53 protein-coding genes (2 of these 53 only partly in view) are annotated in these 57,362 nt (G+C 67.0%); 41 read left to right on the top strand and 12 right to left on the bottom strand.

Going from position 1 to position 57,362, the window contains the following annotated elements:
* Positions 1 to 625 carry the end of a cobyrinic acid a,c-diamide synthase CobB gene (locus tag L1892_RS04520; RefSeq protein ID WP_235722244.1) on the top strand. Its footprint begins 809 nt before the window's first position, so only the last 625 of its 1,434 coding nucleotides appear in the window; its start codon lies beyond the left edge, outside the window; it ends in the stop codon at positions 623 to 625.
* Positions 622 to 2,244: a GAF domain-containing sensor histidine kinase gene (locus L1892_RS04515; protein WP_235722243.1), complete on the top strand. Its 1,623-nt coding sequence runs from the start codon at positions 622 to 624 to the stop codon at positions 2,242 to 2,244. Before L1892_RS04520 ends, L1892_RS04515 begins: the two co-directional genes overlap by 4 nt.
* Before the next feature lie 3 nt (positions 2,245 to 2,247).
* Here the strand turns inward: L1892_RS04515 and L1892_RS04510 are convergent, their stop codons facing one another.
* The gene (locus L1892_RS04510; RefSeq protein ID WP_235722242.1) at positions 2,248 to 2,934 is read right to left on the bottom strand and encodes a response regulator; all 687 of its coding nucleotides are present in this window, start codon (positions 2,932 to 2,934) and stop codon (positions 2,248 to 2,250) included.
* A 150-nt stretch (positions 2,935 to 3,084) separates the two neighbouring features.
* On the opposite strand from L1892_RS04510, the gene L1892_RS04505 reads away from it, so the two are divergent.
* The 4 genes from L1892_RS04505 (at position 3,085) to L1892_RS04490 (ending at position 7,319) form a co-directional block, all read left to right on the top strand.
* A complete protein-coding gene (locus tag L1892_RS04505) occupies positions 3,085 to 4,095 on the top strand; it encodes an acyl-ACP desaturase (RefSeq protein ID WP_235722241.1) in 1,011 nt (336 codons plus the stop codon).
* On the top strand, positions 4,092 to 4,355 hold the full coding sequence (locus tag L1892_RS04500; protein ID WP_235722240.1) for a hypothetical protein: 264 nt from the start codon (positions 4,092 to 4,094) through the stop codon (positions 4,353 to 4,355). The genes L1892_RS04505 and L1892_RS04500 overlap by 4 nt, the downstream gene beginning before the upstream one ends.
* Positions 4,356 to 4,437: 82 nt before the next feature.
* Entirely contained in the window at positions 4,438 to 5,724 is a 1,287-nt protein-coding gene (gene cobA, locus L1892_RS04495) for a uroporphyrinogen-III C-methyltransferase (RefSeq protein ID WP_235722239.1), read from the top strand.
* Between the two features lie 74 nt (positions 5,725 to 5,798).
* On the top strand, positions 5,799 to 7,319 hold the full coding sequence (locus tag L1892_RS04490) for an MFS transporter (protein WP_235722238.1): 1,521 nt from the start codon (positions 5,799 to 5,801) through the stop codon (positions 7,317 to 7,319).
* A gap of 30 nt (positions 7,320 to 7,349) precedes the next feature.
* Here L1892_RS04490 and yaaA read toward each other — a convergent pair whose 3' ends face one another.
* Positions 7,350 to 8,090 (bottom strand): peroxide stress protein YaaA, encoded by a 741-nt coding sequence (gene yaaA / locus L1892_RS04485; protein WP_235722237.1) that lies wholly within the window; start codon positions 8,088 to 8,090, stop codon positions 7,350 to 7,352.
* Positions 8,091 to 8,150: 60 nt separating this feature from the next.
* Here yaaA and L1892_RS04480 point away from each other — a divergent pair, with 60 nt between their 5' ends.
* A complete protein-coding gene (locus L1892_RS04480) occupies positions 8,151 to 9,878 on the top strand; it encodes a proline--tRNA ligase (RefSeq protein WP_235722385.1) in 1,728 nt (575 codons plus the stop codon).
* A 137-nt stretch (positions 9,879 to 10,015) separates the two neighbouring features.
* Here the strand turns inward: L1892_RS04480 and L1892_RS04475 are convergent, their stop codons facing one another.
* Together L1892_RS04475 and L1892_RS04470 are read right to left on the bottom strand one after the other, a co-directional pair.
* Positions 10,016 to 10,450 carry a ferritin-like domain-containing protein gene (locus L1892_RS04475; protein WP_235722236.1) on the bottom strand — a complete coding sequence of 145 codons (435 nt, stop codon included), beginning with the start codon at positions 10,448 to 10,450 and terminating at the stop codon, positions 10,016 to 10,018.
* Positions 10,447 to 10,995, bottom strand: a complete 549-nt coding sequence (locus L1892_RS04470) for a hypothetical protein (protein ID WP_235722235.1) — start codon at positions 10,993 to 10,995, stop codon at positions 10,447 to 10,449. Before L1892_RS04470 ends, L1892_RS04475 begins: the two co-directional genes overlap by 4 nt.
* A gap of 158 nt (positions 10,996 to 11,153) precedes the next feature.
* Between L1892_RS04470 and rimP the strand changes: the two genes are divergently transcribed.
* From rimP to truB, 11 genes are all read left to right on the top strand, one after another.
* Positions 11,154 to 11,699, top strand: a complete 546-nt coding sequence (rimP, locus tag L1892_RS04465; protein WP_235722234.1) for a ribosome maturation factor RimP — start codon at positions 11,154 to 11,156, stop codon at positions 11,697 to 11,699.
* Positions 11,700 to 11,886: 187 nt separating this feature from the next.
* Positions 11,887 to 12,924 carry a transcription termination factor NusA gene (nusA, locus tag L1892_RS04460; protein WP_235722233.1) on the top strand — a complete coding sequence of 346 codons (1,038 nt, stop codon included), beginning with the start codon at positions 11,887 to 11,889 and terminating at the stop codon, positions 12,922 to 12,924.
* Positions 12,925 to 12,968: 44 nt separating this feature from the next.
* On the top strand, positions 12,969 to 13,328 hold the full coding sequence (locus L1892_RS25000; RefSeq protein ID WP_372474959.1) for a YlxR family protein: 360 nt from the start codon (positions 12,969 to 12,971) through the stop codon (positions 13,326 to 13,328).
* A 104-nt stretch (positions 13,329 to 13,432) separates the two neighbouring features.
* Entirely contained in the window at positions 13,433 to 16,237 is a 2,805-nt protein-coding gene (gene infB / locus L1892_RS04450) for a translation initiation factor IF-2 (protein WP_235722232.1), read from the top strand.
* 90 nt (positions 16,238 to 16,327) lie between these two features.
* Complete coding sequence (gene rbfA / locus L1892_RS04445; protein ID WP_235722231.1) at positions 16,328 to 16,789, top strand: 30S ribosome-binding factor RbfA; 462 nt, start codon at positions 16,328 to 16,330, stop codon at positions 16,787 to 16,789.
* Positions 16,786 to 17,742, top strand: a complete 957-nt coding sequence (locus tag L1892_RS24845) for a DHH family phosphoesterase (RefSeq protein ID WP_235722230.1) — start codon at positions 16,786 to 16,788, stop codon at positions 17,740 to 17,742. Before rbfA ends, L1892_RS24845 begins: the two co-directional genes overlap by 4 nt.
* Before the next feature lie 20 nt (positions 17,743 to 17,762).
* Positions 17,763 to 19,109: an MATE family efflux transporter gene (locus tag L1892_RS04435; protein WP_235722229.1), complete on the top strand. Its 1,347-nt coding sequence runs from the start codon at positions 17,763 to 17,765 to the stop codon at positions 19,107 to 19,109.
* Between the two features lie 43 nt (positions 19,110 to 19,152).
* On the top strand, positions 19,153 to 19,920 hold the full coding sequence (locus L1892_RS04430) for an esterase/lipase family protein (protein WP_235722228.1): 768 nt from the start codon (positions 19,153 to 19,155) through the stop codon (positions 19,918 to 19,920).
* A gap of 60 nt (positions 19,921 to 19,980) precedes the next feature.
* Positions 19,981 to 20,967 carry a metallophosphoesterase family protein gene (locus L1892_RS04425; protein WP_235722227.1) on the top strand — a complete coding sequence of 329 codons (987 nt, stop codon included), beginning with the start codon at positions 19,981 to 19,983 and terminating at the stop codon, positions 20,965 to 20,967.
* On the top strand, positions 20,964 to 21,620 hold the full coding sequence (locus L1892_RS04420) for a 4'-phosphopantetheinyl transferase family protein (protein WP_235722226.1): 657 nt from the start codon (positions 20,964 to 20,966) through the stop codon (positions 21,618 to 21,620). Before L1892_RS04425 ends, L1892_RS04420 begins: the two co-directional genes overlap by 4 nt.
* A gap of 1 nt (position 21,621) precedes the next feature.
* Positions 21,622 to 22,524 (top strand): tRNA pseudouridine(55) synthase TruB, encoded by a 903-nt coding sequence (gene truB / locus L1892_RS04415; RefSeq protein ID WP_235722225.1) that lies wholly within the window; start codon positions 21,622 to 21,624, stop codon positions 22,522 to 22,524.
* Between the two features lie 26 nt (positions 22,525 to 22,550).
* On the opposite strand, the gene L1892_RS04410 is transcribed toward truB, so the two are convergent.
* Positions 22,551 to 23,273 (bottom strand): metal-dependent transcriptional regulator, encoded by a 723-nt coding sequence (locus L1892_RS04410; protein ID WP_235722383.1) that lies wholly within the window; start codon positions 23,271 to 23,273, stop codon positions 22,551 to 22,553.
* Positions 23,274 to 23,462: 189 nt separating this feature from the next.
* On the opposite strand from L1892_RS04410, the gene L1892_RS04405 reads away from it, so the two are divergent.
* The 5 genes from L1892_RS04405 (at position 23,463) to L1892_RS04385 (ending at position 29,910) form a co-directional block, all read left to right on the top strand.
* Positions 23,463 to 24,428: a bifunctional riboflavin kinase/FAD synthetase gene (locus tag L1892_RS04405; protein ID WP_235722224.1), complete on the top strand. Its 966-nt coding sequence runs from the start codon at positions 23,463 to 23,465 to the stop codon at positions 24,426 to 24,428.
* Positions 24,429 to 24,579: 151 nt separating this feature from the next.
* Positions 24,580 to 24,849 (top strand): 30S ribosomal protein S15, encoded by a 270-nt coding sequence (gene rpsO / locus L1892_RS04400; RefSeq protein ID WP_235722223.1) that lies wholly within the window; start codon positions 24,580 to 24,582, stop codon positions 24,847 to 24,849.
* 414 nt (positions 24,850 to 25,263) lie between these two features.
* The gene (locus L1892_RS04395) at positions 25,264 to 27,561 is read left to right on the top strand and encodes a polyribonucleotide nucleotidyltransferase (protein ID WP_235722222.1); all 2,298 of its coding nucleotides are present in this window, start codon (positions 25,264 to 25,266) and stop codon (positions 27,559 to 27,561) included.
* Between the two features lie 75 nt (positions 27,562 to 27,636).
* Positions 27,637 to 29,145 (top strand): putative nucleotidyltransferase substrate binding domain-containing protein, encoded by a 1,509-nt coding sequence (locus L1892_RS04390; RefSeq protein WP_235722221.1) that lies wholly within the window; start codon positions 27,637 to 27,639, stop codon positions 29,143 to 29,145.
* A 6-nt stretch (positions 29,146 to 29,151) separates the two neighbouring features.
* The gene (locus tag L1892_RS04385; RefSeq protein ID WP_235722220.1) at positions 29,152 to 29,910 is read left to right on the top strand and encodes an NRDE family protein; all 759 of its coding nucleotides are present in this window, start codon (positions 29,152 to 29,154) and stop codon (positions 29,908 to 29,910) included.
* A 452-nt stretch (positions 29,911 to 30,362) separates the two neighbouring features.
* Here L1892_RS04385 and ald read toward each other — a convergent pair whose 3' ends face one another.
* Entirely contained in the window at positions 30,363 to 31,469 is a 1,107-nt protein-coding gene (gene ald, locus L1892_RS04380) for an alanine dehydrogenase (protein ID WP_235722219.1), read from the bottom strand.
* 137 nt (positions 31,470 to 31,606) lie between these two features.
* Here ald and L1892_RS04375 point away from each other — a divergent pair, with 137 nt between their 5' ends.
* The 5 genes from L1892_RS04375 to L1892_RS04355 all read left to right on the top strand — a co-directional run bounded on the left by L1892_RS04375 (position 31,607) and on the right by L1892_RS04355 (position 35,648).
* Positions 31,607 to 32,095: an Lrp/AsnC family transcriptional regulator gene (locus tag L1892_RS04375; RefSeq protein WP_235722218.1), complete on the top strand. Its 489-nt coding sequence runs from the start codon at positions 31,607 to 31,609 to the stop codon at positions 32,093 to 32,095.
* Between the two features lie 89 nt (positions 32,096 to 32,184).
* Positions 32,185 to 32,937, top strand: coding sequence for a 4-hydroxy-tetrahydrodipicolinate reductase (gene dapB / locus L1892_RS04370; RefSeq protein ID WP_235722217.1), 753 nt, complete (start codon positions 32,185 to 32,187; stop codon positions 32,935 to 32,937).
* An 11-nt stretch (positions 32,938 to 32,948) separates the two neighbouring features.
* A complete protein-coding gene (locus L1892_RS04365; protein WP_235722216.1) occupies positions 32,949 to 33,425 on the top strand; it encodes a hypothetical protein in 477 nt (158 codons plus the stop codon).
* A 47-nt stretch (positions 33,426 to 33,472) separates the two neighbouring features.
* Positions 33,473 to 33,874 carry a flavodoxin family protein gene (locus L1892_RS04360; RefSeq protein ID WP_235722382.1) on the top strand — a complete coding sequence of 134 codons (402 nt, stop codon included), beginning with the start codon at positions 33,473 to 33,475 and terminating at the stop codon, positions 33,872 to 33,874.
* 226 nt (positions 33,875 to 34,100) lie between these two features.
* Complete coding sequence (locus L1892_RS04355; RefSeq protein WP_235722215.1) at positions 34,101 to 35,648, top strand: DUF222 domain-containing protein; 1,548 nt, start codon at positions 34,101 to 34,103, stop codon at positions 35,646 to 35,648.
* Here L1892_RS04355 and L1892_RS04350 read toward each other — a convergent pair.
* Genes L1892_RS04350 through L1892_RS04335 form a run of 4 tightly spaced genes read right to left on the bottom strand, consistent with a single transcriptional unit; the run spans position 35,645 to position 39,637 of the window.
* The gene (locus L1892_RS04350; protein WP_235722214.1) at positions 35,645 to 36,751 is read right to left on the bottom strand and encodes a CaiB/BaiF CoA transferase family protein; all 1,107 of its coding nucleotides are present in this window, start codon (positions 36,749 to 36,751) and stop codon (positions 35,645 to 35,647) included. The two genes, L1892_RS04355 and L1892_RS04350, sit on opposite strands and share 4 nt — an antisense overlap.
* Positions 36,748 to 37,395, bottom strand: a complete 648-nt coding sequence (locus L1892_RS04345; protein WP_235722213.1) for a TetR-type transcription factor C-terminal domain-containing protein — start codon at positions 37,393 to 37,395, stop codon at positions 36,748 to 36,750. Before L1892_RS04345 ends, L1892_RS04350 begins: the two co-directional genes overlap by 4 nt.
* Positions 37,396 to 37,400: 5 nt before the next feature.
* Entirely contained in the window at positions 37,401 to 39,002 is a 1,602-nt protein-coding gene (locus tag L1892_RS04340) for a class I adenylate-forming enzyme family protein (protein ID WP_235722212.1), read from the bottom strand.
* Positions 38,999 to 39,637, bottom strand: a complete 639-nt coding sequence (locus L1892_RS04335; RefSeq protein ID WP_235722211.1) for a nitroreductase family protein — start codon at positions 39,635 to 39,637, stop codon at positions 38,999 to 39,001. The genes L1892_RS04340 and L1892_RS04335 overlap by 4 nt, the downstream gene beginning before the upstream one ends.
* A gap of 146 nt (positions 39,638 to 39,783) precedes the next feature.
* Here L1892_RS04335 and L1892_RS04330 point away from each other — a divergent pair, with 146 nt between their 5' ends.
* The 4 genes from L1892_RS04330 to L1892_RS04315 are packed head-to-tail and all read left to right on the top strand — an operon-like array spanning position 39,784 to position 44,317.
* Positions 39,784 to 41,742: a flavin-containing monooxygenase gene (locus L1892_RS04330; RefSeq protein ID WP_235722210.1), complete on the top strand. Its 1,959-nt coding sequence runs from the start codon at positions 39,784 to 39,786 to the stop codon at positions 41,740 to 41,742.
* Positions 41,743 to 41,752: 10 nt separating this feature from the next.
* Entirely contained in the window at positions 41,753 to 42,586 is an 834-nt protein-coding gene (locus tag L1892_RS04325; RefSeq protein ID WP_235722209.1) for a thymidylate synthase, read from the top strand.
* Position 42,587: 1 nt separating this feature from the next.
* Positions 42,588 to 43,097, top strand: a complete 510-nt coding sequence (locus tag L1892_RS04320; RefSeq protein ID WP_235722208.1) for a dihydrofolate reductase — start codon at positions 42,588 to 42,590, stop codon at positions 43,095 to 43,097.
* On the top strand, positions 43,094 to 44,317 hold the full coding sequence (locus L1892_RS04315; RefSeq protein ID WP_235722207.1) for a winged helix-turn-helix domain-containing protein: 1,224 nt from the start codon (positions 43,094 to 43,096) through the stop codon (positions 44,315 to 44,317). Before L1892_RS04320 ends, L1892_RS04315 begins: the two co-directional genes overlap by 4 nt.
* A gap of 3 nt (positions 44,318 to 44,320) precedes the next feature.
* Here L1892_RS04315 and L1892_RS04310 read toward each other — a convergent pair whose 3' ends face one another.
* Positions 44,321 to 45,334, bottom strand: a complete 1,014-nt coding sequence (locus L1892_RS04310; RefSeq protein WP_235722206.1) for an NADP-dependent oxidoreductase — start codon at positions 45,332 to 45,334, stop codon at positions 44,321 to 44,323.
* 90 nt (positions 45,335 to 45,424) lie between these two features.
* On the opposite strand from L1892_RS04310, the gene L1892_RS04305 reads away from it, so the two are divergent.
* The 3 genes from L1892_RS04305 (at position 45,425) to L1892_RS04295 (ending at position 47,893) form a co-directional block, all read left to right on the top strand.
* Positions 45,425 to 46,027, top strand: coding sequence for a TetR/AcrR family transcriptional regulator (locus L1892_RS04305; RefSeq protein WP_235722205.1), 603 nt, complete (start codon positions 45,425 to 45,427; stop codon positions 46,025 to 46,027).
* A 96-nt stretch (positions 46,028 to 46,123) separates the two neighbouring features.
* The gene (locus L1892_RS04300; RefSeq protein ID WP_235722204.1) at positions 46,124 to 46,885 is read left to right on the top strand and encodes an HAD-IIB family hydrolase; all 762 of its coding nucleotides are present in this window, start codon (positions 46,124 to 46,126) and stop codon (positions 46,883 to 46,885) included.
* A 78-nt stretch (positions 46,886 to 46,963) separates the two neighbouring features.
* The gene (locus L1892_RS04295) at positions 46,964 to 47,893 is read left to right on the top strand and encodes an SGNH/GDSL hydrolase family protein (RefSeq protein ID WP_235722203.1); all 930 of its coding nucleotides are present in this window, start codon (positions 46,964 to 46,966) and stop codon (positions 47,891 to 47,893) included.
* 32 nt (positions 47,894 to 47,925) lie between these two features.
* Here L1892_RS04295 and L1892_RS04290 read toward each other — a convergent pair whose 3' ends face one another.
* A complete protein-coding gene (locus tag L1892_RS04290; RefSeq protein ID WP_235722202.1) occupies positions 47,926 to 49,611 on the bottom strand; it encodes an alkaline phosphatase D family protein in 1,686 nt (561 codons plus the stop codon).
* Positions 49,612 to 49,928: 317 nt separating this feature from the next.
* Between L1892_RS04290 and thyX the strand changes: the two genes are divergently transcribed.
* From thyX to L1892_RS04260, 6 genes are all read left to right on the top strand, one after another.
* On the top strand, positions 49,929 to 50,681 hold the full coding sequence (thyX, locus tag L1892_RS04285; protein WP_235722201.1) for an FAD-dependent thymidylate synthase: 753 nt from the start codon (positions 49,929 to 49,931) through the stop codon (positions 50,679 to 50,681).
* 295 nt (positions 50,682 to 50,976) lie between these two features.
* Positions 50,977 to 51,906, top strand: coding sequence for an SMP-30/gluconolactonase/LRE family protein (locus L1892_RS04280; protein ID WP_235722200.1), 930 nt, complete (start codon positions 50,977 to 50,979; stop codon positions 51,904 to 51,906).
* Positions 51,907 to 52,053: 147 nt separating this feature from the next.
* Entirely contained in the window at positions 52,054 to 52,962 is a 909-nt protein-coding gene (gene dapA, locus L1892_RS04275; protein ID WP_235722199.1) for a 4-hydroxy-tetrahydrodipicolinate synthase, read from the top strand.
* Positions 52,959 to 54,902, top strand: a complete 1,944-nt coding sequence (locus tag L1892_RS04270; RefSeq protein WP_235722198.1) for a ribonuclease J — start codon at positions 52,959 to 52,961, stop codon at positions 54,900 to 54,902. Before dapA ends, L1892_RS04270 begins: the two co-directional genes overlap by 4 nt.
* 39 nt (positions 54,903 to 54,941) lie before the next feature.
* Entirely contained in the window at positions 54,942 to 55,574 is a 633-nt protein-coding gene (locus L1892_RS04265; protein WP_235722197.1) for a TIGR03085 family metal-binding protein, read from the top strand.
* Between the two features lie 100 nt (positions 55,575 to 55,674).
* Positions 55,675 to 57,362: the 5' portion of a DNA translocase FtsK gene (locus tag L1892_RS04260; protein ID WP_235722196.1), read on the top strand. The gene runs 1,300 nt beyond the window's last position; 1,688 of the gene's 2,988 nt are visible here — the first part of the coding sequence; the start codon lies at positions 55,675 to 55,677; its stop codon lies off the right edge, out of view.

Here is a 57,362-nt window from a genome sequence, read left to right as displayed (position 1 = left end):
CGCCGGCGGCGCGGCGTTCACCTTCGGTTACGCCGAGCACCGAGAACTGCTGACCGCCGCCGGTGCCGATGTGGTGGGTTTCGATCCGCTCGTCGACCCCCTGCCGGCGGACACCGACGCGGTGGTGATCGGCGGGGGATTCCCGGAAGAGCACGCTGAGGCGCTGTCGGCCAACGAACCGTTGCGCAGCGGGCTCGCGGCGCACGCGAGGTCGGGTCGTCCGATCGTCGCCGAATGTGCCGGATTGCTTTACCTCGCAAGCGAACTCGACGGCCATCCGATGGCCGGGGTGCTGGATGTGGCGGGCCGGTTCGGTCCGACGTTGACGCTCGGATACCGCGATGCGGTGGCGGTCACCGATTCAGTTGCCTTCGCCGCCGGTGAACGGGTGACCGGTCACGAATTCCACCGCTCGACGGTCCACGCAGGGGTGCACGCGCCCGATCCGGCGTGGGCGTGGCGCGATCACCGAGGTCACCCGGGCAGCCACGGATTCGCCTCCGGTGCGGTCCATGCGTCCTATCTACATGTGCACCCGGCGGGTTCGCCGGCGGCGGTCGTGCGGTTCGTGGAGCACGCCCGAGCGCACGCCGAACGCACGGAACGTACGGGGCGCGCGGGATGAATCGTGGGTTGAGCGAGGCGCTCGACGCGCTGGCGCGCCACGGCGTCGACGACCCCCGCGTGCTGAGTGACCTCCTCGAGGCCGTGCTCGTCGTCGGCCGGGGTCTCGAACTCGACCGCGCTTTGCAGCGCATCGTGGATGTCGCGTCGCAGGTCGTCGGCGCCCGCTACGGCGCGCTCGGCGTGCGGGGACCCGACGGCGGACTCAGCGCCTTCGTCTACACCGGCATCACCCCGGCCCAGCGATCACAGATGGATCACCTACCGGTGGGTCGCGGCGTGCTCGGCCTGCTCATCGACGAACCGCAGGTGTTGCGGATTCCCGCGCTCGGCGACCACCCGGCATCGGTGGGATTCCCGCCCGGCCATCCGCCGATGTCGACGTTCCTCGGTGCGCCGATCATCATCCGCAGATCCGTGTTCGGCAGCATCTACCTCACCGAGAAACGGACGGCCCCGGAATTCACCGAGGTCGACGAAACCTTGGTGGCGGTGTTGGCCGTGGCCGCAGGGGTCGCGGTGGACAACGCCCGACTGTTCGAGCAGGCCCGGACCCGGCATCGCTGGATGCAGGTCATCGCCCGGCGCGGTTCGGAACCGATGGCGGGTATCGCGTTGGAGGACACCCTGGCACGCCTGTGCGATGACGTCGCCGACCTCACCGCCGCCGTCGACGTCTTCGTGCTGACCGGAGCACCCGGTGGGGTGGAGGTGGTCGGACACACCGGGGCAGCGATCGCCGGCGGCGACCTCGGGGTGACCGCCTTCCCGACGCGGACCGTGGTGCCCGCAGACGAGATCGGTTCGTCGCTGATCCGGCGCGCTGCCCGTTGGGTGACGGTGCAGCCACTGCAACGCGCGGCCGGAACCTTCGGCCGCCTCGTCATCACCCACGCCGACCGGCCACGATGGGATGACGAGGACGCGGCAGGCCTCGCCGGTGTCGCCGAGGTGACCTCGCTCGCGGTGGCCTACGCCGAACAGCAGCAGGTGGCTCGCGATCTCGAGGTGCTCGAGGACCGGCATCGGATCGCGCGGGATCTGCACGATCACGTCATCCAGCGACTGTTCGCGATCGGGATGTCGGTGCAGACGATGTTGGCCGGGGCCGCTACCGACGACGCCGCCCGTGCACGGCTGGAGCAGGTGGTGGCCGACCTCGACCGCACCATCGCCCAGATCCGCACGTCCATCTTCGATCTGCAGACCATTTCTGGCCACCACGACACCGCGACGCTGCGTCGGCGCGTGCTCGACATCGTGTCCGAACTCGCCGCCCAGGCGCCGATCGCGCCGAGCGTGGCATTTGCCGGTCCGGTCGACACCGTCGTCCCCGAACGGCTGGCCCCACACATCGATGCGGTGCTCCGGGAGGGGTTGTCGAATGCGTTGCGACATGCGGACGCTGACCACATCGACGTGTCGGTGACCGCCGACGACGGCGTGCTCACCGTCGCGATCAGCGACGACGGCGTCGGGATCGGAACCGACGTGGTCTACCGCGGTCTGGACAACCTCACCCGCCGAGCCGAGGACTGTGATGGCGTGTTCGAGGTCGCGACGGCGCCCGGCGGTGCCGGTGGCACCACACTTACTTGGACAGTGCCGCTCACCGGGTGAGCCTCAGGGCGCCCGGCCGTCACGCAGTTTGGTCGCCATGACCGCCACCTGGGTGCGGCGTTGCATGTCCAGTTTGGTCAGGATGCGCGACACATAGTTCTTGATCGTCTTCTCCGCCAAGAACATTCGCTCGGCGATCTGTCGATTGGTCAGCCCCTCACCGATCAGATTGAACACCTCGCGCTCCTGATGGGTGAGTTCGGCGAGGGGATCGTGGGCGGGGGCACTGCGGTTGCGGAGTTTGGCCAGCAGCGCCGATGTGCTGCGGTCGTCGAGCAGCGATCCACCCGCACCGACGGCGCGGACCGCTTCGATCAGGTTGTGGCCGAGGATCTGCTTGAGCACAAACCCCGACGCCCCGGCGAGCACCGCCGCGAGCAGCGCGTCGTCGTCAGCGTAGCTGGTCAGCATCAGGCACCCGATCGACGGTTGCGCGGCCCGGACGTCGCGGCAGAGTTCGACGCCGGAGCCGTCGGGGAGGCGGACGTCGAGGACCGCGACGTCGGGCACGGCAGCGAGGATCCCGACCCTCGCCTCACCCACCGTCGCCGCCTCACCGATCACTTCGAGATCGTCGGCGGTGCTCAACAGATCGCGAAGTCCGCGTCGCACCAATTCGTGGTCGTCGACCAGATAGACGCGGGTCGGCGTCGGCCGGGTGGCGCCCTCTGTCGGAACCTCGGGAGGCATGGTCTGACGGTACCGCAGCGCCCCGGCCGGGGCAGTCGCCCGATCCGGCGACCTGCGACCCAGCGCAGTCGGGACTTTCGGCCCACGAGACGCACGGCCACCCGCGAGCAGAGTTGATCGCGTCATATCCGTGTGACCCCGAGGAGAGCGATGACCAGTCTGATCGATCCACCCGCGGTGACCGACAACCGGATGTCCGGGTCGGATCTGCTCCGAGAGTTGTTGCCGGTGTGCGAGACCGAGGTCGACCGGCACATGAAGATGACCAAGGACTGGCATCCGCACGACTACGTGCCATGGGACGACGGGCGCAACTTCGCCGCGCTGGGCGGGGTGGACTGGGACCCGTCGCAATCGCAGCTGTCGGAGACCGCCAAGGCCGCGATGATCACCAACTTGCTCACCGAGGACAATCTGCCCTCGTATCACCGCGTCATCGCCGAGAACTTCAGCCTCGACGACGCGTGGGGATTCTGGGTGGGACGCTGGACCGCCGAGGAGATGCGGCATTCGGTCGTCATGCGCGACTACCTGGTGGTGACCCGCGGGGTGGATCCGGTGGAGCTGGAGAACACCCGGATGGCCCACATGACCCACGGGTTCAACCCGCTGCCCGCTGACGACGGGCAACGCGACCACAGCTACGACATGCTCTATGCGGTCAGCTACGTCAGCTTCCAGGAACTCGCGACGCGGGTGTCACATCGCAACACCGGCAAGGCGTGCGGTGACCCGGTCGCCGACCGCATGCTGGCGCGGGTGGCCGCCGACGAGAACCTGCACATGCTCTTCTACCGCAACATCGTCGCCGGTGCGCTCGACCTGCTGCCCGATCAGACGATGGCCGCGATCTACGGGATCGTCGCCAACTTCCAGATGCCCGGTGCCACGATGCCGAACTTCCGACGCAACGCCGTGCTCATCGCGAAGGGTGGCATCTACGACCTCCCGCAACACCTGTCCGAGGTAGTGATGCCGGTGTTGCGCAAGTGGCGGATCTTCGAGCGCGACGACTTCGGACCGCTCGGCGAGCACTACCGCGACCTGCTGGGCCGGGTCCTCGACGAGATGGACGTCAAGGTCCGCAGGTTCGAGGAGTCGCGTGAGCGGGCCTTGCAGCGACAGCGGGCACGCGGGGTCGATTCGGACGCGCTGCTGTGACCGACACCGACACCGCGGCCCCGATCGCCGAGGCCCCGATCGCCGGCTTCGACACCGCCATCGCCATGGCCGAGGCGGCCAGCTGCGGCAACGTGAGCTGGTGGAACTCGATCCGTATGCAACCCGAGGATCCGGCGCTCGGCGAGTACGCGACATCGGTGCTGCTCGCGGAGCTGCTGCGGTCATCGGCTCACCGTCTCGGAGTTCCGGTCGCCGACGTGTGGGAACTCGCCCGGCGGAGCGGCCGGCTGCCGGGCTGACCGGGTGGCCTGAGCGGGCGGCGAGGAAGGGAGACCGGCACTGGTCGGCCCGACCGATGGAGGGTCGGTAGGCTCGTGGGTCATGTCCTCAGGCGTGTCCGACGGTGCCGATGGTGCCCGTCCCGCAACCGAAACGTCCCCGACCCCCGGGTCGCCGAACGACAGCTCCGGCGGTCACTACCTGGTCGGTCTCGACCTGGTCGGTCGCCGGGTGGTCGTGGTGGGCGGTGGGTCGGTGGCCCAGCGCCGACTGCCCAATCTGATCGCTGCCGGCGCCGACGTCCACGTGATCGCCATCGACCCGACACCCGCGGTCGAGTCCACCGTCGGGATCTCGGTGTCGCACCGAGCCTATGAGAACGGCGACCTCGACGGGGCGTGGTACGTGATGGCCTGCACCGACGACCCGGCGGTCAACGCGCAGGTGGTGGCCGACGCCGAGGCCCGCCACACCTTCTGTGTCCGCGCCGACGACGCGCGCTTCGGCACCGCGGTCACCCCGGCGTCCGGCCGACATCGGGATCTGCAGTTCGGTGTGCTCGCCGGTGGCGACCACCGGATGTCGGCGGCGTTGCGGGCCGCGATCGGCCGGGCGCTGGCCGACGGGTCGCTGCGTGTCGAGGACGACGCACCGCATGCCGCGGGGGTGGCGCTCGTCGGCGGTGGTCCCGGCGATCCCGACCTGATCACCGTGCGCGGCCAGAAACTGCTGGCTCAGGCCGACGTCGTTGTCGCCGATCGGTTGGCGCCCGCGCAATTGCTCGCCGAACTCGGCCCGCAGGTGGAGATCATCGACGCCGCGAAGGTGCCCTACGGCCGCTCCATGAAACAGGACGCCATCAACTCGGTGCTGGTGGAGCGCGCGCAGGCGGGCAAGTTCGTGGTGCGACTCAAAGGCGGCGACCCCTATGTCTACGGACGCGGCTTCGAAGAGGTGCAGGCGTGTGTCGAGGCAGGCGTGCCGGTGACGGTGGTCCCCGGCATCAGCAGCCCGATCGCCGCCCCGGCGTCGGCCGGCATCCCGGTCACCCATCGGGGCGTGACCCACGAGGTCGTCATCGCCTCCGGTCATGTCGCCCCGGATCATCCCGATTCGCTGATCGACTGGCCGGCGATCAGTAAACTGCGCGGGACGCTGGTGCTGATGATGGCGGTCGAACGCGTCGACGTGTTCGCCGATGCGCTCCTGGCCGGCGGCAAGCCGCCTGCCACCCCGGTCGCGATGATCGAGAACGGGTCGCTGCCCACGCAGCGTGTCCTGCGTACCGACCTGGAGCATGCCGCGGCCACCGCCGACGAGCACGGATTGCGGCCGCCGGCGATCGTCGTGATCGGCGACGTGGCCGGATTCACCGACCTGGCGACGTAGCGCGGGCACAACCGACCGAAACGGGCCAACGGCGATTGGCATATTCGGGGCGCCGGACGGTACCGTCGAACTTTATGTCAGCCCCCGAAACGTCGAGCCCCGTGCACGCCGGCGTGCCGGCCTACCGCAACGTCTTCGGGCCCGCGATCCTGGTGCTGAGCGGAATGCAGCTGCTCATGGTGCTCGACGGCACCGTGGCCGCCCTCGCGTTGCCCAAGATCCGCGATGCGCTGTCGCTCTCGGAGTCCGGTGCCAACTGGATCATCAGTAGTTACGTCCTCGCATTCGGCGGGCTGATGTTGCTCGGCGGCCGTCTCGGCGACGCGTTCGGGCGAAAGCGGATGTTCGTCATCGGTGTGGTGGCCTTCACCGTCACCTCGCTGCTGTGCGGTGTCGCATGGAACGAGGCCAGTCTCATCGTCGGGCGCGCCTTGCAGGGGGCCTCGGCGGCGATCGCCGCGCCGACGGCGATGGCGCTGGTCGCGACCACCTTCGCACCCGGAAAGGCGCGCAGTCAGGCGTTCGCCATCTATGCGGCGATGACCGGCGTCGGCTCGGTCGCCGGACTCATTCTCGGTGGCGTCCTCACCCAGGTGTCGTGGCGGCTGGTGTTCCTCATCAACGTGCCCATCGGGGTGCTCGTCGCCGTCGGTGCGGTCGCGGTACTGCGCGAGTCGCAGGGTGAGCGGTTGTCGCTCGACATTCCCGGCGCGATCCTCGGCACACTCGGCTGCACCTTGCTGGTGCTGGCGGTCAACGAGGGACCCGACGGGTGGGCGCGCCCGCTGGTGGTGGGATCGTTCATTCTCGGTGGCCTCGCCCTGACCGCCTTCGTCATCGTCGAACGACAGGCCGCCAATCCGATCCTGCCGTTTGTGTTGTTCGACAATCGCAGCCGTGTCGCCGCGCTCGTCGCGATCTTCTTCGCCAGCATGATCATGATGTGCATGGCGGTGTTCATCTCGCTGTATCTGCAGGGCATTCTCAAGTACTCGCCGATCCAGAGCGGGATGGCCGTGGTGCCCTTCGCGTTCGGCCTCGGCATCGCGGCCGCCATCGCCTCGAAGCTGGCGCTGATCATCCAGCCTCGGTGGCTGGTGTTGCTCGGTGGCGCGATCATCCTGGCCGGCTGCCTGTACGCATCGTCGATCGCCACCGGCAGTCCCGGATACTTCCCGAGCATCGGCCTGCCCGTGGTGGTGATCGGTTTCGGTGTCGGCTTCGCCGTCATCCCGCTGACCCTGTCGGTCGTCGCCGGAGTGGGCCCCACCGAGATCGGCCCGCTGACCGCGCTCGCCCAGGTGGCGCAGAACCTCGGTGGTGCGATCGGTCTGGTGGCCGTGGGCGCCGCAGTCACCTCGCGGGCGCTGTCGGAGGGTGGCACCACCCGGCCCGTCGAGGAGATGAACCCGACCGAACTCGCCGCGCAGGCCAGCGGCTACGGTCTCGCCTTCGCCTGCTGCGCCGGGATCGCAGTGCTCGCCGCCGTGGTGGTGCTGTTCATGCGGTTCACCCCGGAGGAAGTGGCCGAAGGTCAGGCGGCGCAGGAAGCCGCCAACGCCAACCTCGACGTCGACGAGCGCACCCAGCACTGAGGCCGCTGGCCCGGCGGCGGAGTGCTGCGGTCAGTCGGTGATAACCACGATCTGCTCGGAGCCCTCGATCTCGACCCGCTGGCCCGCGTCGGACAACACGGCGGCGAGACCGTCGACGTCTCGCACGTTTCGGCGAGTGTGCACCAGGGCGCGGGCCATCAGCCCTTTGTAGTGCTTGTTGAAGTGGCTGACCACTTTCCGGCTGCCGTCGGCGGCCTCGGTCACCACGGTGGCGGTGACGGCGTCGCGAACCGGGCCGAGTTGCTGATACACCCCGGACCGTAGGTCGACGATGAAGTCGTCCACAGCGGCGAGACTGTTCGACAACTCCGGCTTCCAGACCGACGCCAGCGTCGACATGCCGGGCAACTTGGAGCCGCCCGACAGCCGGTACGCCGGAATCATGTCGCTGGCACGGACCACGCCGAACAATGCCGAACCGATGGCGAGGCGTTCGCCGGCTTTGGTCTTCTGTGCGCGGGTCATGGCACCGTGGTCGAGTGCGTCGTAGAGCACCCCCGTGTAGCGCTCGATCGCCGGTCGGGTGGGGGCGAGCCACAGATCCGCGTTGCGGTCCACCTCCGCCAGCTGGGTACGGCCCAACCCGAGGGCGGCTCGGCTGGCGTCGAGATCTGCCGACAACTCGACGAGCGACTCGGCGATGCGTTTGCGGATGGGATTGAGCTCCGGAAACACCAGGGTGTCCAGGTCGAGCGGCGCACCACGCCCACCGTCGGATTTGGTCTCGGAGGGAGGGAGGATGACGAGCACCGCAACACCATAACGAGCCGCAGATCGGCACGTCTAAGCTGGTCACCTGTGATCACTCGCATGTCGACGCTGTTCCTGCGCACACTCCGTGATGACCCGGCCGACGCGGAGGTCCCCAGCCACAAACTCCTCGTCCGGGCCGGCTATGTCCGCCGAGCGGCGCCCGGGGTGTACAGCTGGCTGCCGCTGGGTCTGCGGGTGCTGCGCGCTGTCGAGCAGGTGGTGCGCGAGGAGATGGACGCCATCGGGGCGCAGGAGATCCTGCTGCCGGCGCTGCTGCCGCGCGACCCTTACGAATCCACCGGGCGATGGACCGAATACGGCGACAACCTGTTCCGGCTCAAGGACCGCAAGGGCGCCGACATGCTTCTCGGACCCACCCACGAGGAGCTGTTCGCGCAGTTGGTCAAGGGGGAGTACTCCTCCTACAAAGATCTGCCGGTGATCCTGTATCAGGTGCAGACGAAGTACCGCGACGAGGAGCGGCCCCGTGCCGGCATCCTGCGTGGGCGCGAGTTCGTCATGAAGGACGCCTATTCGTTCGACCTCGACGACGACGGGTTGAAGAAGGCCTACACCGCCCACCGGGAGGCGTATCAGAAAATCTTCCGGCGCCTGGAGGTCGACTACGTCATCGTCGCGGCCACCTCCGGGGCGATGGGCGGCAGCGCGTCCGAGGAGTTCCTCGCCGAGAGCGAGGTGGGCGAGGACACCTTCGTCCGGTGTGTGGAATCCGGGTACGCCGCCAATGTGGAAGCGGTGGTCACCCCGGCTCCCGAACCGATCCCGTTCGAGGGTCTGCCGGAGGCCGAGGTCCACAACACCCCGGACACCCCGACCATCGACTCACTCGTGCGGTGGGCCAACGCCACTCTGGACGGCACGTTCGGCGGACACGACACTTTGAAGAACGTGTTGGTCAAGGTGCGCCAACCGGGCGGCGACTGGGAGATCACCGGTATCGGTGTGCCCGGCGACCGTGAGGTCGACATGAAGCGTCTCGAGGCGGCGCTCGAACCGGCCGAGGTGGAGATCCTCTCCGACGAGGATTTCGCCGCGAACCCGTTTCTCGTGAAGGGATACATAGGACCGAAGGCACTGGCGGCCAACGGCGTCCGTTTCCTGGTTGACCCGCGGGTGGTGGACGGCACCTCCTGGATCACCGGCGCCGACCAGCCTGGCAAGCACTTCGTGAACCTCGTCGCCGGACGCGACTTCACCCCGGACGGCACGATCGAGGCAGCCGAGGTCCGCGACGGGGACCCGTCTCCGGACGGCAAGGGGCCGCTGGTCTCGGCCAAGGGCATCGAGATCGGCCACATCTTCCAGCTCGGTCAGAAGTACACCGATGCCTTCGAGGTGGATGTGCTGGGCGAGAGCGGAAAACCGGTGCGCCTCACCATGGGCTCTTACGGCGTCGGGGTCTCGCGCCTGGTCGCCGTGATCGCCGAACAGTGCCACGACGAAAAGGGCCTGCGGTGGCCTTGGTCGGTGGCACCCTTCGCGGTCCACCTCGTGATCGCAAACAAGGACGAGGCCGCCATCGCCGGCGCCCACCAGTTGGCCGAGGATCTCGACGCGGCAGGGTTGTCGGTGCTGCTCGACGATCGCAAGGCCTCGCCGGGCGTGAAGTTCAAGGACGCCGAACTGCTCGGGATGCCCGTGGTCGTCGTGGTTGGCCGCGGATATGCCAACGGCACCATCGAGATCCGCGACCGCTTCACCGGGGAGGCCACCGAGGTGCCGGTCGACGACGCCGTGACACGGGTGACCGAGGCTGCCCGGTAGGCCGGGGGCGCGGTCGCCGGGTCAGGTGATCGCCGACAACGGATCGATCCGCGCACGCGATCGGCATCCGCGCACGTCGCGACATGCGCGGATGCGCAGCGGGTGCGCGTCGTGGGTGGCCCGAGCCTTCATCCGGATCAGCCGGCGCGTCCGGGGAAGGGGACGGTGACCGGTGATTCACGCAGTGCTACACGCCAATTGGCCGCGCGCACCGATGATTCGGTGAGTCCGTCGAGTCCCGTGCGGCGCGCCGTGGCATCCTCGCTCTGCTCGATGAGCGCGCGATAGGCGACCGTGCAGTCGACTTCGGCGGCGAGGAGCGCCTGGACCGCCGTCACCGAATCATCGACATCCACGGGCAGTATGTAGCCGGCGGCCGCTTGCGGTGCCGTCGCGCCGGCCGCAGTCAGCGCAGCCACCAGTTCGTTGCGTCGAACTCGATGGGCGGCAACGTATTCCGCCACCATCGAACGCCGTGCAGTGGAAACGTAGGCGGTCGACACGCCGTAGGTGAAGATCGCGGCGTCCTCGGCATCGACGGCGGCAGCAAGTGCGTCAGTCGGGGCGGTCATGCGAGCTGTACCTCCACCATGCTCGTCACCGAGGCGCTGATCGCGCCGGCGAGTCCGGCCGGGTAACCGTTCAATGACACCGTCGCGTCCGCGGAGGTGCGTGCCGATTGCTGTAGCAGCCCGCGCATCCCGGCAACCGTGGAGACGGTCGGAACAGGCGCCGACGGAGCCGGGGCCGTCCCCGACGTCGGAGTCCCCGGCGTCGACCCCGATCCTGCAGCTCCCGCCGTGCCGAGGCGTGCGGCGGTGCGTTCGTCGAGTCGGGTGATCTCCTCGCGCAGGGCCTGGGCGTGCTCACCGCGTTGGTTCGCGACCACCCCGAGGGCATTGCTGTACTCCGGCACCTGCGGAGCCAATGCCTGCGCGGCAGCCTGATCGGCCAGCGCAGCATCGGCGAGCGGTGCCAGGGCGGCGGCGGTGATCTGATCGGCAGTCGGGCCTCGGTCGCAGGCCACCACCATGGATGTCGCGACACCTCCGGCTACGACGACCAGACTGCCGCGCAGGACCGAACGGCGGGGGAGGGGAGTGGTCACGCGAGACATGATGCCAGCAGACTTCCCGCTTTCGAGCACGAGCCGGTCGGCTGGTCGTCGGTGCCATCACGATGGTCTACGATGGGCCACTGCACACGAGCGGTCCATCACCGCCGTGACCATCAGTCCACAGCATCGTCGCGACAACTGAAGACGAGGAGGCGCTTGTGCCGCTCACCGCCGAACAGGTGCACCGACTCGTCGAATCGGTCGTCACCGCCGAGGGCTTCGACCTCGAGGATGTACATGTCACCGGCTCCACCGGCCGGACCGACGTCAGCATCGTCGTCGACCGCGATGGTGGCGGCGAACTCGACGTCCTCGCCGACCTCAGTCGACAGATCTCCGACGTTCTCGACGCGGCGCCCGAGACCGCTGACGCCGCCTACGTGCTCGAGGTCACCTCGCCCGGTGTGGACCGCCCCCTCACCCTGCCCCGGCATTGGCGGCGCGCCACCGGCCGCAAGGTGTCGGTTGACTACGTCGATGCCGCCGGTGCCCCGGCGCACCTCGATGGTCGGGTCGGATCGGTCGATGAGGACGCGGTGGAGATCGTCGTCAACAACCGTGGTCGCCTGAGTGCCATGCGGGTGATGCTGGAGTCGGTGACCAACGCCGTGGTGGGCGTGGACTTCTCCCGCCCGAGTTCCGCCGAACTAGAGCTGTGTGGCCTCAAGGCCGACGAAATCGCGCGGCGTCGCCAGGCGCCCTGAGCGGACACACCACCACCGACGCATTCACAAATCGCGTGTAACTGCGCACAATCAAATCGGACAACAGAACGCCCGAACGCAAGCGGACAGCCCAAGCAAGTGAACAGCCCAGACAAGTGAACAGCCCAGACAAGTGAACAGCCCAGACAAGTGAATAGGAGCCACAAATGAATAGGAGAACTGCCAGATGAACATCGACATCAATGCGCTGCGCATGATCGAGGCCGACAAGGGCATCTCCATCGAGACGGTGATCACCGCGATCGAGACCGCCCTGCTGACGGCCTACCGGCACACCGATGGCTTCGCGCCGCACGCCCGCATCGACGTGAATCGCAAGACCGGTGCGGTGCGGGTGCTCGCGCAGGAGCTCGACGACAACGGCGATGTGGTCCACGAGTGGGACGACACCCCGGAGGGTTTCGGCCGGATCGCCGCCACCACCGCACGTCAGGTGATCCTGCAGCGCCTCCGCGACGCGGAGAACGAGAAGAACTTCGGCGACTTCGCCACCCACGAGGGTGAGATCGTCGGTGGCGTCGTGCAGGCGGACGCCCGCGCCAACGCCCGCGGGATGATCGTGGTGCAGATCGGCAGCGACGCGAACAGCGCCGAGGGGGTCATCCCGACCGCCGAGCAGGTGCCGGGCGAGACGTACGAGCACGGCGACCGCATCAAGTGCTACGTCGTGGGCGTTTCTCGTGGACCGCGTGGGCCGCAGATCACGTTGTCGCGCACGCACCCGAATCTGGTGCGCAAGTTGTTCTCGCTCGAGGTCCCGGAAATCGAGGACGGATCGGTGGAGATCGTCGCTGTCGCCCGGGAGGCCGGACATCGCTCGAAGATCGCGGTGCACACCGGCGTGAGCGGACTCAACGCCAAGGGCGCGTGCATCGGACCGATGGGGCAGCGGGTCCGCAACGTGATGAGCGAACTGGCCGGCGAGAAGATCGACATCATCGACTACGACACCGACCCGGGGGTGTTCGTCGGGAATGCATTGTCGCCGGCGAAGGTTGTCTCGGTGGAGGTCGTCGACCTCGCCGCCAAGGCCGCACGAGTCGTGGTACCCGACTATCAGTTGTCTCTGGCGATCGGCAAGGAAGGCCAGAACGCTCGACTCGCTGCCCGGCTGACCGGCTGGCGGATCGACATTCGGTCCGACGCCGATCCGGCGCCACCGGCCGCGCACAGCGGCCGTCCGGGCCTGTCGCACGCCGACTGAGCAGCCGGTTGTCCGAGAACACCTACGGCGCGCTAGACTGATCGATGGTTCAGCGAAGACTGTTGACGCCACCCCCGGATCGAAGCGAGCAGGACGGTTTCGCCCACCTCGGGCCGGTCCGGATGTGTGTCGGCTGTCGCAAGCGCGCCGAAGCAGCCGATCTGGTCCGGGTTGCCGTCCGACAGGACGACAACACGCCACAACTGGTTGTGGACGTCGCGCGAACCGTGCCGGGACGAGGTGCCTGGTTGCACCCGCGGAGGGACTGTGTGACCGCCGCGGTGCGACGCAAGGCGTTTCCCTCGGCGCTACGGGCCCCCGGTCTGACCGTGGACCCCGACGACCTCGCCGAAGCGATCGGCGAGATCACCGAAGAAGATGGCCGTCGCGGCCGGAACAGGTAGCAGAAGACTATGAGCACACCGTGAAGTACCCACGATGAGCGCGTATCGGACGTAAACCGAGGTCGTAGCGGGCAGCCCGCTCGACCTCACAAGTGAGGAGAGCAGTGGCAGGCAAGGCCCGCGTGCATGAACTGGCCAAAGAACTCGGCGTGACGAGCAAGCAGGTGCTCGAGCGACTGAAGGAGCAAGGCGAGTTCGTCAAATCTGCGTCGTCGACGGTGGAGGCCCCAGTGGCCCGTCGACTCCGCGAATCATTCCCCAAGTCCTCCGGGTCCAAGGAAGGCGCCAAGTCGGCGCCCAAGCCCGGCGGTGCACCCAAGCCCGGCGCCAACGGCTCCGGCGCCAAACCCGGACCGGCACGGCCCGGCCCCAAGCCCGGCGCACCGACCCCGGGCCCGTCCCCGGCCGCGGCGGCCGACGCCACCCCGGCCCCGTCGTCGACTCCGTCTCCGGCCCCGGCCCCCACGCCGTCCCCGGCGAAGCCGAAGCCCGCCCCGGCTCCCAAGCCGGAAGCTCCGGCCGCGAAAGACGCCGGCAGCGCTCCCGCGGCCCGACCCGGCCCGCGTCCCGGTCCCAAGCCCGGCCCGCGCGCACCGCGTGTCGGCAACAACCCGTACTCATCCGCGCCGGCGCCCGCTCCACGGCCGCAGGGTCCTCGTCCCGGTCCGGGGCAGGGTGGCCCGCGTCCCGGCGGCGGTCGGCCCGGGGCCGGTGGACGCCCAGGTCAGGGTGGCGGTCGTCCCGCTCCCGGTCAGGGCGGACCCCGTCCCAGCCCCGGTAGCATGCCCCCACGCCCGAGCCCGGGCGCGATGCCGAGCCGTGCGGCGCGTCCGGACGCCGGACGTCCCGGTCGCGGCGGACCCGGCGGTGGTGGCGGCCGTGGTGGCGGCGGCGGAGGCGGCGGCTTCCGTGGCGGCCCCGGCGGTGGCGGCGGCGCGCCCGGCGGTTTCCGCGGACGCCCAGGTGGCGGCGGCGGTCGCGGTCGCGGCGGTGCCGCGGGTGCGTTCGGTCGTCCCGGCGGTGCCCCGCGCAGAGGACGCAAGTCGAAGCGGGCAAAACGCGCCGAGTACGAGAACATGCAGGCTCCGGCCGTCGGTGGCGTTCGGCTGCCGCGCGGCAACGGCGAGACCATCCGTCTCGCTCGTGGTGCCTCGCTGTCGGACTTCGCCGACAAAATCGATGCCAACCCGGCATCGCTGGTCCAGGCGTTGTTCAACCTCGGCGAGATGGTCACGGCGACCGAGTCGGTCAACGACGAGACGCTGGAGCTGCTCGGCTCGGAGATGAACTACACCGTCCAGGTCGTCAGCCCCGAAGACGAGGATCGCGAGCTCCTGGAGAGCTTCGATCTGTCCTACGGCGAGGACGAGGGCGGCGAAGAGGATCTCGAGCAGCGTCCGCCGGTGGTCACCGTCATGGGTCACGTCGACCACGGCAAGACCCGACTGCTCGACACCGTGCGCAAGGCCAATGTCCGTGAGGCGGAGGCCGGTGGCATCACCCAGCACATCGGCGCTTACCAGGTGAACACCCACCTCAACGGGGACGATCGTCTGATCACGTTCATCGACACCCCGGGTCACGAGGCGTTCACCGCCATGCGTGCCCGTGGCGCGAAGGCCACCGACATTGCGATCCTCGTGGTCGCGGCCGACGACGGCGTCATGCCGCAGACGGTGGAGGCGGTCAACCACGCCCAGGCGGCCGACGTGCCGATCGTGGTCGCGGTCAACAAGATCGACAAGGAAGGCGCCGACCCGGCCAAGATCCGCGGTCAGCTGACCGAGTACGGCCTGATCCCCGAGGAGTACGGCGGCGAGACCATGTTCGTCGACATCTCGGCCAAGCAGGGCGACAACATCGACGCGCTGCTCGAAGCGGTCCTGCTGACCGCGGATGCCTCGCTGGATCTGCGGGCCAACCCGGACATGGACGCCCAGGGTGTCGCGATCGAGGCACACCTCGACCGTGGTCGCGGACCGGTGGCGACCGTGCTCGTGCAGCGCGGCACCCTCAAGGTCGGCGACTCGATCGTCGCGGGTGACGCCTACGGACGTGTCCGCCGCATGGTCGACGAGCACGGCGACGACGTCGCCGAGGCGCTACCGTCGCGTCCGGTCCAGGTCATCGGATTCACCTCGGTGCCCGGCGCGGGCGACAACCTGCTCGTCGTCGAAGAGGACCGCACCGCCCGGCAGATCGCCGACCGGCGCAACGCGCGCAAGCGCAATGCGCTGGCCGCGCGCAGCCGTAAGCGGATCAGTCTGGAAGACCTGGATTCGGCGCTCAAGGAGACCAGCCAGCTCAACCTCATCCTCAAGGGCGACAACTCGGGTACCGTCGAGGCGCTCGAAGAGGCGTTGCTGGGGATCGACATGGGCGATGAGGTCTCGCTGCGGGTCATCGACCGCGGTGTCGGTGGTGTCACCGAGACCAACGTCAACCTCGCGGCGGCGTCGGACGCGATCATCATCGGGTTCAACGTGCGTGCGGAGGGCAAGGCCACCGAGCTGGCCAACCGCGAGGGCGTCGACATCCGGTACTACTCGGTCATCTACCAGGCCATCGACGAGATCGAGAGCGCGCTCAAGGGCATGCTCAAGCCGATCTACGAAGAGGTGGAGCTCGGCCGCGCCGAGATCCGGGCCATCTTCAAGTCGTCGAAGGTCGGCAACATCGCCGGCTGTCTGGTCCAGTCGGGCATCATGCGGCGTAATGCCAAGGCCCGCCTGCTCCGCGACAACGTGGTGATCGCCGAGAACCTGTCGATCGCCTCTCTGCGGCGCGAGAAGGATGACGCGACCGAGGTCCGCGAAGGCTACGAATGTGGTCTCACGCTCACCTACAGCGACATCAAGGTCGACGACGTCATCGAGAGTTACGAATTGCAGGAGAAGCCGCGCGACTGAGTCCGCCGCGACAACCCACCTCCCCTTCGGTCCGCGTGCCGCTGCGCGCGCGGACCGAAGGGGAGTAGTTTCCCAGTGGAAAGGACCATCATGGTTGATTCGGCACGAGCCGCCCGCTTGGCGAAGCGCATCTCGTCGATCGTCGCCTCGGCGATCGGCACCGAGATCAAGGATCCCCGGCTCGAACACGTCACCATCACCGACGCACGGGTCACCAACGATCTGCACTATGCGACGGTGTTCTACACGGTGATGGGCGAATCGATCGACGCCGAACCCGACTACGAGGCGGCCGCAGCCGGTCTGGCGAAAGCCACCGGCATCCTCCGCTCCAAGGTCGGCGCCGGCACCGGGGTGCGGTTCACCCCGACGCTGACCTTCGTGCTCGACACCGTGCCCGATGCCGCGCGTCAGATGGAGGAACTCGTCGCACGGGCGCGCGCCAACGACGAACTGGTAGCCCGGCAGGCGGCGACCGCCACCCCCGCAGGTGAGGCCGACCCCTACCGCCACGACGACGACACCGCAGACGAGGACGGTTCCCAGGAGTGACGGCCGCGACCAGCACGGCGGTCGCCGGTGCTCTCACCGGGGTATCCGCCGTGACAATCCTCTGCCACGTGCGCCCGGACGCGGACACCATCGGCAGCGGGCTGGCGCTGGGGTTGGCACTGACCCACCTCGGCACCGAGGTGGAGGTCGCGTTTCCCGACACCGTGGCATTGCCGGCGGTATTGGGCGAGCTTCCCGGTAGCAAGCTGCTCGTGCCGGCGGCCGAGGTGGTGGGGCATCCGGTGGTGGTGTCGGTGGACGCAGCCAGCCTGGGGCGGCTCGATGGGCTGGCGCCGGTGTTCTCGGCTGCGGAGTGCTCGGTGACAATCGATCACCATGCCTCCAACAACGGGTTCGGCGACCACGACCTGATCGATCCGGCGGCAGACTGTACCGCTGTGTTGGTGTTGGCGGTGCTCGACGAACTCGGTGTCGAACTCGACGTCGACATCGCCACCTGCCTCTACGCGGGCATCGTCACCGACACCGGCTCGTTCCGCTGGGCCCGACCCGAGTCGTTCCGGGTGGCCGCACGGCTGCTCGACGCCGGAGTCGACGGACGGGCGTGGAGCCGCGCACTGATCGACAGTCACCCGTTCGCCTGGTTCTCCCTGGTGTCGCAGGTGCTCGCGACCGCGCGTCTCGACCCGCACGCCTGCAACGGCGAGGGGATCGTCTATGCGGTGGTGGGTCACGACGTCCTCTCCGCGATGAGCTGGGAGGAATCCGAGAGCGTCATCGACATCGTGCGCACGGCCGTCGAGGCCGAGGTCGCCGCAGTCTTCAAAGAGACCGCGCCCGGAGAATGGGCCGTGTCGCTGCGATCCAAACGCGCCGTGGACCTCGTTCCTATCGTCGCGGCACGCGGTGGTGGTGGCCATCGGCACGCATCGGGATACAGCGACACCGGCACCGCCGACGCCGTCGTCGCGCGACTGGTGGAGTCCCTCTGAGAGAGTCGGACGTCACGAGCGTGCCGCCGTCGACGCCGAGCGGTCGGCGCATCGCGGTGCTCACCGTGTCGGCGCTGGCGGTACTCATCGCGCCGCCGCTGTATCTGCTTCTCGACCTCGCCGTGGTCGGTCGCCTCGGCGGCAACGAACTGGCTGCGCTCGGTGTGGGAACGTTGGTGCTGTCGGTGATCAGCACCCAGCTCACCTTTCTCTCCTACGGAACCACCGCGCGGTCGGCCCGTCGATTCGGCGCAGGCGACCGATCGGGTGCGATATCCGAAGGGGTACAGGCGAGCTGGATCGCGCTCGGAGTCGGTGTTGCGCTGGTGGCGGTGATGTACCCACTGGCGCCGGTGGTGATGCGGGTGCTCGTCGGTACCGGCTCGGCGGATTCGCAACAGGTCGTCGCCGACGGGGCCGGCTGGCTGCGGATCGCCATGTTCGGCGTTCCGCTGATCCTGTTGTCGATGGCCGGCAACGGCTGGATGCGTGGGGTGCAGGACACCCGGCGACCGGTTGTCTACGTCGTGGTCGGGCTGTCGGTGGCGGCGGTGTTGGTGGTCGGTCTGACCCACGGTGTCGGCCCGTTTCCCCGGATGGGCCTGCCTGGGAGCGCCGTGGCGAACCTGGTGGGACAGGGCCTGACGGGGCTGCTGTTCGCCATCCGGGTGGTTCGTGCGGTCCGTCGGTCGGACACGCCACGGATCGCCCCGGATCGACGGGTGATCGGGGCGCAACTGGTGATGGCGCGGGATCTGGTGCTGCGCAGTCTGTCCTTCCAGGTGTGTTTCCTCTCCGCTGCCGCGGTGGCAGCACGGTTCGGCGTTCACGCCGTCGCGGCCCACCAGGTGGTGCTGCAACTGTGGGAGTTCATGTCGCTGTTTCTCGACTCGCTCGCCATCGCCGCGCAGTCGCTGGTGGGGGCTGCGCTGGGTGCGGGAGCCGTCGGCTCCGCGGTGGGTACGGCGCGTCGCGTGACCGTGGTGTCGGTGGCCGCGGCCGGCGCAGCGGCGGCGGTCTTCGCGCTCGGCGCGGCACTGATCCCGCGGCTGTTCACCTCGGACCCGGCGATCCTCGACGCGATCGAGACGCCGTGGTGGTTCTTCGTCGCGATGTTGCCCATCGCGGGCGTCGTGTTCGCGCTCGACGGGGTGCTCCTCGGGGCGGGTGACGCCCGATTCCTGCGCACTGCCACGCTGGCCGCTGCGCTCGGCGGATTCCTGCCACTGATCTGGTTGTCGCTGGTGTTCGATTGGGGTCTCGCCGGCATCTGGAGCGGCCTGGTGGTGTTCATGGTTCTCCGGTTGGTCGCCGTCGCCCATCGTGTGCGATCGGGTGATTGGCGCCGCACGGGCATGCAGACCTGACCAAAGGGTAAGTTCGTGCCGCGGCTTCGGTTACCCTTACCTCATGTCGATCCGATTCCTCGTCGCCGTCGTGTGCGGCGTGTTCGCGATGTGTCTGTCCACCGGCGCCGTTCCGGCCGGCGCCGTTCCGGCCGGCGCCGCGCCGGCTGCGACGACGCACGTCCTGATCGTCCCGGGGCAGTACCTCGGGGCCCTGCCGTATCAGCCGATGGCCCAGAACCTGACGGCGCGCGGATATCCCACCACGGTCCTCGACCTCCCGGGCGCCGACATGACCGCCGAGGCGAAGCAGATCGGCGCCGCGGTGGACAGACTTCACCGCGAGCATCCCGGGGTCCAGGTCGCCTTGGTCGGTCACAGCATCGGCGGTGTCAGCTCCCGCCTGTATCTCAAGGAGATGGGTGGACACCAGAAGGTGTCCACCTACCTCGCGTTCGGCAGCCCGCAGTACGGCTCGCCGGGCGCCTGTGGCCAACCGGCCGCCCCCGAGGTGTGCCCTGGAACCCCATTCTTGACAGCTTTGAACGAAGGCGACGACACCCCGGGCTCCACGCAGTACTACGGCGTCCGCAGCGCCCGCGAGTGGGTCGACGGCCACCTCGACGGAGGTCAGTGCCGGGTCACTCCGATCCCGGCCAACGAGTCGCTGCCGGCGCTCGGGCTCGAGCACACCTTCGAACCGTTCGACCCCAAGATCTGGGACGTCACGGTCGCGGCCATCACGGGACGCTGCGTCGGCGAGTACGTCACCGAGCCCGACGGTGTGCTCACCTACGAGAAGTCCGCACTCCCCGGGGCGCCGGTCCGCTGACCGAGGCGCGGCGGTCGGGCTGCTCCGAGGTGACCGCGGCCACATCGTTAGGCTGAACGGATGGCGACGTTGTGGGCGATCAGTGACCTCCATGTCGCGCATCGGGGCAACGAGCACATCGTCGACCAGATCCGGCCGCAGAGCAGTGATGACTGGCTGATCGTCGCGGGCGATGTCGCCGAACGCACCGATGACATCATCGACACGTTGCGGCGGCTGCGAACGAGGTTTCACACCGTAGTGTGGGTGCCGGGCAACCACGAGCTCTACACCACCGCGAAGGACCCGCTGCAGATCTTCGGCGTCGCGCGCTACGACTATCTGGTGCAGGCCTGCCGAGACATCGGTGTCGTGACGCCGGAGGACATCTACCCGTTGTTCGACCCCGGCGACGGATCGCCGGGCGTTCGGGTGGTGCCGATGTTCCTGCTCTACGACTACACCTTCCGTCCCGAGGGCACCACCACCACGCTGACCGCGCTGGCGTTGGCCCGCGAACGAAACGTCGTCGCCACTGACGAGTTCTTGCTCTCGCCGGAGCCGTTCCCCACCCGCGATGCGTGGGGTCGGGCGCGCATCGAGTCGACGCGCCGGCGCCTCGATGCACTGGATACCGCCGAACCCACTGTGCTGATCAACCATTGGCCGTTGCGTCGGGAACCCACCGACGCCCTGATGTACCCGGAGTTCGCGCTCTGGTGCGGAAGCGAACTCACTGCCGACTGGCACACCCGGTACAACGCCGCGTGCTGCGTGTACGGCCATCTGCACATCCCGCGGACCACCTGGTACGACGGCGTACGCTTCGAAGAGGTGTCGGTCGGGTATCCGCGCGAATGGAAGCGCCGCGGGCTACCGGATCCCTTGCTGCGGCCGATCATTCCGGACCCAGGGCTCACCGAGGACGACCTGCCCGGTCACGGCGCACGGTTCGAACTGCCGCCGGACTACGAGCAACGCGCCGCCGAGTTCGCGCGCCGCATCGCCGAGCGGCGCGAGCGTCGGGCCGCACGACCCACCACACGTCCCCAGGAGGGCGACAGATGATCGAACAGCTCGTGCCGAGCGGTGTCGCCGCGGCCGAGGCGTTCGAGGACCCACCGGGCATCGAACCGCTGCCCGCCGAACGGTCCCTGATCGAACGGGCCGTGGAGAAGCGGCGGCGCGAGTTCACCACCGCGCGGTACTGTGCGCGACAGGCCATGGGGCAGTTGGGAATCGAACCCGCTCCCATCATGCGCGGTGAGCGCGGGATGCCGGTCTGGCCCGACCGGGTCGTGGGAAGTCTGACCCACTGCGACGGATATCGGGCGGCCGTGGTCGCCTACGCGCTGCAGGTCCGGTCTCTCGGTATCGACGCCGAACCACACGATCGCCTGCCCGCCGGAGTTCTCGAGCACACCAGCCTGGAGGCCGAACGTGCGGTGCTCGCCACCCGCCCGGCCGGAGTGCACTGGGATCGGTTGCTGTTCTGCGCCAAGGAGGCCACCTACAAGGCGTGGTTCCCGCTGACGCAGCGGTGGCTCGGTTTCGAGGACGCCCACATCACGTTTGACCAGACGTCCGAACGGGCCGGCACGTTCACTTCGGCAATCCTCATCGACCCAGCCGCGGTCGATGGTGGGGCGCCGCTGGTGGAACTGCGCGGACGATGGTTGATCGACCAGGGACTCATCACGACGACGATTGCGCACCTCTGACATGGCCGATGCATCGATTGAGAACGCCGGCCTGATCGTCGTCGACAAAGACCCCGGCATGACCAGCCACGATGTCGTGTCGAGATGCCGAAAGCTGTTCAACACCAGGCGGGTCGGACACGCCGGCACGCTCGACCCGATGGCCACCGGCGTGCTGGTGGTGGGTATCGAACGGGCCACCAAGCTGCTGGGACTGCTTTCGCTGACCACCAAGTCCTACGTGGCGACCATGCGGCTCGGTGCGGCCACCGACACCGACGATCGTGAGGGCGAGACGATCTCGCGTGTTGATGCGGCACATCTGACCGACAACGAGATCGCCGCCGGCATCGCGGCTCTGACCGGTGACATCGAACAGATTCCGGCCCGGGTCAGTGCGATCAAGGTCGACGGCAGACGCGCACACAGCCTGGTGCGTACCGGCGCGGAGTTCGATCTCGCGGCCCGGCCGGTGACGGTCAGCAGGTTCGACATCGTCGGCATCCGGCGAACCGACGACGGCTTCGTCGATGTGGATGTCGAGGTCGATTGTTCGGCCGGCACCTACATCCGCTCGCTGGCCCGCGATCTCGGTTCCGCACTGGAGGTCGGCGGCCACCTGACGGCGCTGCGCCGCACGGCCGTCGGGCCGTTCACTCTCGAGAACGCTCGCACGCTGGAGATGCTGAGCGAAGGCCCCGGTCTGTCGCTGACGATCGATGAGGCTGCGAAACTGTCCTTCCCGCACCGCGACATCGATGCCGACGAAGCGGAGTCGATCAGTCAGGGGCGATGGTTGACCCCGATCGGCCGCAAGGAGACCTACGTGGTGATCGACCCGGACGGTCGGGCTATCGCACTCGTACAGGAGAAGGGGCGCCGCGCCAGTTCGGTGATGGTGGTGCGGCCGGCGACGCTACGCTGACCCCGGGGTCAGCGACCGCCCCACGATCACGGCGGCGTCACCAAAAAGATCGCCCGGGCGGCGATGTCACCGAGGTCGATCTGCTCGCTGCCGTCCACCGAGATCGAAATCGTGCCGGCGAACGGTCGTTTCTCCACGACCGTGACCACGCGGTCCAGGGCGACCCCGACCTCGTCGAAGTAGCGCAGCATCTCCGGGTCGTCGTCGGAGATCCGTGCCACCGTGCCCGATTCGTCGACCTCGAGCTCGGAGAGCAGCCTGGCGTCCGGGCTGGGCACCGAACCGTCGAGGGCCGGGATCGGATCGCCGTGCGGATCCCGACTGGGGAAGCCGAGTTTCGCGTCCAACCGGGACATCAGCCGGTCCGATACCGCGTGCTCGAGCACCTCGGCTTCGTCGTGCACCTCATCCCAGCCGTAGCCGAGTTCGCGCACCAGGAAGGTCTCGATGAGTCGATGTCGGCGGACCATCAGCACCGCCGCGGACTGCCCCTCGTCGGTGAGGGTGACCGACCCGTACCGTTCGTGCGACACCAGACCCTGATCGGCGAGTTTGCGAATGGCCTCCGATGCAGTCGATGCCGACACCCCGAGACGTTCGGCGAGCATCTTGGTGGTGACCTTCACGTCTGCCCACTCCTGAAGCGTCCAGATGACTTTCAGGTAGTCCTGGGTGACATTGGACAGTTCGGTCACCGGTCGCTCGGCCGACGTGGTTCGGGCGTCGACATCTCCGCCCGATGCGGGCATGTCGGCTCGGGCCGCGCGGGACTGGGGCATTCTTCGAGCTTAGGGTGTGCCCGCCCGGCCGGCGACAGCAGCCGTCGCGTCGTCGGCAGTTCCCGCTGCGTTCAACCATCCGAGGTCCGGTGAAACACGCTGTTCACCACCGACGGCCGGATGTGGTTTGTCGTCGCGGCGGGCCGTAGGCTGGTGCGCGTGTTGCGTTGGCGAGGTCTCGAGGACATCCCCGCGGACTGGGGTAGATGCGTGGTCACGATCGGTGTGTTCGACGGAGTGCACCGCGGCCATGCCCAGTTGATCCATGCCGCGACCACAGCGGCGAAAGAACGCGGCGTGCCCGCCGTGCTGATGACCTTCGACCCGCACCCGGCCGAGGTGGTGCGGCCCGGCACGCATCCGCCGCAGCTCACCACGCTGACCCGGCGGGCGGAGCTGGCCGAACAGCTCGGCATCGACGTCTTCTGCGTCATGCCGTTCACGCCGGAACTGGCGTCGCGTTCCCCCAAGGACTTCGCCCACGACATCCTGGTCGAGACCCTGCACGCGGCTGATGTCGTGGTCGGCGACAATTTCACCTTCGGTAAGAAGGCGGCCGGCGACGTCACCAAACTCGCCGAGCTCGGGCAGATGTTCGGGTTCGAGGTGCAGGCCATCTCGTTGTTCGGTGAGCATGCGGTGACCTTCTCGTCGACCTACATCCGTTCGTGTGTCGCGGCCGGCGACGTCGAGGCCGCTGCCGAGGCGCTCGGACGTCCGCACCGAGTGGAAGGCGTTGTGGTGCGCGGCGACGGACGCGGTCGAGAGCTCGGATTTCCGACCGCCAACGTCGCCCCGCCGATGTACGCGGCCATTCCCGCCGATGGGGTGTATGCCGCGTGGTTCTCGGTGTTGGGGGTCGGACCCGTCGTCGGACAGGTCGAGCCGGGACAGCGGTATCAGGCCGCGGTGTCGGTGGGGACCAACCCGACCTTCTCGGGTCGGACCCGGACGGTCGAGGCGTTCGTCCTCGACAAGAGCGCCGACCTCTACGGGCAGCACGTCGCGATCGACTTCGTGGGCCGACTGCGCGGGATGGAGAACTACCCCGACGTGGCAGACCTGATCACCGCCATCGCCACCGACGTCGAGGACACCCGTCGGGTGCTGGCCGAGCGGGGTTGACCGTCGGCGATTTTGGCCGCGTTCGTTTGCGCTGGTAAAGTCATCGGTCGGCGTTGCTGCGGTCCGCGGTGGCGCGCCGACTGTCGTGGTACCTGGGTAGGTGTCCGGCGGTAACCGAAGAACGCGGGACTGAGAATCCAGGAGTATCTCCATGGCACTGACTGCCGCCGAAAAGAAGGACGTCCTCGCCGAGTACGGGCTGCACGAGACCGACACCGGTTCGCCCGAGGCGCAGGTCGCGTTGCTCACCAAGCGCATCACCGATCTGACCGAGCACCTCAAGACGCACAAGCACGATCACCACAGCCGTCGTGGTCTGCTGCTGCTGGTGGGTCGCCGTCGCCGTCTGTTGAAGTACGTCGCGAAGGTCGACATCAACCGCTACCGTTCGCTGATCGAGCGTCTGGGTCTGCGTCGCTGATCGACGATTCTCCGATGATCGGCCGCCTCCGCATCCCCGGGGGCGGCCGAGTCGTTTCTGCAGGCCAGCCCGTAATGATAGGCTGACCACTGATCGTTGCCGTGAAGTCCTGCTGGACGTGACACTCGAGCAGATCGGTCCTCGGTAGTGGCCGCCGGAACCTGTTCCGACCTGATTCCGGCCGCTTCGATCGAAGGCCGTCTGCGCTACTTCAGGATGCGCTTCGGATGCGCATCCGCACGACCGGCACTTCTCTCATGGCTCCGTTCCGGGTCGACTCTGCTGTCGCAGACGTCGCCACCTCTGTGGTGCACGCGCACCGCAGCGTGTGGTGGGTTCGGCGAAGAGCTGATCCGCATCCGACCAACCGGCCGCCGGTCACCGGTGGCTACACGAAGGGATTCTTCCGACCACATGTCAGATGTGACCACCCCCGGCGTCGACACCGACGCCGACTATGACGACTCGATCACCGAAGCGACCGCCGTCATCGACAACGGGAGCTTCGGCACCCGCACCATCCGTTTCGAGACCGGCCGCCTTGCCTTGCAGGCCGCCGGCTCCGTCACCGCCTACCTCGACGACGAGACCATGCTGCTCTCGACGACCGCGGCATCCAAGCAGCCGAAGGAACACTTCGACTTCTTCCCGCTGACCGTCGACGTCGAGGAGCGCATGTACGCCGCGGGCCGCATCCCCGGCTCGTTCTTCCGTCGCGAGGGACGCCCCTCCACCGACGCCATCCTGACCTGCCGCCTCATCGACCGTCCGCTGCGTCCGTCGTTCGTCGACGGCCTGCGCAACGAGATCCAGGTCGTCGTGACGGTCATGTCGCTCGATCCCAAGGACCTCTACGATGTCGTCGCGATCAACGCGGCATCGGCGTCCACCCAGCTCGCCGGACTGCCGTTCTCGGGGCCGGTCGGCGGCGTGCGCGTTGCGTTGATCCCGACCGAGGAGAACAAGGCCGGTCAGTGGGTTGCGTTCCCGACCGTCGAACAGCTCGAGGGTGCCGTGTTCGACATGGTCGTCGCGGGGCGGATCGTCTCCGGTGAAGGAGACAGCGCCGACGTCGCGATCATGATGGTCGAGGCGGAGGCCACCGAGAACGTCATCGACATCATCGCCGGTGGTGCGCAGGCACCGACCGAGGCGATTGTCGCCGAGGGACTCGAGGCCGCCAAGCCGTTCATCGCACGCCTCTGCGAGGCACAGAAGTCGCTCGCAGCCGAGGCGGCCAAGGAGACCGGCGAGTTCCCGCTGTTCCCGCCGTATGCGCAGGACGCCTACGACGCCGTCGCCGCCGCCGGTTCGGATCGTCTCTCGGAAATCCTCACCATCGCGGGCAAGCAGGAGCGCGACGACAAGACCGACGAGCTCAAGGCGGACATCCTCGCCCAGCTCGGCGAGCAGTTCGAGGGCCGCGAAAAGGAGATCGGTGCGGCCTACCGCTCGCTCACCAAGAAGCTGGTGCGTCAGCGCATCCTGACCGACCACTTCCGGATCGACGGCCGTGGCATCACCGACATCCGGTCGCTGTCGGCCGAGGTCGCGGTGATCCCGCGCGCACACGGTAGTGCCCTGTTCGAGCGCGGTGAGACCCAGATCCTGGGCGTGACCACCCTCGACATGGTCAAGATGGCGCAGCAGATCGACTCGCTCGGACCCGAGACGTCCAAGCGTTACATGCACCACTACAACTTCCCGCCGTATTCGACCGGTGAGACCGGTCGTGTCGGTTCGCCGAAGCGTCGCGAGATCGGCCACGGTGCCCTCGCCGAGCGTGCCCTGGTGCCGGTGATCCCGAGCGTCGAGGAGTTCCCCTACGCCATCCGTCAGGTCTCGGAGGCGTTGGGCTCCAACGGTTCCACCTCGATGGGTTCGGTTTGTGCGTCGACCATGGCGCTGCTGAACGCCGGCGTGCCGCTGAAGGCTCCGGTCGCCGGTATCGCGATGGGTCTGGTGTCCGACACCGTCGACGGCGAAACCCGCTATGTGGCGCTGACCGACATCCTCGGTGCCGAGGATGCCTTCGGCGACATGGACTTCAAGGTGGCCGGCACGAAGGATTTCGTGACCGCGCTGCAGCTCGACACCAAGCTCGACGGGATCCCGTCGAAGGTGCTTGCGGGTGCCCTCGGCCAGGCCAAGGACGCCCGGCTGACCATCCTCGACGTGATGGCCGAGGCCATCGACGAGCCGGACGAGATGAGCCCGTACGCACCGCGCATCACGACCATCAAGATCCCGATGGACAAGATCGGTGAGCTGATCGGCCCGAAGGGCAAGACGATCAACGGCATCACCGAGGACACCGGCGCCAACATCTCCATCGAGGATGACGGCACCGTGTTCATCGGTGCCTCCGACGGCGAGTCCGCGCAGGCCGCGATCGACAAGGTCAACTCCATCGCCAACCCGCAGCTGCCCAAGGTGGGCGAGCGGTTCCTGGGCACGGTCGTCAAGACCACCGCCTTCGGTGCGTTCGTGTCGCTGCTGCCGGGTCGCGACGGCCTGGTGCACATCTCGAAGCTCGGCAAGGGCAAGCGGATCAACAAGGTCGAGGACGTCGTCAACGTTGGCTCCAAGCTCCGTGTGGAGATCGCCGACATCGACGACCGCGGCAAGATCAGCCTGGTGCCGGTCGACGACGAGGCCAAGTCTGACGCCGCCACGAGCGACGAGAAGGCAGACGCCACCGCCGACGCCTGATCATCGGACACACAGCGTGACCCGTCACCCGATTGCGGGTGGCGGGTCACGCGCGTCTCACGGCTAATCTGAGCAATGAGATTCGTCGAGTCAGGGAGGGAATACGCCGTGTCCGATCCGGATCGCGCATCGGGCAACAAGCTCACCGTCGCACGTCGACGCGATCGAAGTGGTTCCGGCCCGGGAATCGTCGACGATCTGCTGGTCACCCGGCCGGTCATCGGTTCAGCAGACATGCCCGTTCGTGAGGCAGCGGCGTTGATGACCGAGCGAGGCCAGGATCATCTTGTGATCCCGCTGACCGGAGGCACGTACGGATTGCTCACCGACGCCGACATTCGGGCCGGGGTCGTCGCGGTCGGTCGAGACATCGACACGCCAGTCGGTGAACTGGTCGCCGGGCCGGTTCCGGTGGTGCCTCAGGGCACCGCTGCGGTGGACGCGCTCACCGTGTTGTTCGACCGCGATCTGACGGCCATGCCGGTGGTGGATCCCGCCGGCGCAGTGGTCGGGGTGGTGGCCGCGGTCGACTTCATCGCGGCCCCGGCAGGACCGGGAATGTCACTGCGTGCGCAGGTGTCCCGGGCAGGCAATATCGGCGATCTGACGGCCCGTGCACGTCGTATCCCGTATCTGATGGCCGACATGGTGCGACGGGAACAACCCGTTCACGAGGTGACCGCGATCGGCGCGCTGATCCACGACGCCGTGGTCCGGCGGGCGCTGGACCTGGTACTCGAGCGGCACCCGGAACTCGACCCCGGCGCGCTCACCTGGCTGTCCTTGGGCAGCAACGCCCGGCGTGAGCCGGTTCTCACCTCCGACATCGACTCCGCCGTGGCACTCGACGACGCCGTCCCCGATGAGCAGATCGATTCCTACCGACTCGCATTCGGTGAGGTCAACGAGGTACTCCTGGGTGCAGGGCGCCGGATCGACGAGAACGGTGCCATCGCATCCAAGCCCTTGTTTGCTCGCACCCGGTCGCAGTGGCGATCTGCTGCGCAGGGCTGGGTGCAGGCGCCGCTGGAGAACAAGGGCATGATCTTCACCTCCTTGCTGCTGGACAGTCGGCCGATCTGGGGAGAGTTGGGCGCAGACGCGCTCGGTGGGTTGTTCGCCGAGCTCCGCAACCATCCCGGCACAGTGGGATTGCTGCTGGCCGAAGCATTGTCGTACAAGGCCCGGTTGCGGTCTATGCGCGATGTGTTGACCCGTCGGGCAGATACCTTCGAGATCAAGGAGCACGCTCTCACCCCGCTGGTGAACATTGCGCGTTGGGCGGCGCTCAGCGTGGGAGCCACCGAACTCGACACCCGTGCGCGGCTGCGTGCGGCGGCAGGCAGCACGATGCTCAGCGAAGCGCAGGCGTCCGAACTCGTCGAGGTGTTCGACGTGCTGCAACGGGTGCGCCTCACCTACCAGGTGGCGCAGTTCGATCGTGGCGAGCCGGTGGGCGACACCCTGGACATGAAACGACTCTCGCCGCTCGATCGCAGCCTCGTTGCGCAGGCGGTTCGCGAGATCGCCGGTGTACAGCGCAAGATGACCAACATGAGCCACTATCTACCGGTCGCCGACTGAGCTGTCATGTGCCTGATCCTGTTCGGCTGGAACGTCCTGCCCGACACGCCACTGGTGGTCGCGGCCAACCGGGACGAGTTCCACGCGCGACGCACCCGGGCGTTGTCGCGATGGCCGGACGCACCGATCATCGGAGGTCGTGACGGGGAGGCGGGCGGCACCTGGATGGGCGTCAACGCCGAGACCCCTTCCCGCGTGGCCATGGTCACCAATGTTCGCGACGGGATACCCGCTACCGGTCCGAGATCGCGTGGGGAACTGCCGGTGCAGTTCCTGCTTGGTGCGATGAGCCCGGGAGAGTTCGCCGGCGAACTCCTCACCCGTGCACAGGATTATGCGCCGGTGAACGTGTTGATCGGCGATTCCGAGGAGTTCTGGTGGGCGACGAACTGGCCGCGGCCCCGGCTACAGCAGGTTCCCGACGGCGTTCACGGATTGTCCAACGGTTTGCTCGACAGTCACTGGCCCAAGGTCGACCGTGGGCGGGATGCGTTGTCGGAGTTACTGCTCGATGATCCGGAGTCCGTCGATCCGTATCTCGAGTTGCTTGCCGACCGCCATCGCCCGGCCGACGACGCTCTGCCCAGCACAGGAGTGCCAATCGAGCGCGAACGTGACCTCTCGCCGATGTTCATCGACGTGCGCGGCTACGGCACGCGCGCGTCGACCGTGTTGCGAGTGGGCGCCGATGGCCACGGCGACATCACCGAGCGGCGGTTCACCTACCGTGCACGCCGACGCGGGACCACGACGATCCGCTTCTGAGGCATCCCGATTCGGCGCCATCCGATTACTGCTGCCCGAGGTCGCTGCAACAAATCGCTGGTCGAGTGTCGAACGTCGGTGCACAATTCGCTGGTCGGGTGTTGAACGTCGGTGCACAATTCGCTGGTCGGGTGTTGAACGTCGGTGGCGCCGATTCGCTGGTCGGGTGTTAAACGTCGGCGGCGCCGATTCGCTGGTCGAGTGTTAAACGTCGGCGGCGCCGATTCGCTGGTCGAGTAGCGGGCGAGCCGCTAGGCGAGCCCGCGTATCGAGACCAGGTTACTTGCGGGACAAGTGGTCTCGATACGTCCCTCGCCTAGCGGCTCGTGACTACTCGACCATCGACGGGCGGGTCTGTTGGCTGACGGCGGGGTGGCCGAGGCGACCGCCGACGGGTGGGTCCGTTGGCCAACGGCGGGGTGGCCGACGCGATCGCCGGCCACCGCCGGATGTCAGAACGGCGATGCGGCAACCGGCAGGTCCAGCGCTGCGCCCACCTCGGGCGTGAACAGCTTGCCGTTGTGGGTGCTGAGTCCCGATGCCAACGCGGGGTCGTCGGAGCATGCCTGTTCCCACCCTTTGTCGGCCAGACGCAGCACGTGCGGCAGCGTTGCGCCGGTAAGCGCCAGGGTGGAGGTGCGCGCGACTGTGCCCGGCATGTTCGCGACGCAGTAGAAGACGGCGTCGTGGACGGTGAAGGTCGGGTCGTCGTGCGTGGTGGGTCGTGAGTCTTCGAAGCACCCGCCCTGATCGATCGCGATGTCGACGAGCACGGCACCTGCCTTCATCTCGGCGACCAGGCTGTTGGAGACCAGCACGGGGGCCTTCGCGCCGGGCACGAGCACGGCACCGATGACGAGGTCGGCCTCACGGACCGCCTCGGCCAGTGCCAGCGCGGTGCTGTACCGGGTGTGCACCCGACCGGCGAAGCGCGCGTCGATCGCGCGGAGCTTGGCGATGTCCACGTCGAACACAGTGACCTGAGCACCCATACCCACGGCGATGGTCGCGGCATTGACACCGCTGACGCCACCGCCGATCACGACGACATTCGCCGGCTCGGTGCCGGGCACGCCGCCCATCAGGACACCTCGGCCACCTTCCGAGCGCATCAGATGGTAGGCACCCACCTGCGGTGCCAGTCGCCCGGCGACCTCACTCATCGGGGCGAGCAGCGGCAACGAACCGTCGGCGGCGCGCACGGTCTCATAGGCGATTGACGTCGTCTTCGACTCCAGCAGTGCTTCGGTGCACGGACGGCTGGCGGCGAGGTGCAGGTAGGTGAACAGTGTCTGGCCCTCGCGGAGCAGAGGGTACTCGGCAGCGATCGGTTCCTTGACCTTGAGCAGCAGGTCGGCCTGTTCCCACACCTGTTCGGCGGTCGACAGGATCTGGGCTCCGGCTTCTTTGAAGTCGTTGTCGTGGATGGACGAGCCTTCGCCCGCGCCGGCCTGGATCACCACGTCGTGACCGCGATTGTGCAGCTCGGCCACGCCTGCCGGGGTGATGGCGACGCGGTACTCGTTGTTCTTGATTTCGGTGGGGATGCCGACGCGCATGGGGATCTCCTGGTCAGTGGTGGGGCGCGATCTGGTGTGTCATCAGAGTGAAGGAACGTCGGAAATGACACAACATCTGTGCAGATAATTCTCTATGGTGGGTTAATATCGTCAATTCTCCGAAATGAGGTCAGGTGATGGTGGCCCAGCCGAAGGATGTTCGATCCGGTGATCCGCAGCTCGACGACATCGACCGCACCCTGCTGCGTCTGTTGCAGACCGACGCCCGGATGCCCAACAGCGAACTCGCGGTGCGCGCGGGTATCGCGGCGTCCACCTGCCACGGTCGACTGCGGCGGCTCGTCGATCTCGGTGTGATTCGCGGGTTCTTCGCCGATGTGGATCCCGCCGCGGTCGGACGGCCCCTACGCGCGATGGTGGCGGTCAGTCTGCAATCCGACGCACGCGGCGAGATCCGTCACTTCGTCGGTGAGATCGAGCGCCATGACGAGGTGATCGACGTCTTCTTCCTCGCGGGTACCGACGACTACCTGCTCCATGTGGCCACCGCGGACACCGAGGCGCTGCGGCAGTTCGTCGAGATGCTCAACTCGCGCCGGGAGGTCGCCGGCACCACGACATCGCTGGTGTTCGAACACCGTCGTGGCGGAGCTCCGATCTTCTGACGCTCCACCAGGCGGGGACGGTGACGGACGCCGGTCGGGCAGGCGGCGACAACTACACTGACAGGTCGACGGACGATGAGAGGGAAGAGATGGCGAGCGGAATCCGGGTCGGGGTCCTTGGTAGTGCCGGCAAGGTGGGGCAGGCGATCGTCGCGGCGGTCGAGTCCGCCGATGATCTGACGTATACCGTCGGCGTGGACAAGGGTGAGTCCTTGGATGCCTTCACCGCGGCTGACACGTCCGTGGTCGTCGATTTCACGCACCCGAGCGCAGTGATGGGAAACCTGGAGTTCCTGATCAACAACGGGATTCACGCAGTGGTGGGCACCACCGGATTCACCGAAGAACGCCTCGATCAGGTGCGCGGCTGGCTCGGCGACAATCCGGGAGTCGGCGTGCTCATCGCACCGAACTTCGCGATCGGTGCCGTGCTGTCGATGCGCTTCGCGGCTCAAGCGGCACGGTTCTACGACTCGGTCGAGGTCATCGAACTACACCACCCGCACAAGGCCGACGCGCCGTCGGGGACTGCGTATCGCACAGCGAAGCTGATCGGTGAGGCCCGGCAGAAGGCCGGTCTGGGGCCGAGCCCCGACGCCACCACCGAGGAACTCGAGGGTGCCCGTGGCGGAGTAGTCGACGATGTGCATGTACATGCGGTCCGCCTGGCCGGTCTCGTCGCCCATCAGGAGGTGCTGCTCGGCACCGAGGGGGAGACGCTCACCATCCGACACGACTCGATGGACCGGTCGTCCTTCGCACCCGGAGTCTTGCTCGGCGTGCGGGAGGTCGGTAAGCGTCCAGGGCTCACCGTGGGGCTGGAAGAACTGATGGATCTCTAGGGCGAATAGTCATGGCAGCCGACCCCGCCCGCCGCGACGCGCGACCCATTGTCTGGATGATCGGGTTCCTCGTCATCGCACTTGTCGTGTACTTCGTGATCCTCGGTCAGCGTGGATTCGACCTCATCTCGTCGGGCACCGTCGCCGGCATCGGCGTGGGTATCGGTGTGCTGATCCTGCCGTTCATCGGTGCATGGCTGATCTTCGCCACCTTGCGTGCCGGTATCGAACACCAGAAGTTGGCGCGGATCATGGCCGCGGAGGGCCGTGAACTCGACGTCAGCGATCTCCCACGGCGTCCGTCCGGTCGAATCGAACGGGACGCCGCCGACGACCTGTTCGCGCAGATCAAACAGGAATGGGAGGCCGATCCCACCGACTGGCACAGCACGTATCGGATCGCCCGCGCCTACGACTACGCCGGCGACCGCGGCCGGGCGCGCGAGATGATGAAACGTGCTGTCGCGCAATATAAGGGGGAAGAGTGACCACGCTGCTGATCGTCCATCACACCCCGTCGCCGCATTGCCAGGAGATGTTCGAGGCCGTCGTCTCCGGTGCCACCGATCCTGGGATCGAAGGTGTGGAAGTCATTCGGCGAGCGGCACTCTCGGTTACTGCGGCCGACATGCTGGCAGCTGACGGATACATTCTCGGTACCCCGGCGAATCTCGGCTATATGAGTGGTGCGCTCAAGCACGCTTTCGACACCTGCTACTACCAGATCCTCGACTCCACCAAGGGGCGACCGTTCGGGTGCTACCTGCATGGCAACCAGGGGACCGAGGGCGCCGAGAAGGCTATCGAGTCGATCACCACCGGACTTGGCTGGGTGAAGTCAGCCGAGACCGTCGTGGTGTCGGAGAAGCCCACCAAGGATGACCGTGAGGCGTGCTGGGAGCTGGGTGGCACGATCGCAGCGCAGCTGATGGTGTGATGTCGTGATATCGCCAGTCGGAAACAGGGCTTGAAAGTGTTCCTGACCTGTGGTGACCAAATCTTGTCGGTGCTGTGTCGTAGCTTGGTTGCAGCAGGATGAGTTGATGCGAAACGGGTGGGCGCGAACTCGCTGAATCCGGTCTCGGGGCCGGGTTGATCACGGTGGGTGGCATATCGAAGAAGATCCTGCATCGGGTAGTTGTCGAGTCCGTGAGGGGTCTTTCGTGTCGTCCGTGTTGTCCTCGCCGTCGCCGTGGCCGCAGTTGCCGCGTGACTTTCTCGGTGGTGTGGATGCGGCCTACCCGGATGAGGACCCGACCAACGACTTGCTGTTGGGGATGGCCGAGCTTGACCGCGGCCGTGCCTATCTCGCGTACGCCGAATATCGTTCGGTGGCCGTGCTTTACGACCGGATGGTCGCTGCGCGTGAAGACACCGACGGTTTCGTGGTGGATGGCTTCGCGGGCGCTGCGGCACGTATCGCCAAGCTACGCGGAACGTCTCGTGGCGCCGCGGAAACACTGCTCAATGATGCGGTCGCGTTGCGGGACCGGTTGCCGGAGGTGTCGGAATGTTTGCGTGACGGCGTGATCGGGCCGTGGCACGCGCAGAAGGCGGTCAGCCGTACCGACCTGCTGGCCGAATCATCAGCGGCACCGCTCGTGGATGCCGACATCGCCCGAACACTACGCACCAAACGCGGGACGTGGAGCAAAGCCAGGTTCCGCGACATGATAGACCGCATCGTGTTTCGTCATGACCCCGACGCGGTGCGTGAACGTCGACAGCAGGCCCTTGATGACCGCCGGATGTGGACCCACCCGCGCGAGGACGGCACCGCCGAGATCACCGGGGTGATGTCGGCGGAGAACGTACGCATCGCCGCCGCCGCGGTCGCCGCATTGGCCGACAGTGTGTGTGAACACGATCCGCGCACCAAGCCGCAACGACAATCCGATGCGATGTTCTGCCTGCTGTCGGGCACCGCGTTCGAATGCGACTGCGGTAGTGACGACTGCACCGCGGTCATCCCGGAGCCCGGGGTGGTGCCGCCGGTGGACTGCAAGGCCGTCCTCCACGTCGTCGCCGACGAGGCCACCGTGAAAGGGATGGCGAACCATGCCGGTTTCATGGATGGCCATGGTGTGATCTCGGGCGAGCATGTGCGCGACATCGCCGCGCGTGCGGACACCAGGGTCTCCTATCTGGTGCCGCCCACGATCGAACCGGAGCCCGATGGCACGTTCACGTTGCCGGCGCATCTGCCGTCGGATCCGTATCGGCCGTCGGCGGCGTTGGACACCTTCATCCGGCTGCGCGATGGCTATTGCACCGAACCGGGATGCCTGACCTCGGCGTGGCGTGGCGACCTCGACCATGTCGATGAGTACGACCACGCCTGTCCGCACAACGGTGGGCAGACCACTGAGGTCGGGTTGAACGCGAAATGTCGTCCCGGGCACTTGTTGAAGACCTTCGGCGACTGGGTCGATGATCAGTGGCGTGATGCCGACGGGCGGCTGGTCACCGAATACATCACCCCCGAAGGCCTGGTGTTGCCCGGCGAAGCCGAAACCCAGGAAGATCTGTTCCCTGGGCTGCGCCGTATCCGGTTCACCGCACCCGCGCAGGCTCCACCCCCACACACCGGCTCCACGATCGAACGCAGCACCCGCGTCAACACACGGGTGGCGAACAAACACGCCCGCAGACGCGCCGAACGCGCCCGAAACCGCAAACGCGTCACCGACGCCGGCCCGCCGCCGTTCTAGCGCCGACCTCCCGCAGGCGGCTGCCACTCGTCCAGCACCGCTGTCACATCCGTGTTTGTCGCGGCCTGCGGCGTCCCCGACACAGAGCGAGAGAACCGCGGTGCCGGCGCCGGCTGCGTCATGCCCTCGACCTCGACGTAACTCTCGCGCTGCACCGCATACGGATGCTTCGCGGCCTCGTCGAAGTCGAGAACCGGTGTGACACAGGCGTCGACGCTGCCGAATACCGTTTCCCATTCGGCGCGGGTTCGGGAGGCGAAGCGCGCGGCCAGTGTCTGCGTGAGTTCCGACCACCGCGCACGATCCCACCGGTCCGGCGGATCGTCCACCTCGAGGGTATCGATCAGGCGCTGCCAGAAGACGTCTTCCAGAGCGCCGACTGCCATGTATCCGCCGTCCGCGCAGGCGTACGTGGTGTAGAACGGTGCGGACCCGTCGAGCAGATTGCCCTCGGCCCGATCCACCCAGCGGCCCGCGGCTTTCCACGACCACTGCAATGCACCGAGGACACCCGCGCCGTCGGTCATGGCCACATCGATGACCTGACCTCGACTGGAAGTCTGCCGCTCATGCAGTGCCGCAAGTACTCCGACAACCAGGAACATCGAACCGCCGCCGAAGTCGGCCACCAGCGACAGCGGCGGAAGCGGTGGGCGGTCGGCCGGCCCCATCGCATCCAGGAGCCCGGTGACGGCCAGGTAGTTGATGTCGTGGCCAGCGGCCGCCGCATATGAGCCGGACTGCCCCCAGCCGGTCATCCGCGCATAGATCAACTGCGGCGCAACCGCCAACAAATCGTCGGGACCCAGACCCAGCCGTTCCATCACACCCGGCCGATACCCTTCGACAAGCACATCCGCTGCGCCGATCAACTCCCGCACCAGTGAAATGTCATCGGCGTTCTTGAGGTCGGCCTCGACGACCCGCCGGCCCCGCCACATTCCCGCGTCGGCATCGGCGACACCATCCGGGGCGGTCGACCCGCCGGGCCGTCGGATCTGAACGACGTCGGCGCCGAGATCGGCCAGCATCATGCATGAGTGTGGGGTCGGTCCGAGTCCCATCATCTCAACGACGCGCACACCACTCAACGGTCCGCTCATCGCACGGATCCGTCGTGATGCAAGATGCCCCGGATCGCGAAATCAACATAGTCGGCGACGAGCTGGTCGACGTCCTGGTCGTCGCGCAGCCACCAGCTGATGCCGTTCATCAGATCGAGCACCGCGATCGCCGACTGTCCGGCATCACGAACCTCGAATTGGCCGGCGCGGGCGCCGGCAGCGATCACGTCGCGCACCCGGCGCTGGTAGTACTTGCGGTAGTCGGTGACCACCACCCGGTGTTCGGGTGACAATGCCGACAGTTCCCGCAGACTCACCAGGTGCTCCACACGATGTGTGGCGAGATGACGCACATGGACCTCGATCAACGCGGTCAGACGTTGTGCGGGTGAGCCCTCCGCGTCGAGGACCAGCAGATGCTCCTGCGGGTCCTTGGTCATCTGCAACGCGATGGCGTACAGGATCTCCTCTTTCGAATGAAAGTGGTTGTACAGACTCGCACCCTTGATCCCGACCGCCTGCGCGATGTCGCGCATTCCGGCGTTGCTGTAGCCGTGTTCGGCGAAATACTCGGCGGCGGCCGTGACGATCTCGTCCCGACGCACCCGGGTGCGTGTGCCACGCGCGGGTACCGGTGCGTCGGCCTCGTCGAGCGACGGCGCCGGATCGGCACCCGAATCCATGCCCATCAACCCTTTCCGAACTGTCTGCGCAGCTCCCGCTTGAGCAATTTCCCCTGCGGATCGGTGGGCAACTCAGACACGAGGTGCACTGTCTTGGGGATCTTGTAGGAAGCCAGATCGTTTCGACAGTACTGCCGAAGATCGTCAGCGGTGGTGCTCGCCCCGTCCTGCAACACAATGAACGCGGTGACTGCCTCAGACCAGTAGTCGTCGGGCAGACCGACGACAGCCGCACGCAGAACGTCAGGATGGCCCTGCAGTGTTCGCTCGACCTCCTGCGACGACACGTTGAATCCGCCTGTCTTGATCATGTCCTTGCGACGATCGCGGAAGAAGAGGTTGCCATCGTCATCGACCCGGACAATGTCGCCGGTGTGCACCCAACCGTCGGCCAGCGCGTCGGCGGTGCGTTCGGGGTCCTTGTGGTAGCCGAGCATCACCGATGGCGTCCGGCACAGCAGTTCGCCCTCCACGGAGTCGTCGCCGTTGGCGTCCACCACGCGGATCTCCAGGTGGCCCACCGGCTTCCCGATCCAGGTCGGGTCGTTGTCGGGCACATCTTCGAGCCGCTTGAACCAGCCAACCGAACCCAACTGGGTGAGTTCGGACTGACCCCAGTAGGTGCCCCACACCGATTCGGGTGTCGCATCTGCCCACGCGTCGATGGCGAACGGCGACACCTGACCGCCGTAGGTGAGGCAGCGACGCACGGTCCCGACGGTATGCGGACCGAATTCCTCGTGGTTCGCCAGTGCGATGAAGAACGTCGGTGTCTGCGCGAGCACCGAGATGGACTCGTCGCGAATCAGTCTCAGTGACGTTCCGGGATCCACCGATGCGGGCAGTACCAGGGTGGCGCCGAGTAGCGTCAGCGAAGTCAGCGAACCGATCCCTGCGATCGTGTGGAACGGCATCACGTAGAGCCACACGTCGTCGGGAAGGCAACGCAGCCCCCATGTGTAGGCCGGCGCGGTGGAGATGAGGTAGTTACGATGCGCGATCTCCACACCCTTCGGTGTGGATTCGGTGCCGGATGTGTAGACGATCATGGCGAGATCGTGCTCGTCGACGTCGGCGACCGGCTCGTCATCAGGGGAGTCGGCCAGCACGGCGTCAAAGGTCGGCCAGGTCGTCGCGGGTGCATCGCCCACGACGATCACCCGTGAATCGGCGTGTTCGGCGACAGGTCCGGCCACCGTCGCGTGCTCGGCGGCGACCACGAGTACGGCAGGTCTGAGGTGATTGACCTGCTGCGCGATCTCACGTTCACCGAACAGCGCGCTGATGCCCGAGTAGTACGCGCCGATCTTGAGTGCCCCGTAGTAGGCGATCACCGACTCCACACGGTTACGGCTCATCACCGCGACCCCGTCGCCGCGCCCGACGCCCAGGTTCGTGAGTGCGTTCGCGAAGCGGTTGGCCCGCCTGTTCAGCTCGCCGTAGGTCGTGACATGCCGGGAACCGTCGGCGGAGTAGGCGATGATTGCCGGCTTTCTTCCCTGCGTCTGCGCGAGTCGGCGAAGTTGGTCACCGATCGTCGCCCGACCGAGCGGGGACGTCTGTACCTTCGATAGCCCGCGCACCGGTTCCCGCGTGGGCGCGCTCATGCGAACATCGGGGTGTCGAACCGGTCCAGGAAGGCGATTTCCTCGACTGGCGTCCGAGTGAGCTTGCGCGGGAAACCATCCCGTGGATATCCCACGGCGATGTGCGCGGCGGTGATGTAGCCGTCCGGGATGTTGAGCAGTTCCTTGACGGCCGGTTCCTCGGCGCACAGAAGGGTGGTCAGTGCCGATGCGACGCCCTGCTCACGCAGGGCGAGAGTCAGGTTCTGGACTGTCGGATAAATCGACGCCCCGCCGACCACGGAGAGGCGTCCGAGCTCATGATCGGTCGGATGCAGACCTTCGGCCTCCGCGCACACGACGATCATCACCGGCACATCGGCCAGATTGTGTGCGAAATTGTTGGCCGACTGCACCGTCGCGGGCACTGCGCCCACCGCCTTGCTGCCCTCGATCACCGCCGCGTAGTAACCCTCCCAGTAGGGGAGATAGAGCTCCGCGAGCCGCTTCTTGGTCTCCGCGTCACGCACGGCCACCCACCGCACCGGCTGTCGGTTGCCACCCTGCGGGCCGAACCTGGCGTTGTCGAACGCCTGGTACAGCACCTCGTCGGAGACGTACTCGTCGCTGAAGTAGCGGCACGTCCCGGTCGACCGCATTGCGTCACTGAGTTCCATCCGCAGCTCTCCTTGTCTTGATTGCACTAACCGCAGTTAGCATGATGCGGATCACACTGACACGGCGATACTGGTGGTGTCAAGGTGTCTGTTTGCGCAAATCCTCATGCTTGACGGGATTAAACTAACCATGGTTAGTATTGCTCATGTCGAGTGTCACCGAACGCAGTCTTGCTCCTGTCGACGTCGCCCGTCTGCGCGACGCGACCCGCGCCGGCAATATCCCCACCCTGATCGCCACGTTGGTCGAGCTGACCGGGGACAGCCGGTGGCTGACCGAGAGATACCGACCCAGCAGGCCACGCGGGATGGACGACAATCGGACAGGTGGACTGGCACCGGAGGTGCGTGACGAGATCTGCGATGCCGTGGTCGAGGCAGTGTGTCGGTGGCACACAGCCGGGAGCCCGCCGCGTCGGCAGATGAGTGGGGACGAGATCGCTGCCGTCTTGGATTTCACCGCCGGCGAATCGGTCCCGCATGAGTTCAGTCCGATGATGGCGGAGATCGTCGGCGGGACAACGGAACCTCGAGTCTCGGCGGAGCCGCTTGATACGAGTCAGCTGACGGCCATCGTGATCGGGGCGGGTGTCGCCGGAATGCTGATGTCGGTACAACTGGCGGCGGCCGGGGTCGAGCACATCGTGCTGGAGAAGAACGACGAAGTGGGTGGCTCGTGGTGGGAGAACCGCTACCCGGGCGCCGGTGTGGACACGCCGAGCTACCTCTACTCGATCTCGTCATTCGAACATCACTGGTCGACGCACTTCGGTAAGCGTGACGAGGTGCAGGGCTACCTGGCCGCCTACGCGGATGAGCATCGCCTGCGCAGCCGAATCCGCTTCGGAGTGGAGGTCGAATCGGCCGCCTACGACCCCGCCGCCCAGCAGTGGGCGGTGCGAACCCGTGATCGCGACGGCGTGTGCGAAACACTGGAGGCACGGCTGGTGATCAGCGCTGTGGGTTTGCTCAACCGTCCCAAGATCCCCGCACTGCCGGGGATGGACGACTTCGCGGGCCGGATCTTCCACTCGGCGCAGTGGCCGACCGAGCTCGACGAACCCGGCGCGTTGACCGGCAAGCGGGTGGCAATTGTCGGCTCCGGTGCCAGTGCCATGCAGATCGGACCGGCAATCGTCGACGACGTGGAGTCGTTGACGGTGTTCCAACGTTCACCGCAGTGGATCGCCCCCAACGACGACTACTTCGCCCCGGTGGGTGACGACGTGCACTGGTTGATGGATCACGTTCCGGGATATCGGGAATGGTATCGGGCACGGTTGTCATGGATCTTCAACGACAAGGTGCACCCAACGCTGCAGGTGGACCCGGACTGGCCGGAGGCGACTGCGTCGATCAACGCGGCCAACCACGGGCATCGCGGCTTCTACCTTCGTTATCTGCGTGAGCAGCTCGGTGACCGGGAGGATCTCATTGAGCTCTCGACGCCGGATTACCCGCCCTTCGGCAAACGCATGCTGCTCGACAACGGCTGGTACTCGATGTTGCGCCGCGACAATGTCGACCTCATACCGCGCGCGGTTGAGAAGGTGACGCGGACCGGAGTCATCGACGCCGACGGCAGTGCCCGGGATTTCGACATCATCGTATTGGCCACCGGTTTCCACAGCGATCGGTTCCTGTACCCGATGGATGTGCGGGGCCGCAGTGGTCGCTCCACGGTCGAGGTGTGGGGCGAGAATGACGCCTTCGCCTACCTCGGCATCACGGCGCCCGACTTCCCCAACCTGTTCGTGCTGACCGGACCCAACACGGCACTCGGTCATGGCGGAAGCTTCATCAGCATCCTCGAATATCAGGTCCGCTACGTGGCCGACGCGATCGCGCTGATGGCCCGTGAACGACTCGGTGCCCTGGAAGTGCGCCATGACGTGACCGCCGACTACAACAGGGCCGTCGATGAGGCGCATGCCCGGATGGTGTGGACCCACCCGGCGATGACCAACTGGTACCGCAATGACGACGGTCGGGTGGTGGCCGTGTTGCCGTGGCGGATCATCGACTACTGGCGTATGACCAGGTCGGTCGAGCCGGCCGACTTCGTGCGCGAGCCGATCGTCCGGTTGCCGTACCGACCGTCCTAGACTGGACGGCGTGAGTACGGCCATCCGAGACATCACGCCGGCGGGGGGCGTCCCGACCCCCTACGAGGATCTGTTGCGCCTGGTCCTCGAGACGGGGACGCCGAAGGCCGATCGCACCGGAACCGGGACGCGCAGCCTGTTCGGGCATCAGCTGCGCTATGACCTCACCGAGGGCTTCCCGCTGATCACCACCAAGAAGGTGCACCTGAAGTCCATCATCTACGAGTTGCTGTGGTTTCTGCGCGGAGATTCCAACGTCCGGTGGTTGCAGGAGCGTGGCGTGAGCATCTGGGATGAGTGGGCCGACGCGGACGGCGATCTCGGGCCGGTCTACGGCGTCCAGTGGCGTAGCTGGCCCACCCCGTCGGGTGAGCACATCGATCAGATCGGGGCGGCGCTGGAACTCCTCAAGACGAACCCCGATTCGCGGCGCAACATCGTGTCCGCCTGGAATGTCGGGGAGATCCCGCAGATGGCGTTGCCGCCGTGTCACGCGTTCTTCCAGTTCTACGTCGCCGACGGCAAGTTGTCCTGTCAGCTCTACCAGCGCAGTGCCGACCTCTTCCTCGGCGTACCGTTCAACATCGCGTCGTATGCGCTGCTCACCCACATGATGGCCCAGCAGGCCGATCTCGAGGTCGGCGACTTCGTGTGGACCGGCGGCGACTGCCACATCTACGACAATCACGTCGAACAGGTGCAGTTGCAGCTGTCCCGGGACCCCTATCCCTATCCGAGGCTCGAACTTCGACGAGCCGCGACGATCTCCGACTACGACTTCGACGACATCGCGGTCGTCGGCTATGAGTCCCACCCGGGAATCAAAGCGCCGGTGGCGGTCTGAGATGGCCACCACCATCACCCTGTTGTGGGCGCAGGACCGCAGCGGCGCTATCGGCCGGGCCAACACCATTCCCTGGCATGTGCCGGAGGACATGCGGCGGTTCCGCGAGCTGACCGGTACCCATCCGGTGGTGATGGGACGCAAGACCTGGGAGTCGCTGCCGGACCGTTTTCGACCATTGCCCAATCGTCGCAACGTGGTCATCACCCGATCGGCCGCGTTGGACGCCGCCGGCGCAGAGATCGTGCACACCCTCGACGACGCCCTCGAACTCATCACAGGGCCTGTCACGGTCATCGGTGGCGGTCAGATCTATGAGGTCGCGATGACCAGCGCGACACATCTGCGGGTCACCGAGATCGACATGCTGGTGGAGTCGGCGGACACCTTCGCGCCCGAAATCGACCCGTACGTGTGGGACACATCGGACACAGGGGAGTGGCAGACGTCGTCGACCGGAACCCGGTATCGATTCGTCGATTACGTCAGACATGCGCTCGTGCGCGGATGACTCGCGCACTCTCAATCCATCAGGCACGTCGGATCGCGCTGGCAGCGCAGGGTTTCACCGATCGGTTGCCGACGGTCGCGCCGACCCTGGCACATCTGCGACGCGTCGTGGGGCGCACTCGTTTGCTCCAGATGGACTCGGTCAACATCGCGGTCCGCGCGCACTACATGCCGCTGTTCAGTCGCTTGGGTGTCTACGACATGCAGTTGTTGGATCGGGCAGCGTGGCGTCCGCGTCACCGATCGCGCGTGCTGGCGGAGTACTGGGCGCATGAGGCGGCACTGATACCGATCGAGGACTGGCCGTTGTTCGGTTGGCGCAGAGATGAATTCCGTGACGGACGATATCGGTACACCCGCGAGGTGATGCGCAACAACCGCGAACTCGCCTGCGATGTGCACGATGTCATCGCCGAATGCGGGCCCAGTACCCCGAAACAGATCGAGGATCATCTCGGAATCGAGCGTGTCCCGGGTCAGCCCGGCGGTTGGTGGCATCGCGGCGACGTGAAACACGTCTGCGAGGCCATGTTCGCCGCCGGAGACCTGTCTGCGGTGCGCAACGAGAACTTCGCGCGCCATTACGATCTCGCCGAACGGGTCATCGGTGCCGGGGTCACCGCACGTGTCGACCGTGCCGACGCACACCGTGAACTCACCGCACAGGCCGGGCGTGCACTCGGTGTCGCGACCATCGCCGATCTCGCCGACTACTACCGGACCAAGACCGCCGACGTCCGGCCCGCCGTGGATGACCTGGTGGACTCGGGTGTGCTGACGCCGGTGGCGGTGGCAGGCTGGCGCGACACCGCCTACCTTCACGCCGACGCCCGCATCCCGCGCCGCGTCGAACGCTCGGCGATCCTGTCACCCTTCGATCCGCTCATCTTCTACCGGCCGCGCACCGAGCGGCTTTTCGACTTCCACTATCGCATCGAGATCTACGTGCCCGAGCACAAACGTGTCCACGGCTATTACGTGCTGCCGTACCTGATGGATGACGACATCGTCGCGCGTGTCGATCTCAAGGCGGACCGTCGAGAGCGGACGCTGCGCGTGCTCGGCGCATTCCTCGAGGACGAACGCCCCAGAACCGTTGTCGCCGAACGTCTCGCGGATGACCTTCGAAACATGGCCGGGTGGCTGGGCCTCGACGACGTGGTCGTCGGCGGACGCGGCGATCTCGCCGGCGCGTTGCGCGCCGAGATCGCTCGCGCCTGACGGTCAGGACGTGCGCACGACCATCTTTCCGGTGTTCTCCCCGCGCATGAGACCGAGGAAGGCGTCCACCGCGTTGTCGATGCCCGTCACCACTGTCTCGTCATGCACGATCTTGCCGTCGGCGAACCAGCCGCTCATCTCCCGGTTGAACTCGCCGGCCTGGTCGAAGTGGTTGCCGATGGTGAAGCCACGCAACGTCAATCCGCGGGTGATGATGTTGGCCATGTTCGATGGCCCCGGCGTGCGGCTGGTGGCGTTGTACTGTGCGATCGCGCCACAGAGGGCGGCGCGGCCACCGTCGTTGAACGAGTCGAGCGCCGCCTCGAGGTGGTCGCCGCCGACGTTGTCGAAGTACACGTCGATCCCGTCGGGCGCAGCATCGCGCAGCTGTCGACGCACCGGACCGTCCTTGTAGTTGAACGCGGCGTCATACCCGTATCGGTCGGTCAGCAGTGCCACCTTCTCTGCCGACCCGGCCGAGCCGATGACGCGGTGTGCGCCTTTGAGGCGGGCGATCTGTGCGGCGGCGGTGCCCACCGCGCCCGCTGCGCCCGAGATGAACACGGTGTCGCCGGGCTGCATCGATGCGATCGTCAACAGACCCACGTAGGCGGTCAGCCCCGTCATGCCCAACACACCGAGATAGATCGACGACGCTGCACCCGTGGGGGGTTCGGGTAGCGCGCGGAACTCACCCGCATCCGCCTGAGTGACGTCGCGCCAGCCGAGCATGTGGCTGACGAGTGTGCCGACGGGCAGGTCGTCGACCGTCGTGGCGACGACGCGACCCACCGCGCCGCCCGTCATCGTCTCGTCGAGCTGGAACGGCGGGATGTAGCTGCGGGTGTCGATCATCCGCCCACGCATGTACGGGTCGACCGAGATGAACTCGTTGGCGACCCGGACCTGGCCTGCCGCGAGGTCGCCGTACTCGACGGTGACAGTGCTGAAGTCCTTGGGTTCGGGCCAGCCGGTCGGTCGGTTGACGAGTTGGATCTGGGTGCTGGTCACGGTCATCGGAACCTCCCGCTGAGTTGGCAATTGTGAACTGCTCGGTCCAGAATAGAGATCGAGTCGCCGAAACGACAACCGAGCGAGGGAGTGGGTATGGGTCGCCACCCGGGCTATGACGCCGCAAACGTGATCTCCCGAGCGCGGAATCTGTTCTGGCGAAACGGTTTCGACAAGGTCTCGGTGACCGATGTCGAACGCGCGACGGGGCTGTCGCGGTCGAGCGTCTACCATGCGTTCGGCAGCATGCGGGGCTTGTTCGACGCCGCAGTTCTCGATTACCTCGATACCGTCGTCCGGCCGCGCCTGCGTGGTCTCACCGGCGACCGGGTGTCGCCGCATGCGCTCCAGGACTACCTCCGCGACCTCGGTGTGGCGATCGAACAGCGCGCCGACTCCGACGAACCGACCGGATGCCTGCTATTGGGGACGGCGGCGACGTCGCTGGGTGACGACTCGGCCGTGCGCGAAGTGATCGCCGCGTACCACCGTGAACTGCTCGATGCGGTGTTGGCCGGGGCCCGCGCAGCGGATTCGTCGGCGCCTGAGCGTGTTGTCGAGGCACGCGCTCGATCGGTGGCGGGGGCGGTGATCGCGGCGAACGTGCTCGCGCGAGTGGACACCGAGTCGGCACTCGCGCTGCTCGAAGCGACTGCGAGGTCGGCAGTGGTGGCGCCGGATGCGGCCGATGTGAGGTGATCTCGGTCCACCCGTTCGTGCGTGGCCGGCCGGACAATGACATGCTGCTGTCGACACGTTCGTGCCGACTGGCGTCGGCGACCGGAAAGGCAGACGATGACGGTTTCGTACCAGGGCAAGGACTATTCGCTGGTCATGTTCGACCTCGACGACACCCTGGCGCCGTCCAAGAGTCCGCTGCCAGATGAGATGGCCGCCGTGCTGGCCCGGATGCTCGACGACACCATGGGCTGTGTCATCTCCGGTGGGCGGTTCACGCAGTTCGAAAAGCAGGTGATCGCGCGGCTCGGGGAGTTTGCGGGAGCCGGCAACCTACACCTGATGCCCACCTGCGGAACCCAGTACGTCCGCTGGTCGGGCGCCGGGTGGGAGACGGTCTACGCGGAGTACCTCACCGACGACGAGAAGCAGCGCACCCTCAATGTCCTCGAAACCGGGGCGCAAGAACTCGGTCTGTGGGAGACCGAGACCTGGGGCCCGATCCTGGAGGACCGCGGTAGCCAGATAACTTTCAGCGCACTCGGACAGACCGCGCCGGTCGACGCGAAGGCCGCCTGGGATCCCGACGGTGCGAAGAAGGAGTCGCTGCGCGCCTACGCAGCGCAGCGGCTGCCCGACCTCGAGGTGCGTAGCGGCGGTTCAACATCGGTCGATGTCACCAAGAAAGGCATCGACAAGGCCTACGGCGCTCGCAAACTCATGGACATCCTGGAGCTGGGCATCGACGACATCCTCTTCTTCGGCGATCGCCTGGACGAGGGCGGCAACGATCGGCCGGTCCAGGATCTCGGTATCACCTCGATCGCCGTGGACGGGTGGCGCGACACCCATGAAAAGCTGTCGGCGATCGTCGGCTGAACGATCTAATAACCCTGAATTCCACGAATCGCAGGCTGCCGCCCGGGCGAGAATCCATCGAAAGACGATGGGAGCGCCATGTCACAGTCGGATGCGTTGCCGCCTGAGGCGATCGAACCCTACCTGGCACACGGGCGACGGTTGGCTCAGGATTTGCTCCATCCGCCGGAACTCAACGTGAAGGCGGCTCTTCACGAGGAACCGAAGGGCACCCTGATCGCGGAGGGGGATTCGTGGTTCGACTACCCCGGTGCGGATGTAGTGCGCTGCCTGCGTGAGATGAACTGGGACGTCAGGTCAGTGGCCCGCTTCGGGCACGATGTCGAGGCCATGGCATTCGAAGCCTGGCAACTCGAGGGGTTACGGCGAGAGTGTGAGCGGCTGGCGCGGAGTTCAGGACTTGGTATCGACGGTCCCGGGGATTCGGATGTGAGGCCGGGGCCGACAGCGTTCCTGATCTCGGGCGGCGGAAACGATATCGCTGGCCCGGAGTTCGCAATGCTGTTGGAGCATGCGCGTTCCCCCGGCGGTGCCCGCGCCGCGACCGAGGTCATGGATCATGTGCTGGGGGTGCGCATTCGGAACGCCGTGCTCTCGTTGACAGGCAGCATTCAGGAGTTCTCGCAGCGCTACTTCAGACGGGACGACATCCCGATCTTCATTCATGGTTATGGCAATGCGCGGCCGACAGGAAGGGCGTTCAAGGGTATCGGGCTGCTTCCCGGCCCGTGGCTGGCGCCCGCATTCGAGCGGAAGGGGCTCGATCGCGACCGGGACATCGAAGCGATGACACTAATCGTCTCCCAGGTCATCGGTCACTACAACGCGGTGCTCGCGCAGCTGGCGCGGAGCGTCCCGGTGTTGCACTACGTCGATGTGCGCCCGGTGCTTGCGAACAGCGCGGACGACTACCGTTCTGACTGGCAGGACGAGATGCACCCGTCGGCTGCGGCATTCTCGAGGATTGCGGAGCTACTCGACAGCAGTATCGACAGCGTTGTTCGCTGAGGTCGAGCAGGAGCAGGGCGACGTGCTGTCGGTCAGTCCTGTGGCTGCGAAACCGACTGGACGCGTTGGCTTCCCGGGGCCACCCGAAACGACCGCGCGTGGTACCGGCCCGTCTGCGGATCGGTCTTGTCGTTGACGAAATACCAGTCCATCTGGGCGGCGGCCGGCGTGACGGTGAGCACCGCGTAGCCGTGCGCGTCGAAGTCGTTCCAGCGCACATGTCGGTTGGCGGTCATGATCGCGGCGGGGACCGCATTGCCCACGGTGTGCTCGGGGACCCCGAGAATGTCGTCGACGTTCGACGAGGTCACCGACGGCACCACCAATTCGGTGGCGACGGTACCGGCGGCCGGATAGCGAGCGGGGTCGGCCGGGATGTCGCAGGCCCAGGATGAATGGATGTCACCGGTGATGAACACCACGTTGTCTACGTTGTTGGTCCGGATGGCGTCGAGCAGCCGGGTGCGGTCGGCGGTGTAGCCGTCCCATTGATCGGCGTTGTAGGGGACGCCCTGCCTGGGCAGCCCGAGCACCTCAGTGAGGGCGGCGGCGTTTCGTTCGTCGAGCGGCGGAACCAGCACCGGCGAGATCATCACCGGGTTGCCGACGATTCGCCATCGCGTCGTCGACGAGGTCAAACCCTCCGTCAGCCAACCCATCTGGGCGGCCCCGGTGATGCTGCGGGACGGGTCGTCGACACGCCGCGACGTGGCAGAGACCTGCTCATCGCGGTAGGTGCGCAGGTCGAGCATCGACAGTTCCAACAGGCGACCGAAGCCGAGGCGCCGGTAAAGGTGCCGGCCGTTCGGTCCGGCGGCGGGGCGCACCGGCATCCACTCGTAGTACGCCTTCTCCGACGCCGCTTTCCGTGTCCCCCAGGGGCCCTCGCTCGCGTCGTGGTTCTCGGCGCCACCCTTCCAAGAGTCGTTGGCGGACTCGTGATCGTCCCAGGTGCAGATCCACGGCACACGGCGATGTAGCTCGGCGAGATCCGGGTCGGTCTTGTACTGCGCGTGCCGCATCCGATAATCGCGTAGGGTCACGGTCTCGTTGGTGGGGGAGGTGGCGCGCACCACTCCGGACTTGCCGGTGTATCCGTCGCTCTCGTATTCGTAGAAGTAGTCGCCGAGGTGCACGACCGCGGTGAGGTCGCGATGAGCGCGGAGATGACGGTACGCCCCGAAATAGCCTGCTTCCCAGTTGGAACACGAGACCACGCCGAACCGGACGCGGCTCACGTCGGCGTTGGGCGCGGGCGCGGTCCGGGTGTATCCCACGGGGGACATCGCTCCGGTTGCCGGGCCGGACGTCACTCGGAATCGGTAGGTGTATCGGGTGTTCGCGGCCAAGCCGGCGACGTCGACCTTCACGGTGTGGTCGGTGCCCGCCGCCGTGGTGACGGTGCCAGAGGCGACGACCGTGGCGAACGAGTCGTCGCGCGCGACCTCCCACGTGACCCCGGTGGCCGGACCGAGGCCCGAACCCGGTCGCGCTGCGGGGGTCGGGGTCACCCTGGTCCAGAGGATGACCCCATCGGGCAGCGGGTCCCCGGAAGCGACCCCATGTGCGAAGACCGCAGTAGATGCCGGGGCCGCAGTCGCTCTGCCGGCCACGACCGGAAGTGCCGCAGCCCCGGTGACCACGGCACTGGTCCGGAGGAAGGCCCGGCGCGAGGTGGCGGCCCGCTCATGATTCTGACTGGATGACTGAACGGACATGATTCCCCCACATCGGGCGCCACTTCCGGCGGGGCCGGATCAGGCGCTACTGACACATCGCCGAACATCATGCGCCATGTTGCTCGGCGGTAGCGAGCGATCGGGACAACGGGTCATCTGACCTGCTGGGTGTTTTGCCACCTCGTCGCCGAACGTTCACCTGGCCGTTCGGTGGAATGTGACGTGGTGAACTCCGCCCGGCGACGATCTCGTCCGGACCCGGTGGCGAACTGCGCTGCCCGACGCCCGATACTGGGGGACAATCGACGCCCCGTCCCCTCAGGGTGCGGATCGTGCAGACGTGGTGAGGAGCAGACGTGTCCGAGTTGGTGCCGCTGAAGGTTCAGATGGTGGCTGCGACCGAGTTCACCCCGCCGCCGGACGTCGACTGGACCACCGACGCCGAGGGTGGGGAAGCGCTGGTCGAGTTCTCCGGCCGCGCGTGCTACCAGAGTTGGGACAAACCGAACCCCCGGACCGCCACCAACGCGGGATATCTGCGCCACATCCTCGAAGTCGGCCACACTTCGCTGCTCGAACACGCGTCGGTCACCTTCTACATCACCGGGATCTCCCGCTCGTGCACCCACGAACTGATCCGCCATCGGCATTTCTCCTACTCGCAGCTGTCGCAGCGGTTCGTGCCCGAACACGACGCCAACGTGGTGGCGCCCCCGGCAATTCGTGGTGACACCGAACTCGAGGCGCTCTTCACCGAGGCCACCGACGCCTCGCGCAAGGCCTACAGCGAATTGCTCGACGCATTGGAAGCCAAATTCGCCGATGTGCCCAATGCGATCCTGCGCCGCAAACAGGCACGACAAGCAGCGCGGTCGGTGTTGCCGAACGCCACCGAGACCAAGATCGTGGTGACCGGCAATTATCGGGCATGGCGGCATTTCGTCGGTATGCGCGCCACCGAGCACGCCGATGTCGAGATCCGGCAGCTCGCCGTGGAGTGCCTGCGCCACCTGATGCGGGTGGCGCCGACAGTTTTCGGTGACTTCGAGATCAGCACCCTCCGCGATGGCACCGAGGTCGCCACCTCTCCGTTCGTGCTCGAGGGTTGACCGCCTACCACATCGCGGGGCCATTGTGTGGCCGGCCACATTCCGGTGACGGATCGTTCACTCGACTGTCGTCCGGATGTGCCGTCGAGTTCGAGTGAGAGACCGATCCCGGGCATCAAATCGGTGGGCGCCGCCGGAGAGCGGCGCATTCATCGCTCATGCGGCAGTACCCAGGGGGAGGAACTCAGCCGTGTTCACGTCAGGGATCCATTCGACCGCACGAATTCATTCGACCGGCACGCGGCGCGTCCGCCAGGCGATACATCGCCTGGCGGTTTCGCTCACAGCCGGATGCGTGGCGGCGGTCGCCGCGACAGGTGTCGCGGCAAACGCCACCACGGCACCGACTGCGGCGACGCATCAGGCCGCCTCGATGCCGTCGTGCCCGAACGCGGGACCACCACAGGTCCTGACCACCGATCTGGCGACCTTCGAGGGCGGTGATTTCGACGACGAGGGTCGCCCTGTCGTTTCGAACTGGCTCGGTTCCAACGTGCATCGGATGGACACGCCTGGGCGCACCCACGTGATCAATCCGTTTCTGCTGTTCCCGCTCGGGGTGGTGAACAACGACGACGGCCTGATGGTGGTCGGCAACGGCGTCACCACACTTGCACCGTTGAGCCAGTTCATTCCCAGCGGACAGTTGCTGAGCATGAACCCAGACGACGGGAGTTTCCACGCCTACGCGCGGCAGCTGGTCTCGCAGGGCAACGGACTGACCAGGGGACCGGACGGGAGCATCTACGCCTCGAACGACCTCGCGGCATCGCTCGACAAGATCCTGCCCAACGGACACGTCATCAAGGGCTTCTATCAGAGCAGCGGTACCAATGGCGGGACCGTGAGCGCCGACGGAAAGACGCTGTATGTCACCGAGACCTTCACCCTCGACGCCAAGGTCATCGCCATCGACACGACGACCGGTCGCGGGCGGGTCTACTGGCGTCCACCGGCGAGTCTGGCACTGGCACACCTCGACGACGTCAAGCGCGATGGCGCCGGGAACCTGTATGTGGCCGCATGGGGTGCGGGGCAGGTGTGGCGGATCTCGGCCGACGGCGAATCGGCCTGCGTGCTGATGGCCGATGAACTATTGCCGGCCGGACTCGTCGTCGGAAAGAACGGCACCCGGTTCGCGCCGCACAGCCTGTTCGTACTGACCCACGGTGGCCGAATCCTCGAGATCCCGGACGCGGTCCCGACGCCCCGCCCGGCGACCTGAACCGCGACCCAGAGCACCTGGTGACAGCGCCCGACCCGCGGGTGATGGAGGGGCGTGACCTCGCCGTTGGCATCCGCGGGTCGACCCGTCGCGACACAGTGCGCCCACACGCGAATGCGCCCTGGAGAGAAGGTAGCCTTGAGCACCATGAACGCAGGCGCAGACCAGCCGCAGGACCACCCGTTCGGGACCATCGCCGTGGCGATGGTGACCCCGTTCACCCCCGACGGTGCGCTGGATCTGGACAAGGCTGCGGAACTCGCGGATCACCTGGTCTCCAAGGGGTGTGACGGACTGATTGTCTCCGGCACGACCGGTGAGTCGCCCACCACCACGGTGCCCGAGAAGCTCGAACTGCTGCGTGTGGTGCTCGATGCGGTTGGTGACCGCGCTCGGATCACCCAGGGAGCCGGAAGCTACGACACCGCCGAGAGTGTCCGCTTCTCCGTCGAGGCGGAGAAGGTGGGCGCGCATGGGTTGCTCGTCGTGACGCCCTACTACTCGAAGCCTCCGCAGGCCGGGTTGCTGGCGCACTTCCGGACCATCGCCGATTCCACGGACCTGCCGGTGTTGCTCTACGACATCCCGCCGCGGTCGGTGGTGCCCATAGCCAACGAGACGATGCTCGCCCTCGCCGAGCACCCGCGGATCAAAGCCGTCAAGGACGCGAAGGGTGACCTGCACTCGGCGGCCGGCATCATCGCCTCCACAGATCTCGAGTACCTGTCGGGAGAGGATGCGCTCAATCTGCCGTGGTTGTCGGTCGGGGCCACCGGTTTCGTCAGTGTTATCGGCCACCTCGTGGCTGATCGTCTGCGCGAGATGCAGATCGCCTTCGACAAGGGCGACGTGCGCACCGCACGCGAAATCAACACCTCGATGCTGCCGCTGGTCAACGCCATGGGCCGGCTCGGTGGGGTGACGATGGTCAAGGCATCACTACAGCTCTTGGGACTCGATGTCGGGGCGCCACGACTGCCGCAGGTTCCGGCCGGTGGCCCACAGATCGAAGCGTTGATCGCGGACCTGCGGGCGGCAGGTGTTCTCGACCGATGACCGAACCCACCCGTCGTCGACGATCCGCACGTCGCCAGGCCGGGCCCCCGGCCGCGCCCGTCGATCCGCCGACGCCCAGCCCAGAGGCCACCAGCCCAGAAACCACCGGCACCGAGCCGAAACACGCTGCTGGGCAGACACAACGACCACAGACCGGAGCGTCGCGGAGTGGTGGCGGCCGCCACGAGCGTCGGGATCGCCGCGCCGACAACCGAACTCGCGGCCAGCAGAAACCACAGCCGGCTGCGGTGCCGGCCGTCGACAGTCTCGGCACACCGCCGCGGGCGCCCCGCCACGGATTGCGGATAGTCGCGCTGGGCGGGATCGGCGAGATCGGCCGCAACATGACGGTGTTCGAGTACGACGGTCGGCTGTTGATCGTCGACTGTGGTGTGTTGTTCCCCGAGGACGCACAACCCGGTGTCGACCTGATCCTGCCGGACTTCACCTACATCGAAGACCGGATGGACGACGTCGACGCGATCATCCTGACCCATGGCCACGAGGATCACATCGGCGCCGTGCCGTTCCTGCTGCGGCTGCGCAGTGACATTCCCGTCATCGGTTCCAAGTTCACTCTGGCGCTGGTGGCGGCCAAGTGTCGTGAGCATCGCCTGCGGCCGAAGCTCGTGCAGGTCACCGAGGGAGAGCGGACCACGCACGGTCCCTTCGAGTGTGAGTACTTCGCGGTCAACCACTCCATCCCCGACGCGATAGCCGTGGCGATCCGCACGGGCGCGGGCGTTGCGCTCCACACCGGCGACATCAAACTCGACCAGTTGCCACTCGACGGTCGCCTCACCGATCTGGCCGGCTTCAGCAGGCTCGGTGATGAAGGCGTCGACCTGTTCCTCGTGGACTCGACCAACGCCGAGGTGCCGGGATTCGTCACCCCGGAGCGCGAGATCGGCGGTGTCCTCGATCAGGTGATCGGTCGGGCCAGACAGCGCGTGATCGTCGCGTCCTTCGCCAGCCATGTCCACCGCATCCAGCAGATCGTCGACGTCGCGCACGCCCACAACCGTCGGATCTGCTTCGTCGGGCGATCGATGGTGCGCAACATGCAGATCGCCCAGGATCTCGGCTACCTGTCGGTGCCCGACGGCGTCCTGGTGGATCTCGACACCGCTGCCACGCTGCCGGATCACCGGCTGGTGCTGATCTCGACGGGTTCGCAGGGTGAACCGTTGTCGGCGCTGTCGCGGATGGCCCGTGGCGAACATCGTCAGATCAACATCCGGGCCGACGATCTGGTGGTGTTGGCGTCGTCGCTGATCCCGGGCAACGAGAACTCGGTGTTCGCCGTGGTCAACGGGCTCGCCAAGCGTGGCGCCACCGTGATCACCCAGCAGAGCGCGAAGGTCCATGTGTCCGGGCACGCGTCGGCGGGCGAGTTGCTGTACCTGTACAACGCAGTCCGGCCGTCGAATGTCATGCCGGTGCACGGTGAATGGCGGCACCTGCGCGCCAATTCGGCGCTTGCGGTCGCCACCGGTGTGGCCGAGGACCGGGTGGTGCTCGCCGAGGACGGCGTGGTGGTCGACCTCGTGGACGGGCGCGCAGCGATCACCGGTCGCGTGCCGGTCGGGCACGTGTATGTCGACGGCCTGTCGGTCGGCGACGTCGGCGAGTCGACGCTGTCGGAACGTCTGGTGCTGGGTGAGGGCGGATTCATCTCGATCACGATCGCGATCGATGCCACCACCGGCCGGGCGGTGTCCGCCCCGGAGGTGTCCGGGCGTGGCTTCTCCGACGACCCGGACGCCCTGAAGGCGGCCGCGGATCTCGTCGACCAGGCACTCGACGCGCTCGCCGCGGAAGGCATCACCGACGCCCATCGAATCGCCCAGACCATTCGACGCACCGTGGGTCGCTGGGTCGCCGAAACCTACCGCCGGCGACCGATGATCGTGCCGACCGTACTCGCCGTCGGTTCCTGAGCTCGGGTGCGGGCGCCGAGCGTTCGTTAGGGTGAACCGGTGACCTTCGCACAAGAAGAACGAGCTGCCCTGGTCGATACGATGCGGTCGGTCGGGCCCGATGCGCCCACGCTCTGCGCCGGATGGACGGCCAAGGACCTGCTGGCCCACCTGGTCGTCCGGGAGCGCCGCCCGGACACCGCACCGGGCATCATGATCCCGGCCTTCGCGGGCCACACCGAGAAGGTGCGTGCCGCCGCAGCGGCAGGCTCGTGGGACGACATGCTGGCCCAGTTGGCCGCCGGACCTCCGCTCTATTCGCCGCTCAAGGTGGTCGACCGATGGGCCAACCTGGCCGAGATGTTCGTCCACCACGAGGACGTCCTGCGCGGTGCCGCCCGACCCGATCAGACCTGGACACCGCGCGAGATCTCCGCAGAGTTGCAGGAGGCGTTGATCGCACCGGCCAAGTCGATGAGCAGGATGACCCTCAAGAGCTGCCCGGCTCGCGTCACCCTCCGAACACGCGACAGCCGCGATGTGGTGACCGTAGGCACCGGGCCCGAGGCCGTCGTCGTGGGCAACCCAGGTGAACTGCTGCTCTTCGCCTTCGGTCGAGCACCGGTGAACGTGGTCTTCGATGGTGATGAGCAGGCGGTTTCGGCGGTGCAGGCGGCCAAACGGGGGCTGTGAACCCGGCCGCCGACACCGATCGGTTACGAATCCGACACGCGAGCGCGTTGCCAGTGTTGCCCATGTGACTGGCGAGGCGTCTGGCGACTAGTCTGTCCGCATGGCTTCGAAAGCAACCGCCGGTGCCCAGAAGAAGGGCGCAGCGAAGACGGGTGCGACCACCGCGAGGTCGACCACGAGCAGGACCCGGGCGACCGCAGGAAGTGCGAAGACGGGCGCTCGCACGGCGCGTAGCACCAGCGGACGGCGCGCGCCGGCGCGCGCCACCGCCGGCACCGTCCGTTCCGGCAGCTCGCGGCGCCCGTCTGATGCCCGCACCACTGGGACATCGAAGCGCGCGGGTGCGTCGCGGCAGGCCGACGCGTCGGCCGACATCCATCGGAGGTCGGTGGCGGCCAGCGGTGCGTCGGCGGTGGGACGAGGTCTCGGGGCGGGGTGGTCTTTGATGGCGCGCGGGGTGGGGAGTATCGCCCGCGCCGGCGGGGGAACGCAGTCGGGACGTCGTGACGAGCAAGACGACCTGACCGACGATGGATTCCTCGATGACGATGTCTCCGATGCCGGCGACGACGTCGTCGACGACGGGTTCGATCTCGACGGGCCCATCGTCGACGAGACATCCGGTCGCCGCTCGCAGGCCCATCGACGGCCGGTGGCCGGCGCGGCGCGTGATCTCAGCGGACACACCCACCGACGCGACGGCGCCGCACTCGCGGTGCTCGCCGCCGGGTTGCTCGTCGGCGCCAGCGTCTGGTTCGGTGCGGCCGGTCCGGTCGGGGCGTTCATCGAAGCGTTGATCCGGGCCGTCGTCGGCGGGGTGTCGGTCGTGGTGCCGCTGGCGCTGGTCGCCGTGTCGATCATGCTGATGCGGCGTCCGCCGAACCCATCGGAGCGAGCGCGCTACCTGGGTGCGGGGTTGCTGATCGTGCTCCCCGTCCTCGGACTCATCCACCTCGTCGCAGGTGCTCCCGAGGACCTCCCGGGTCGCTCGGCGGCCGGTGGGTTCTTGGGCTTCGCGGTCGGCACGCCGCTGACCAACGGCGTCACCGCGTGGATCTCGGTGCCGATTCTGGTGCTGTGTGTGGCGTTCGGGTGCCTGATCCTGAGTGGTAAGACCGTGCGTGAGGTCGCCGACGGGGTCGTCGGATATCTGGGTCTGGGCGGCGACCTTGCGCTAGAGGATGATGTCGCGCCGTGGGATGACCTGGACGACGAGGTCGACACTGCCGCAGAGTTCGCCGATCCGGTGGACAACCGGGACCCGGAGGCGACCGAGGTCCTCGACGGCCGGGGAAGATACTCCGCCGATCCCTATGACAACTATCCGCCCGACGCCGAACCGGCATCGCGCAGTCGCCGACGGCGTCGACCGGCTGATCCCGAAATCGACGCCGCCGACTTCGCCGCCGCGACGACCGTTCCCCTCGACGACGAGGTCACCGAACAGATCGGTCGTCCCGAACCGTCGGTGTCGACGAGCGGACGATCTCGTGCGAAGGCCGAGCGGAGCACGCTGGCGCCGACCCCGAGTGCTCCGGTACCGGCCGAGCCGGAAGCCGACGAACTGCCGGGCGGCGGTCTGGTCGAACGGGTCGTCGACGGTGAATACCACCTGCCCCCGTCGTCGCTGCTCATCGATGGTGACCCCCCGAAACAGGGTGGCCGGTCGAACGACGACATGATCGACCGGATCGGTGGGGTGCTCGAACAGTTCAAGATCGACGCGGCGGTCACCGGCTACACCCGCGGTCCCACCGTCACCCGCTACGAGGTCGAGCTCGGGCCGGG

The organism is Gordonia tangerina, assembly GCF_021556435.1.
In the GTDB taxonomy this organism is placed as follows: Bacteria; Actinomycetota; Actinomycetes; order Mycobacteriales; family Mycobacteriaceae; genus Gordonia; species Gordonia tangerina.
The sequence above is the reverse complement of the archived record's forward strand: the minus strand, read 5'-3'. Positions and strand labels throughout refer to the sequence as shown.

What these genes read in the sequence shown, in the direction of transcription:
- L1892_RS04515 (WP_235722243.1), top strand. Translation starts at nt 622, where the DNA reads ATGAATCGTGGGTTGAGCGAGGCGCTCGACGCGCTGGCGCGCCACGGC.
- L1892_RS04510 (WP_235722242.1), bottom strand. Translation starts at nt 2,934, where the DNA reads ATGCCTCCCGAGGTTCCGACAGAGGGCGCCACCCGGCCGACGCCGACC.
- L1892_RS04505 (WP_235722241.1), top strand. Translation starts at nt 3,085, where the DNA reads ATGACCAGTCTGATCGATCCACCCGCGGTGACCGACAACCGGATGTCC.
- cobA (WP_235722239.1), top strand. Translation starts at nt 4,438, where the DNA reads ATGTCCTCAGGCGTGTCCGACGGTGCCGATGGTGCCCGTCCCGCAACC.
- L1892_RS04490 (WP_235722238.1), top strand. Translation starts at nt 5,799, where the DNA reads ATGTCAGCCCCCGAAACGTCGAGCCCCGTGCACGCCGGCGTGCCGGCC.
- L1892_RS04480 (WP_235722385.1), top strand. Translation starts at nt 8,151, where the DNA reads ATGTCGACGCTGTTCCTGCGCACACTCCGTGATGACCCGGCCGACGCG.
- L1892_RS04475 (WP_235722236.1), bottom strand. Translation starts at nt 10,450, where the DNA reads ATGACCGCCCCGACTGACGCACTTGCTGCCGCCGTCGATGCCGAGGAC.
- L1892_RS04470 (WP_235722235.1), bottom strand. Translation starts at nt 10,995, where the DNA reads ATGTCTCGCGTGACCACTCCCCTCCCCCGCCGTTCGGTCCTGCGCGGC.
- nusA (WP_235722233.1), top strand. Translation starts at nt 11,887, where the DNA reads ATGAACATCGACATCAATGCGCTGCGCATGATCGAGGCCGACAAGGGC.
- L1892_RS25000 (WP_372474959.1), top strand. Translation starts at nt 12,969, where the DNA reads ATGGTTCAGCGAAGACTGTTGACGCCACCCCCGGATCGAAGCGAGCAG.
- rbfA (WP_235722231.1), top strand. Translation starts at nt 16,328, where the DNA reads ATGGTTGATTCGGCACGAGCCGCCCGCTTGGCGAAGCGCATCTCGTCG.
- L1892_RS04430 (WP_235722228.1), top strand. Translation starts at nt 19,153, where the DNA reads ATGTCGATCCGATTCCTCGTCGCCGTCGTGTGCGGCGTGTTCGCGATG.
- L1892_RS04425 (WP_235722227.1), top strand. Translation starts at nt 19,981, where the DNA reads ATGGCGACGTTGTGGGCGATCAGTGACCTCCATGTCGCGCATCGGGGC.
- L1892_RS04420 (WP_235722226.1), top strand. Translation starts at nt 20,964, where the DNA reads ATGATCGAACAGCTCGTGCCGAGCGGTGTCGCCGCGGCCGAGGCGTTC.
- truB (WP_235722225.1), top strand. Translation starts at nt 21,622, where the DNA reads ATGGCCGATGCATCGATTGAGAACGCCGGCCTGATCGTCGTCGACAAA.
- L1892_RS04410 (WP_235722383.1), bottom strand. Translation starts at nt 23,273, where the DNA reads ATGCCCGCATCGGGCGGAGATGTCGACGCCCGAACCACGTCGGCCGAG.
- rpsO (WP_235722223.1), top strand. Translation starts at nt 24,580, where the DNA reads ATGGCACTGACTGCCGCCGAAAAGAAGGACGTCCTCGCCGAGTACGGG.
- L1892_RS04395 (WP_235722222.1), top strand. Translation starts at nt 25,264, where the DNA reads ATGTCAGATGTGACCACCCCCGGCGTCGACACCGACGCCGACTATGAC.
- L1892_RS04390 (WP_235722221.1), top strand. Translation starts at nt 27,637, where the DNA reads ATGAGATTCGTCGAGTCAGGGAGGGAATACGCCGTGTCCGATCCGGAT.
- L1892_RS04385 (WP_235722220.1), top strand. Translation starts at nt 29,152, where the DNA reads ATGTGCCTGATCCTGTTCGGCTGGAACGTCCTGCCCGACACGCCACTG.
- ald (WP_235722219.1), bottom strand. Translation starts at nt 31,469, where the DNA reads ATGCGCGTCGGCATCCCCACCGAAATCAAGAACAACGAGTACCGCGTC.
- L1892_RS04375 (WP_235722218.1), top strand. Translation starts at nt 31,607, where the DNA reads ATGGTGGCCCAGCCGAAGGATGTTCGATCCGGTGATCCGCAGCTCGAC.
- dapB (WP_235722217.1), top strand. Translation starts at nt 32,185, where the DNA reads ATGGCGAGCGGAATCCGGGTCGGGGTCCTTGGTAGTGCCGGCAAGGTG.
- L1892_RS04365 (WP_235722216.1), top strand. Translation starts at nt 32,949, where the DNA reads ATGGCAGCCGACCCCGCCCGCCGCGACGCGCGACCCATTGTCTGGATG.
- L1892_RS04360 (WP_235722382.1), top strand. Translation starts at nt 33,473, where the DNA reads ATGTTCGAGGCCGTCGTCTCCGGTGCCACCGATCCTGGGATCGAAGGT.
- L1892_RS04350 (WP_235722214.1), bottom strand. Translation starts at nt 36,751, where the DNA reads ATGAGCGGACCGTTGAGTGGTGTGCGCGTCGTTGAGATGATGGGACTC.
- L1892_RS04345 (WP_235722213.1), bottom strand. Translation starts at nt 37,395, where the DNA reads ATGGATTCGGGTGCCGATCCGGCGCCGTCGCTCGACGAGGCCGACGCA.
- L1892_RS04340 (WP_235722212.1), bottom strand. Translation starts at nt 39,002, where the DNA reads ATGAGCGCGCCCACGCGGGAACCGGTGCGCGGGCTATCGAAGGTACAG.
- L1892_RS04335 (WP_235722211.1), bottom strand. Translation starts at nt 39,637, where the DNA reads ATGGAACTCAGTGACGCAATGCGGTCGACCGGGACGTGCCGCTACTTC.
- L1892_RS04330 (WP_235722210.1), top strand. Translation starts at nt 39,784, where the DNA reads ATGTCGAGTGTCACCGAACGCAGTCTTGCTCCTGTCGACGTCGCCCGT.
- L1892_RS04320 (WP_235722208.1), top strand. Translation starts at nt 42,588, where the DNA reads ATGGCCACCACCATCACCCTGTTGTGGGCGCAGGACCGCAGCGGCGCT.
- L1892_RS04315 (WP_235722207.1), top strand. Translation starts at nt 43,094, where the DNA reads ATGACTCGCGCACTCTCAATCCATCAGGCACGTCGGATCGCGCTGGCA.
- L1892_RS04310 (WP_235722206.1), bottom strand. Translation starts at nt 45,334, where the DNA reads ATGACCGTGACCAGCACCCAGATCCAACTCGTCAACCGACCGACCGGC.
- L1892_RS04305 (WP_235722205.1), top strand. Translation starts at nt 45,425, where the DNA reads ATGGGTCGCCACCCGGGCTATGACGCCGCAAACGTGATCTCCCGAGCG.
- L1892_RS04300 (WP_235722204.1), top strand. Translation starts at nt 46,124, where the DNA reads ATGACGGTTTCGTACCAGGGCAAGGACTATTCGCTGGTCATGTTCGAC.
- L1892_RS04295 (WP_235722203.1), top strand. Translation starts at nt 46,964, where the DNA reads ATGTCACAGTCGGATGCGTTGCCGCCTGAGGCGATCGAACCCTACCTG.
- L1892_RS04290 (WP_235722202.1), bottom strand. Translation starts at nt 49,611, where the DNA reads ATGTCCGTTCAGTCATCCAGTCAGAATCATGAGCGGGCCGCCACCTCG.
- dapA (WP_235722199.1), top strand. Translation starts at nt 52,054, where the DNA reads ATGAACGCAGGCGCAGACCAGCCGCAGGACCACCCGTTCGGGACCATC.
- L1892_RS04270 (WP_235722198.1), top strand. Translation starts at nt 52,959, where the DNA reads ATGACCGAACCCACCCGTCGTCGACGATCCGCACGTCGCCAGGCCGGG.